Here is a 57,671-nt window from a genome sequence, read left to right as displayed (position 1 = left end):
TTGAACACGTAAGGGATACCGAGCTTCTCGGTCACCCGCACGTACTCTTCGCAGACCTTGAGCGCCAGGTCACGACTTTCCAGCACGTTCATACCACCGAACAGCACCATTGGCTTGTCGTTGGCGATCTCGATGTTACCGACGCGAATGATCTTCTGGGTCATGGATCAGCCTTTGTTCCGTTGTGCCAGTGCCGCCTTCACGAAACCACTGAACAGTGGGTGGCCATCACGTGGCGTGGAGGTGAACTCCGGGTGGAACTGGCAAGCGACGAACCATGGATGATCCTTGGCCTCGACAACTTCAACCAGTGCGCCGTCGCCGGAACGACCGGACACTTTCAGGCCAGCTTCGATCAACTGCGGCAACAGGTTGTTGTTCACTTCATAGCGGTGGCGATGACGCTCGACAATGACGTCCTTGCCATAGCAGTCATGAACCTTGGAACCGCCCTCCAACTGGCACTCTTGAGCGCCAAGGCGCATGGTGCCGCCCAGGTCGGAAGTTTCGGTACGGGTTTCGACGGCGCCGGTAGCGTCAGCCCACTCGGTGATCAAACCGACAACCGGGTGACCGCTGTTGCGATCGAACTCGGTGGAGTTGGCGTCTTTCCAGCCCATGACGTTACGCGCGAATTCGATCACGGCAACCTGCATGCCCAGGCAGATGCCCAGGTAAGGCACCTTGTTCTCACGGGCGTACTGAACGGCAGTGATCTTGCCTTCGACACCGCGCAGACCGAAACCACCGGGTACCAGGATGGCGTCAGCACCTTCGAGCAGGCCTGTGCCCTGGTTCTCGATGTCTTCGGAGTCGATGTAGCGCAGGTTGACCTTGGTGCGGTTCTGGATGCCGGCGTGGCTCATCGCTTCGATCAGCGACTTGTACGCGTCCAGCAGCTCCATGTACTTACCGACCATGGCGATGGTGACTTCATGCTCGGGGTTGAGCTTGGCGTCGACAACCTTTTCCCACTCGGACAGGTCGGCACCGTTGCATTGCAGGCCGAAACGCTCGACGACGAAATCATCCAGACCCTGGGCGTGCAGTACGGCCGGGATCTTGTAGATGGTGTCGACGTCTTCCAGGGAGATCACCGCACGCTCTTCAACGTTGGTGAACAGGGCAATCTTGCGACGAGAAGACACATCGACCGGGTGGTCGGAGCGGCAAATCAGTACGTCTGGCTGCAGACCAATGGAGCGCAGCTCCTTGACCGAATGCTGAGTCGGCTTGGTTTTGGTCTCACCGGCAGTGGCAATGTACGGAACCAGCGTCAGGTGCATCAGCATGGCGCGCTTGGAGCCTACTTCAACACGCAGCTGACGGATCGCTTCGAGGAACGGTTGCGACTCAATGTCACCCACAGTACCGCCGATTTCCACCAGGGCCACGTCGGCATCGCCGGCGCCCTTGATGATGCGACGCTTGATTTCGTCGGTGATGTGCGGAATGACCTGGATGGTCGCGCCCAGATAATCACCACGGCGCTCCTTGCGCAGCACGTGCTCGTAGACACGCCCGGTGGTGAAGTTGTTGTTCTGGGTCATGGTCGTGCGGATGAACCGCTCATAGTGGCCCAGGTCCAGGTCGGTCTCGGCGCCGTCGTGGGTGACGAACACCTCACCGTGCTGGAACGGGCTCATGGTGCCCGGGTCGACGTTGATGTACGGGTCCAGCTTGAGCATGGTGACCTTGAGCCCCCGCGCCTCCAGGATGGCCGCCAATGAAGCCGAGGCAATGCCTTTCCCCAATGAAGAAACAACACCGCCCGTGACGAATATGTAGCGCGTCATGAAAAACCCTAGAAGTCTGCGTTAAAGCGGTCTGCGCCGCCGGGGAAAGCGAAGGAAGGCCGAAGCCCCCGATCACCTGCGTCAATCACAGTGCATCTTAAAAAACTGCCGCGTCTGGACAGACCGGGGCTAAAAAACCCGGTAAGGAGCTCGCTAAACATTTTTAGAATCGCCCAGCAAAAAACTGCTTGGTAATCGGCAACTCCCGTGATTTCGATGAAGTCACAGAAGCTGTATCAAGAAGGGAGCGTAGTCTACCCGAAACTGCCCTTCATCTCAAACCTTGCGCGTTCGTCGGTGCTGACCAGTGCAATTGCCACTGGTCCTGCGCCAGCGAAGGCAGGTTCGCTACTGCCAACAGACGCTCACCCTCGAACAGTAAGGGTAGCCGAGCGCGCACGAACAGCGGCAAATGCTGCTCGTTGAGCAAACGCTTGAGATCGCGCTGGCCTCGGCCTGGCACCTGAAGCATTTCACCGCCCTGACGATAGCGAATCTGCACTAAGCCCTGCGGCACTCCACCACTTATACGGACACAGCCGTTATCGATCAACGCCAGTGGTCGACCAGGATCACGCCAGGGCTGAGTCGGTGGCTGCGGTTTAAGCCAGTCACCTGCCAACCACCAGATCCGATCGCCGCAACGGTGCAACTCACCATCGGTGAGACGCCAAAGGGCACGACTGCCGTCGGCCGCATCCCGCACGCTCTCCCACCCAGCCCAGTGCCGGCTGTCGGGTAAACGAGTGTACTCAGCCAGCCAGGACTGCAACGCGTTGCGCTGGCGCGCCGGGGAAAGCGCCCGGAGTGTCGGCAAATCCAACGAAGGCAATGCCAGCCATTCAAAACCACTAGCCGTTCGGGCCTGTAGCAGATCCTGCTGCGCCAGTTCCTCAAGCAATACGCGGGCTTCCTCGAGGTGAGCAGCGCTGCGTGCAAGGCTTTGTGCCGCCTGAGGCCAGCGCCGGGTCAACACCGGAAACACGTCATGGCGCAAGTAGTTGCGTGAGAAGCGACAATCGGTGTTTGAAGGATCGTCGATCCACTCCAGCCCCTGCTGCGCCGCATAACGCTCCAGTTCTTCGCGCCCCACCGCCAAAAGTGGACGCACCAAGCGCCCCGCACCCAATGGGCGCTGCACCGGCATCGCCGCCAACCCTCGCACACCAGCGCCACGCAGCAACCGAAACAGTACGGTTTCAGCCTGATCCTCACGGTGTTGAGCCGTCAACAACACCTCAGCAGGGCGCAATGCTTCAGCAAACGCCCGGTAGCGTGCATCCCTTGCGCCCTGCTCCAGGCTCGCACCCGGCGCTACCGTGACATGAATGACCTGAAGCTCAATACCAAGCGCGTCGCAGCGTTGCTGGCAAAGCTGCGGCCACGCGTCAGCAGCGGCCTGAAGGCCGTGATGGATGTGGATGGCACGTAGAGGGGGGAAGGCATGCTGGCGGGACAACAGCGCCAGCAGATGAAGCAGGACAGTGGAGTCCAGCCCACCGGATAGCGCAACACACCAGGACGGTGCGTTGCGCCAGGGTGCCAGGCTGGCAAGCAGCCTGGTAGGGAGATCAGTCATCGGGGCACCTCGTCAGCGAGCGCTCTGCACGCGTTCACCGGCATGCCAGCCCCTGAAGGGAGCCTGGCATACCTGCAAGCGGGGCACCGATGTCTTCAGATCAGAGCCCGTAGCTCATCAGACGATCGTAACGACGCTTGAGCAGCGCGTCGTTATCGAACTTCTTCAGCATGTCCAGTTGCTCAAGCAACTCGCCACGGATCGAAGCCGCCGCCGCCGCTGGATCACGGTGAGCACCACCCAGTGGCTCGGCAATGACCTTGTCGACAATACCCAGGCCTTTCAGACGCTCGGCGGTAATGCCCATGGCCTCGGCAGCATCAGCGGCCTTCTCGGAGGTTTTCCAGAGAATCGACGCGCAGCCTTCTGGCGAGATCACCGAATAGGTGGAGTATTGCAGCATGTTCAGTTGGTCGCAGACACCAATGGCCAGCGCACCACCGGAACCACCTTCACCGATAACGGTGGCGATGATCGGGGTTTTAAGACGTGCCATGACGCGCAGGTTCCAGGCAATGGCTTCGCTTTGGTTGCGCTCTTCAGCGTCGATACCCGGGTAAGCACCTGGCGTGTCGATGAAGGTGAGGATCGGCATCTTGAACCGCTCGGCCATTTCCATCAGGCGGCACGCCTTGCGGTAGCCTTCAGGGCGCGGCATACCGAAGTTGCGGCGAACTTTCTCGCGCACTTCGCGGCCTTTCTGATGACCGATGACCATGACTGGCCGACTGTCCAGGCGGGCGACACCACCAACAATGGCGGCATCGTCGGAGAAGTGACGGTCACCGTGCAGTTCGTCGAACTCGGTGAAGATGTGCTCGATGTAGTCCAGGGTGTAAGGACGGCGCGGATGACGAGCCATTCGTGCAATCTGCCAACTGGTCAGATTGTTGAAGATGCTGGCAGTCAGGGCGCTGCTCTTGTCCTGCAGGCGCGAAATTTCTTCGCCAATGTTCAGCGAGTTGTCGTTACCAACCAGGCGCAGCTCTTCGATCTTGGCTTGCAGGTCAGCAATCGGCTGTTCGAAATCCAGAAAATTCGGGTTCATAGGCTTCCGTCTTGGGTCGACGGCCAGGCGGCCGGCCGGTTGATCCGTTTGGCGCCCTACCTTAAGGGATCGGGCGCATTCAGGTCGAGATTAAAAATTCATCGATATTGCAAAAAGACGTTCTCACGTCCGAACTGGTCACGCAGTGCCTGGATCAAGCCATCGGCCGGATCGATACGCCAGCCCTCGCCGAACTGCAGCAAGGCCTTGGCATCGGTTCCGGTGTACTCCAATGTGATCGGGCAGGCGCCACGATGACGCTTGAACAACTCCCCCAACCAGGTCAAGCGATCACCTTTGAGCGCATCACTACGCACCTTCAGGCGCAGGCTTTCGGCCAGGTTGGTACGCGCATCTTCCATGCTCATGACGCGCTTGACCCGCAGGCGCAAGCCGCCGGAGAAGTCATCGTTACTGACCTCCCCTTCAACCACGACCATTGCGTCGGTCTGCAACAATGCCTGAGCAGAATGGAATGCATCGGCGAACAAGGACGCCTCGATCCGTCCGGAACGGTCGTCAAGGGTCACAAAGCCCATCTTGTCGCCTTTCTTGTTCTTCATCACCCGCAGGGCGATGATCATGCCCGCGACGGTCTGGGTGTCACGGGCTGGCTTCAGATCAATGATCCGCTGGCGCGCGAAACGACGAATCTCACCTTCATACTCATCGATCGGGTGCCCGGTCAGATAGAGGCCAAGGGTATCTTTCTCGCCCCGCAGGCGCTCCTTGAGGGTGAGTTCTCGGGCCTTGCGATGATTGGCATAAACGTCGGCGTCTTCCTCGACGAACAGCCCCCCAAACAGATCGGCGTGGCCGCTGTCATGGGTACGCGCAGTCTGCTCCGCCGACTTGATTGCCTCCTCCATGGCCGCCAGCAGTACCGCACGGTTGCGGTCGATGTTGGCCTGGTAGGCCTTGAGCTCGTCATGAAAATAAGGCCCCAGGCGATCCAGCGCGCCGCTACGAACCAGTGCATCGAGGGTGCGCTTGTTGATGCGCTTGAGGTCCACGCGCTCGCAGAAATCGAACAGATCCTTGAACGGACCGTCGGCGCGAGCCTCGACAATGGCTTCTACCGGCCCTTCACCAACACCCTTGATCGCGCCCAGGCCGTAGACAATCCGACCGTCGTCGTTGACCGTGAACTTGAAGTCCGAAGTGTTAACGTCCGGGGCGTCCAGACGCAGCTTCATGCTGCGCACTTCCTCGATCAGCGTGACCACCTTGTCGGTGTTGTGCATATCCGCCGAGAGCACCGCCGCCATGAACGGTGCCGGGTAGTGGGTCTTGAGCCAGGCGGTCTGGTACGACACCAGGCCATAGGCCGCCGAGTGAGACTTGTTGAAGCCGTAACCGGCAAACTTCTCTACCAGGTCAAAGATGTTACCGGCAAGCTCAGCATCAATATTGTTGTTCGCACACCCTTCGATGAAACCGCCGCGCTGCTTGGCCATCTCCTCGGGCTTTTTCTTGCCCATGGCCCGACGGAGCATGTCCGCGCCACCCAAGGTGTAACCCGCCATGACCTGAGCGATCTGCATCACCTGTTCCTGATACAGGATGATGCCGTAGGTAGGCGCCAGTACCGGCTTCAGGCCTTCGTACTGGTAGTCCGGGTGCGGATAGGCCAGCTCGGCGCGGCCGTGCTTACGGTTGATGAAGTCGTCCACCATGCCCGACTGCAGCGGGCCGGGACGGAACAGCGCAACCAGTGCAATGAGGTCTTCCAGGCAGTCGGGCTTGAGCTTTTTGATCAGCTCTTTCATACCCCGCGATTCAAGCTGGAACACTGCCGTCGTTTCGGCTTTTTGCAGCAGTTCGAAGGTCTTTCTGTCGTCAAGCGGGATGAAATCGATGTTCAGATCGTCCAGGCCGTTCTTGGCCTGCTCACGGTTGATCGTCTCCATCGCCCATTTGATGATGGTCAGGGTACGCAAGCCGAGGAAGTCGAACTTCACCAGGCCCGCAGCCTCAACATCGTCCTTGTCGAACTGGGTTACCAGGCCGCCGCCCTCTTCGTCACAGGCAATCGGCGAGAAGTCGGTCAGCTTGGTCGGGGCGATTACCACACCACCGGCGTGTTTACCCGTGCCGCGCGTAACCCCTTCAAGCTTCAGGGCCATGTCCCAGATCTCCTGGGCTTCCTCATCGCTCTTGAGGAAGTCGCGCAGCATCTCCTCCTGCTCGTAGGCCTTTTCCAGGGTCATGCCGACTTCGAACGGGATCATCTTCGACAACCGGTCGGCAAGCCCGTAAGACTTGCCCTGCACCCGTGCCACGTCTCGCACTACCGCCTTCGCCGCCATGGTGCCAAAGGTAATGATCTGACTTACCGCATTGCGCCCATAGGCTTCAGCCACATAGTCAATCACCCGGTCACGACCGTCCATGCAGAAGTCGACGTCGAAGTCGGGCATGGAGATCCGTTCAGGGTTGAGGAACCGCTCAAACAGCAAGTCGTAAGCCAGCGGATCGAGGTCGGTGATCTTCAGAACGTAAGCCACCAGTGAGCCCGCACCCGACCCACGGCCTGGGCCTACCGGCACGCCGTTGTTCTTGGCCCACTTGATGAAGTCCATAACGATCAGGAAGTAACCCGGGAACCCCATCTGGATGATGATGTCGAGTTCGAACTTCAGCCGGTCCAGGTAGGTCTGGCGCTTCGTCTCATAGTCGGGCGTGGTCTCTTTGGGCCACAACACCGCCAGACGCTCTTCCAGGCCCTCATGTGATACATGACGCAGGTAGTCGTCGATGGACATGCCATTGGGCGTCGGGAAGTCCGGCAGGAAGTATTTACCCAGCTGCACCTGGATGTTGCAACGCTTGGCAATTTCAACCGTGTTCTCCAGCGCCTCAGGCAGATCACTGAACAGCTCGGCCATTTCCGCCGGGCTTTTCAGGTATTGCTGATCACTGTAGTTACGCGAGCGGCGCGGGTCATCCAGCGCCCGACCTTCGCCGATGCAGACGCGCGTTTCATGCGCATCGAAGTCCGACTGTTTGATGAACCGTACATCGTTGGTCGCCACCAGAGGCGCGCCGAGCTTGTCAGCCAGGGCCACCGCAGCGTGCAGGTACTCTTCGTCGCCCGTGCGGTTAGTGCGTTGCACTTCCACATAGAAGCGCTCCGGGAACATTACCATCCAGTCACGCAGCAGGCGTTCTGCCTCGTCGGGATTACCCGCGAGCAATGCCATGCCGATATCGCCTTCGCGGGCCGCAGAGAGGGCAATCAGACCTTCGCTGGCCTGGGCAATCCAGTCACGCTCGATGATAACCAGACCATTGCGCTGCCCGTCCATCCAACCGCGGGAAATCAACTCGGTGAGGTTGCGATAACCCTGGGCATCCATCGCCAGAAAGCAGATGCGTGCCAGAGGCGCATCCGGGTCCGCGCTTGCCAGCCACAGGTCGGCGCCACAGATCGGCTTGACGCCCGCGCCCATGGCTGCCTTGTAGAACTTGACCAGCGAACACATGTTGCTCTGGTCAGTGACCGCGACTGCCGGCATGTTCATCCCGGCCAGCGCCTTGACCAGCGGCTTGATGCGCACCAGGCCATCGACCAGCGAGTATTCGGTGTGCAGGCGAAGATGAACGAAGGAAGCCGACATGATGATCCTATAGCAGCGCAAAACAACAAGGCCCGGATTGTACCGGGCCTTGAGCGAAACATCAGCCGGTGCAGAACACTGGCCGAAAATGAATGGTCAAGCGGTCAGATATCCGGGAAACCGCCAGCCTGTATCTCGCGGGCCTCGAAGGCGGCACGCACCGGTGCGAATGAGCGCCGATGAATGGGGGTCGGGCCCAGCCGGGCCAGTGCTTCAAGGTGCACAGGTGTCGGGTAGCCCTTATGCCCGCCAATGCCGTAACCGGGGTAGACTTTCTCGAAGGCTGCCATCTCGCGGTCGCGCGTGACCTTGGCCAGGATCGAGGCCGCCGCAATTGCAGGCACCTGGCTATCACCCTTGACCACTGGCGCCGCCGGCACATCGAGCTTGGGGCAGCGGTTACCGTCGATCAACGCCAGTTTCGGGGTGATATGCAACCCCTCTACCGCACGCTGCATGGCCAACATGGTGGCATGCAGGATGTTCAGTTGATCAATCTCTTCGACCTCGGCCCGGGCGATGCAAAAGCTGAGCGCCTTTTCACAGATTTCATCGAACAGCTTTTCACGACGTGCTTCGGTGAGCTTTTTCGAGTCATTCAGGCCAAGAATCGGCCGCTTCGGGTCCAGGATCACCGCAGCGGTGACCACCGCGCCACACAGAGGCCCACGACCGACCTCGTCAACACCGGCGACAAGGTCCTCGACCAGATTGAAGTCCAGTCCCATTTGCATTTATCGTTTTTCCAGCAAGGCCAGCACCGCTTCAGCCGCCTGATTGGAGGCGTCACGGCGCAGCGTACGGTGAATCTGATCAAAGCTGTCGGTCTGTCCACGGCCATCGGCAAGCAACGGCAGCAACGTCTCTGCCAGCGCCTCGGGCGTCGCTGCATCCTGCAACAGTTCCGGCACCAACAGGCGCTGGGCCAGCAAGTTAGGCAGCGAGACGTACGGGCTTTTCACCAGACGCTTGAGAATCCAGTAGGTCAACGGCGCCAGGCGATAGGCAACCACCATTGGCCGCTTGAACAGTAGCGCTTCAAGGGTGGCAGTACCGGAAGCAATCAACACGGCATCACAGGCCGCCAAGGCCTGATGCGACTGACCGTCGAGCAGGGTTACCGGCAGATCACGACCAACCAGCATTTGCTCGAGCTGTTCACGACGCAGCGCGTTGGCGCAAGGGGAGACGAAGCGCACATCCGGGACACGCTCCCTCAGGCGTTGCGCGGCATCCAGGAACAACGCGCCCAGACGGCCTACCTCACCACCACGGCTACCCGGCATCAAGGCCACCAGCGGCCCATCCGGCAACCCCAACTGAGCGCGAGCAGCACTGCGGTCGCACTCAAGATCGATAGTATCGGCCAACGGATGACCGACGAAACGCACCGGCACGCCCTGCTCTTCGTAGAACTTCGCCTCGAAGGGCAACAGGGTGAGCATAAGGTCGCAACCTTCGCGAATCTTCAACACACGCTTCTGACGCCAGGCCCAAACGGACGGGCTGACGTAATGCACCGTCTTGATTCCGACCTGGCGCAGCTTCAGTTCGATATTGAGCGTAAAGTCCGGGGCATCGATACCGATGAACACATCGGGCTTTTCGGCGATCAGTGTCTGGATCAGCGCCTTGCGCCGCTTGAGCAGTTCGCGCAGACGCCCAAGCACCTCAACCAGGCCCATGACAGCCAAGCGTTCCATCGGGAAATACGAATCAAGGCCCTCGGCCTGCATCAATGGGCCGCCTACGCCGATGAAGCGGATATCCGGGTGACGGGTCTTCAATGCGCGCATCAGGCCCGCACCCAGGATATCGCCACTGGCCTCACCTGCCACCAGCGCTACACAAAGCTGCGCCATGGTCAGCGGGTGATGCCGCGAGTGGAGTTCTTGATCGACGTGAGGAACAGGTCGACTTCAGGGAATTGACTGGCCGACTCGGTGAGCTCGACGATAGCCTGCTCGACCGTCAGTCCTTGGCGATAGACCACCTTGTAAGCGCGGCGTAGCGCATGGATGGCGTCGTCACTGAAGCCACGACGGCGCATGCCCTCGAAGTTCATGCTGCGTGCTTCAGCAGGGTTACCAAACACCGTCACAAAAGCCGGTACATCCTTGCCAATTGCCGTCCCCATACCGGAGAAGCTGTGAGCACCGATATGGCAGAACTGGTGAACCAGCGTGAAGCCGGAGAGTATCGCCCAATCATCGACATGCACATGGCCGGCCAATGCAGTGTTGTTAACCAGAATGCAATGGTTGCCAATTACGCTGTCGTGACCGATGTGAGCATAGGCCATGATCAGGTTGTGATCACCCAGGGTGGTCTCCGAACGGTCTTGTACGGTACCACGATGGATCGTCACACCCTCGCGAATCACATTGTGATCGCCAATGACCAGACGGGTAGGTTCACCCTTGTATTTCAGATCAGGGGTGTCTTCGCCAACAGAGGAAAACTGATAGATGCGATTATGCCGACCAATACGGGTTGGCCCTTTGATAATCACATGCGGACCGACAACGGTCCCCTCCCCGATCTCGACATTTGCGCCGATAATCGACCAGGGGCCGACCTCAACGCCTTCGGCCAGCTTGGCCGAAGGGTCGATGATTGCCCGAGGGTCAATCAAACTCATAGTTTACGTTCCGCGCAGATGATCTCAGCCGAGCAGACAGGCTTGCCGTCCACCGAAGCCTGGCAATCGAACTTCCAGATCTGGCGCTTGCAACTGATGAACTTGGCTTCAAGAATCAGCTGATCGCCCGGCAGAACCGGCTGACGGAAGCGCAGCTTGTCGGAGCCCACGAAGTAATACAGGGTGCCGTCCGCAGGTTTGACGTCGAGCATCTTGAAGCCGAGGATACCGGCTGCCTGGGCCATGGCCTCGATGATCAATACGCCCGGCATGATCGGGTGCGCCGGGAAGTGACCATTGAAGAAAGGCTCGTTGATGCTGACATTCTTGTAGGCACGAATGCGCTGAGCCTCTACGTCCAAGTCCACTACCCGGTCCACCAACAGGAACGGGTAACGGTGAGGCAGGTATTCGCGAATCTCGTTGATGTCCATCATTTCGGGGGGAAGCCTGTAGTAAAGATAGGGAGCGTAAACCTTGGTTTAACGCTCCTTTTGCAAATCAAGGCGGCTATCCAGCAGTTGAGCACGCCTGATCAGGAAATGGTATCAGCCTTCTGATGAAGCTTTGCCGTCCGAGGTCACGGTGTCGACGCGCTTTTCCACTTGGACGAGGCGTTTTGCCATCTCATCCAACTGGCGAATTCGCGCCGCGCTCTTGCGCCACTCTGCCAACGGCTGCATGGCCGTACCGGAGGAGTAGGCGCCCGGCTCAGTGATTGAGCGGGTGACCATCGTCATGCCGGAAACGAACACACCATCGCAGACATCGATATGACCGACCATGCCGACACCGCCTGCGATCGTGCAATGCTTGCCGATCTTGGTACTGCCGGAAATGCCGACACAAGCCGCCATGGCCGTGTGATCGCCGATCTGAACGTTGTGCGCAATCTGGATCTGGTTGTCGAGTTTGACGCCATTGCCAATACAGGTATCGGCCAAGGCACCACGATCAATAGCGGTGTTGACACCAATCTCGACATCATCGCCGATCGTCACACCACCAATCTGCGCGATTTTCTGCCAGACACCCTTCTCGTTGGCAAATCCGAAACCTTCGCCACCCAACACGGCACCCGACTGAATCACGACACGCTTGCCAATGCGCACGTCATGATACAGGGTCACCTTGGGTGCGAGCCAACCACCCTCGCCAATCACGCAACGTGCACCGATATAACACTGTGCGCCAACGGTCACACCCGGGCCGATCTGCGCACCGCTTTCGATAACAGCGAAGGCTCCAATACTGGCGCTCGCATCCACCTGAGCGTCCGCAGCCACCACGGCGCTGGGATGAACTCCCGCCACAGCCTTTGGTTTGGGATCAAACAGGTGGGAAATGCGCGCATACGCAAGATAAGGGTCAGGCACGATCAGTGCGTGACCGGCAAAACCTTCAGCATCGCTTGCCTTGAGCAACACCGCGGCGGCATTGCTCTCACCCAGGTACTTGCGGTACTGAGGGTTGGCCAGGAAGCTCAACTGCCCCGGACCGGCATCCTGCAAGGTTGCCAGACCGACGATTTCAAGCTCAGCGGGGCCACTGAGCGTCGCCCCGAGAAACTCTGCCAGTTGCCCCAGCTTCATACTGAATGCCATATCAGCGGGACTGGTTCATGCGCTCGATGACTTGGCGGGTGATGTCGTATTGAGGTTTGACATCGATTACCGCGCCGCGCTCAAGCACCAGGTCGAAAGCACCTTTCTTGATGACTTCCTCAACAGCACCATCCAGCTTAGGTTTCAGTTGCTTGAGCATGTCACGATCAGCGACTGCCTTGGCCTCGTTCAACTCCTTGGACTGGAACTGGAAGTCACGTGCTTTCTGCTTGAACTCAAGCTCCAGGCGCTCACGCTCACCTTGAGGCATCTTGTCGCCACCCTTGACCAGGCGGTCCTGGATACCCTTGGCGCTGCTCTCCAGATTTTTCAGCTTGGTCAACTGAGGGCCGAATTTCTTCTCGGCATCAACGGCGTACTTCTTCGCCGCATCCGACTCCAGCAATGCCATCTGATAGTTCAGCACGGCGATTTTCATTTCGGCGAACGCCGGGGTCGCAACCAGGGCTGCGGCCAGAACAGCCAGTTGAGTCAACTTACGCACGATGCACTCCTACAGAATCCGTTGTCGTTACAAGGATCAGACCCTTAGAAGGTCTGGCCCAGAGAGAATTGGAACACCTGGGTATCGGCGCTGTCCGGCTCTTTGACCGGCATCGCCAGACTGAAGCTCAGCGGGCCAAGCGCCGTGATCCAGGTCACGCCCAAACCAACGGAACTGGCCAGCCCGGAAAGGCCAACCTTTTCACAGTCCGGTTGAGAACCGCATTGCGTGTCAAACACGTTACCCACATCCCAGAAAACCGAGGTGCGCAGGGAGCGCTGATCCTTGACGAACGGTAGAGGGAACAGCAACTCGACACCACCCTGTACAAGGACGTTACCACCGAACGGCAAGGGATCCTGATCCGGGTCAGCAATCGTGCCTGGGTTCTTGCCGGTACTTGGCGTACTGCGCGGGCCAAGACTGCTGTCCTTGAAGCCACGAACCGAGTTGAAGCCACCTGCATAGTAGTTCTCGTAGAACGGCAGGCCCTCGGTAGAACCGAAGCCGTCTCCGTAGCCGAGCTCGGTATGCAGCCGCAGTGTGTAGTCGTTGGTGATCGGCTTGAACATCTGGCCACGGTAGTCCAGCTTGAAGAACGACAGGTCGCTACCTGGCGTGGTCGCCTCGAGCACCAGGCTTTGTGAGTGGCCACGGGTAGCCAGCACGCCCTTGTTCAGGGTCGATTCGGACCAACCTGCGGATGCCTTGAAGTTCAGGTACTTGTCGCCCTCTTGTTTGACGAAATCGAAGATCTCGTCAACGGTGTAACGACCAGTCTTGATCTCATCCTGCTGCGCAGTCAGGCCGAAGGTCAAACGCGAGGTTTCACTGATCGGGTAACCAACGCTGACACCGGCACCGAGACTGTCCACGGCATAGCTGGCAACGTCGACATCCAGATCCTGGTAGTCAGTGGTGCGATAGAACGCGTTGTAGCCCAGGCTGACGCCATCGGCAGTCCAGTAAGGGTCTACAAAGCTGAAGTTGTAACGACTCTGGTACTCACTACGGGTCAGGCCAATGGAAACCTTGTTACCGGTACCGAGGAAGTTGTTCTGGCTGATCGAACCGCCAAGGATCAGGCCGGCACTCTGAGCGAAACCAACGCTGGCGGTAATCGAACCGGAAGCCTGCTCTTCTACACTGTAGTTGACGTCTACCTGGTCATCGGTACCCGGAACTGCCGGGGTTTCAACGTTCACTTCCTTGAAGAAGCCCAAACGCTCCAGACGCGTCTTGGATTGATCAATCAGATAGGTCGATGCCCAACCACCTTCCATCTGACGCATTTCACGACGCAGTACCTCATCCTCGGACTTGGTATTACCACGGAAGTTGATGCGGTTGACGTAAGCACGCTTGCCAGGGTCGACTACAAAGGTGATGTCGACAGTCTTGTCATCATCGTGCGGCTGGGGTACGCCGTTAACGTTGGCGAAGGTGTAGCCTTCGTTACCCAGACGACGGGTGATCAGCTCGGAGGTGGTGGTCATCACCTTGCGCGAAAACACCTGCCCTGGTTGCACCAGCAGCAGTGCCTTGACCTGGTCTTCCGGCACCTTCAGGTCACCGGACAGCTTGACGTCACGCACGGTGTACTTCTCGCCTTCGTTGACGTTCACCGTGATATAGACGTGTTTCTTGTCTGGGGTGATGGATACCTGGGTGGAGGCGATATCCATGTTGATATAGCCGCGGTCCAGGTAGTAGGAGCGCAGACGCTCCAGGTCACCCGAGAGCTTTTCGCGAGCGTACTTGTCATCGTTCTTGAAGAACGACAGCCAGTTGGTGGTCTTGAGCTCGAACAGGCTGGCCAGCTCTTCATCGGAGAAGACGGTATTACCAACCACGTTGATGTGCTGAATCGCCGCAACGGTGCCTTCGTTGATCTTGATCTTCAGTGCTACGCGGTTACGCGGCTGCGGTACAACCTCAGTGTCAACCTCAGCCGAATAACGACCCTGGGCAACATACTGACGCTGCAACTCGTTACGCACACCTTCGAGGGTTGCGCGCTGGAAGATTTCACCTTCGGACAGCCCGGACTGTTTCAAGCCCTTAAGCAGGTCCTCGGTACTGATGGCCTTGTTACCATCGATCTCGATACTCGAAACCGAAGGACGCTCGACCACGTTGATGATCAAAACGTTGCCTTCACGCCCCAGTTGGATGTCCTGAAAGAAGCCGGTTTTGAACAACGCACGGGTGGACTCCACCAGGCGGCGGTCATCGGCGTCGTCACCGACGTTCAACGGCAATGCGCCAAATACGCTGCCAGCGGAAACCCGCTGCAGGCCATTGACACGGATATCGGAGATGGTGAAGGACTCGGCGTGAACTTCAGCGATCATCAGTACGGCGAGAACCGCAGTTAGCAGCAGACGTTTCATGAAGTCCTTTCTTATTCCAACTGGCAATAAACGACCCTCCGCGAAAGACGGCGGGTTCGCAATTGAGCGAAGCGTTACAGACGACCCAAATCGTTGATCAGGGCGAGCAACATCACCCCGACTACCAAACTGATACCGATCTGGATTCCCCAACCTTGCACCCGATCAGAGAGCGGGCGACCACGCGCCCACTCGATCAGGTAAAACAGCAAATGCCCCCCATCCAACACTGGAATAGGCAGCAAATTCAGAACCCCCAGGCTAATGCTCAGATAGGCGAGGAAATTAAGGAAATCACCTACACCGGACTGGGCCGAAGCGCCCGCCACTTTAGCAATGGTTATCGGTCCGCTCAAGTTTTTTACCGAGAGCTCGCCGAACAGCATTTTCTTGAGCGAATCCAGGGTCAGAACACTCATGTTCCACGTGCGAGAGAGCCCTTCGCCAACCGCTGCAAGCGGCCCGTAACGCACCTCGCGCAGCATGCTTGGCGGCCATTCGACTGCCTTCACCCCAGCACCAAGATAACCACTGGCAGCCTTGCCTTCGCCACGCGTGGCCAGGTTCACCGGCAACTCCAGCGTGGCACCATCGCGCTCAACGCTCAGCGTTACGCGACCGCCGGCACGACTGCGCACCTTGTCGACCACCTGCTGCCACTCATTCACCGCCTGACCATCGAGTGCCAGCAGACGATCACCGGGTTTCAGGCCAGCAGCCTGAGCGGGGCCTTTAGGGTCGAGCTCGGCCAACACTGGCGGCAACGCAGGACGCCACGGACGAATCCCCAGGGAATTGATCGGGTCCGGCTCATCAGCACCCTTTAGCCACTTGTCGAGCTTGAGCACATGGGTGCTCTCAGCATTGCTGCCCTCTTCCCTGACCGTCACCTGCAGCGAACCGGTCTCACCAAGGCGACGGATCAACTGGAGATTGACCGCAGCCCAACCGTTAATCGACTCGCCGTCTACGGCAATGACTTCCTGACCGGCGCCCAGACCGGCAGCCGCAGCAATACTATCGGCCTCGACTGCACCAATGACCGGGCGCACCTGCTGGCTGCCCAACATGGCCAGCACCCAGAAAAACAGAATGGCGAGCAAAAAATTGGCAATTGGGCCGGCTGCGACGATAGCGATGCGCTGGCGCACCGACTTTCGATTGAACGACTGATCCAGCTGATCGGGCGGCACCTCACCCTCTCGCTCATCGAGCATCTTGACGTAGCCACCCAACGGGATCGCCGCGACCACAAACTCAGTGCCATGCCGATCATGCCAGCGAAACAGTGGCAGACCGAAACCCACTGAAAAACGCAAAACCTTGACGCCGCAGCGGCGCGCCACCCAGAAGTGACCGAACTCGTGAAAGGTGACCAGCACACCCAACGCAACCAGGGTGCCGATAATCATATAGAGCGCACTCATGTCTCTCTCCGAATGACGTTCATCGGACGCTGACGCTGCGCCATGAAGCGCGGCGCATCAGCGTCCGTGACGGCTCAACCACTGACCGGCCAAAAGGCGCGCCTGGTGATCAGCCGCAAACACGGCTTCAAGCGTATCGACCGCTACCACCGACTCATGATCGAGTACATCTTCGATCATACTCGCGATCTCCGGGAAGCGGATGCGCCGCTCAAGAAATGCAGCCACCGCCACCTCATTGGCTGCGTTGAGCAGCGCCGGGGCACTACCCCCAGCGTCAGCAGCCTGACGCGACAGGCGCAGGCAAGGGAAACGCTGCTCATCCGGCGCCTGAAAATCCAACCGGGCAATCGCAAACAGATCCAGTGGTGCAACCCCTGAGTCAATCCGCTCAGGCCAGGCCAGCGCATTGGCAATCGGTGTACGCATATCGGGATTGCCCAACTGCGCCAGCACAGAGCCATCCACATAATCGACCAGAGAGTGGATTACGCTTTGTGGGTGAACGACCACCTCAATCTGGGCCGGCCGGGCATCGAACAGCCAACAGGCCTCGATCAATTCCAGCCCCTTGTTCATCATGCTTGCCGAGTCGACAGAGATTTTCCGCCCCATCGACCAGTTCGGGTGCGCACACGCCTGCTCTGGCGTCACGTCAGCCAGTTCGCTTTGCGGGGTTTGCCGGAACGGGCCACCTGACGCAGTCAACAGGATTCGCCGTACGCCAACCTGAGGCAGGCCGCGGGAGAAATCGCCCGGCAGGCACTGGAATATCGCATTATGCTCGCTGTCGATCGGCAACAACACTGCGCCACTCTGACGCACAGCCTGCATGAAGAGTGCGCCGGACATGACCAGCGCCTCCTTGTTGGCCAACAACACTTTCTTGCCAGCTTCGACAGCTGCCAAGGTAGGACGCAAACCCGCCGCACCGACAATGGCCGCCATGACGGTATCCACTTCAGAGGCAGCCGCAACCTGGCACAAACCCGCTTCGCCAACCAGCACTTCGGTAGCCGAGCCGGCTGCGCGCAGGTCAGCACGCAACTGCTGCGCGGCTTCGACGCTTGGCACCACGGCATAGGACGGGGCATGACGAATGCAAAGTGCGAGCAACTCGCTCAAGCGCGAGTAACCGGTCAATGCGAACACCTGGTATCGCTCGGGATGACGAGCAATTACATCAAGCGTGCTGAGGCCGATGGAGCCAGTGGCCCCAAGCACGGTAATACGTTGCAGACCGCTCACATCGCGCCCCAGTTAGCTGCCCAAAGCAGCACAGCAAATAGCGGAATGGCAGCCGTCAGGCTGTCGATACGATCCAGCACACCGCCATGACCTGGCAGCAGATTGCTGCTGTCCTTGATCCCTGCACGGCGCTTGAACATGCTCTCGGTCAAGTCACCCACGACCGAAACAGCAACAACCAATGCCGCGCCAAGCACCCCCAACAGCAACTCAGTGGCCGACCAGCCACGATTCACGCCGACCGCCACGGTAATGGCCAGGCTCAGCGCTACACCACCATAAACGCCTTCCCAGCTCTTGCCTGGGCTGACCTGCGGTGCCAGCTTACGCTTGCCAAAGGCCTTACCGGAGAAGTAGGCCCCGATATCGGCAGCCCACACCAGCACCATGACCGACATGATCAACCCGTTACCGAGCGGCCAATGCTTGAGCAGGATAAGCCCCTGCCATGCCGGCAGAAGGATCAATAAACCGATCAGCAGCTTGCAGGCGGCACTGGCCCACAACTCGCTACTCGCGGGATAGGTCAAGACCAGCCAGGTTGCCACCCCCCACCACAACACCGACGCACCGAGCACCCAAGGGGCCAGATCCGGCATCAGGTGCAGCAGCATCAGCAAACCGGCTACCACGGCGGCGTAAGCGATACGCAATGCCTGGGCGACCAGCCCCGACAAACGCGCCCATTCCCAAGCGCCCAGGGTCACAACCCCACCAATGAACAAGGCGAAATCGCCACCTTCGAGCAGAAAGAAACCACCCAGAGCGATCGGCAACAGGATCAGCGCAGTGATGATGCGTTGTTTAAGCATTAAGCACGGGCTCCTGCTTCGACCTGCTCGCTGGTTCTACCAAAGCGGCGCTGACGCGAAGCAAAATCGGCCAGCGCCTTGCGCATGGCTTCGTGTTTGAAGTCCGGCCAGAACAGGTCGGAGAAATACAACTCGGAATAGGCCAACTGCCAAAGCAGGAAGTTGCTGATACGGTGCTCCCCCCCTGTGCGAATACACAGATCAGGCAACGGCAGATCACCGGTAGCCAGGCAGGGTTGCAGCAGCTCCGGCGTGATGTCTTCCGGGCGCAAATGCCCCGCCTGAACTTCCCGCGCCAAGCGCTGGGCAGCCTGGGCGATATCCCACTGGCCACCGTAGTTGGCAGCGATTTGCAGGATAAAGCGACCACTGCCCGCAGTCAGCGCTTCAGCCTCACGCATGGCAGCCTGCAGCTCCGGATGAAAGCGCGACCGATCGCCAATGATCCGAAGGCTGATGTTGTTCTCGTTCAGGCGCTTGGCTTCGCGGCGCAAGGCCGAGAAGAACAGCTCCATCAACGCACCGACCTCATCAGCCGGCCGCTGCCAGTTCTCACTGGAGAACGCGAACAGGGTCAGTACCTCGACCTTGGCTTCGGCGCACACCTCGATCACCGCACGGACGGCATCAACACCGGCCTTGTGCCCGGCAACGCCGGGCAGCAGACGTTTCTTCGCCCAGCGATTGTTTCCGTCCATGATGATCGCGACATGGCGCGGCACCGACGGGGACACACCCTGCTTGCTCTTTTCCATGAAAAAGTCCCGGCCTCAAACAGCCATCAGATCCTTTTCCTTGGCTTCCAGCGCCTTGTCGACTTCCGCGACGAACTTGTCGGTCAGCTTCTGCAGTTCGTCGGCCGCACGACGCTCTTCGTCTTCGCTGATCTCTTTGTCCTTGGACAGCTTCTTCAGGTCTGCCAGGGCATCACGACGCACGTTACGCACGGCAACCTTGGCATCTTCGGCAACGCCACGTGCCTGCTTGGTGTAACCCTTACGGGTTTCTTCCGTCAGGGCAGGCATTGGCACACGGATGGTGGTGCCGGCACTGCTTGGGTTCAGGCCCAGATCAGAGGTCATGATCGCCTTTTCAATGGCAGCGATCAGCGTCTTGTCGTGCGCAACGATTTTCAGGGTACGCGCATCTTCCACGCTGATACCGGCGACCTGATTCAATGGCATGTCGCTGCCATAGGCCGGCACCTTGACGCTATCGAGAATGCTTGGGTGCGCACGGCCAGTACGAATGGAGGCCAGGTTGCGAGCCAGCGATTCCAGGGACTTGCCCATGCGGCTTTCAGCGTCTTTCTTGATTTCGTTGATCATTCTTCGCCTTCCTCGATCAGAGTTCCTTCAGCGCCGCCCACTACGATATTCAGCAGAGCGCCAGGCTTGTTCATGTTAAATACCCGCAATGGCATCTTGTGATCACGGCACAGGCAGATTGCGGTGAGGTCCATCACGCCGAGTTTGCGATCCAACACTTCATCGTACGTCAGACGGTCAAACTTCTCAGCATGCGGATCCTTGAATGGATCGGCAGTGTACACGCCATCGACCTTGGTCGCCTTCAATACCACATCGGCATCGATTTCGATGGCGCGCAGGCACGCGGCCGAATCGGTGGTAAAGAACGGGTTACCGGTACCGGCGGCAAAGATCACCACATCGCCGGAATTGAGATGACGCACACCTTTGCGGCGGTCGTAGTGATCAGTCACACCGACCATGGAGATAGCCGACATGACGATTGCCGGGATGTTCGAGCGCTCAAGCGCATCACGCATGGCCAGGGCGTTCATCACGGTAGCCAGCATCCCCATGTGGTCGCCAGTAACGCGATCCATGCCCGCAGCACTCAGGGCGGCGCCGCGGAACAGGTTACCGCCACCAATGACCAGGCCAACCTGAACACCGATGCCAACCAGCTGACCGACTTCAAGGGCCATGCGATCCAGGACTTTCGGGTCGATGCCGAACTCTTCCGAGCCCATCAGGGCCTCGCCGCTAAGTTTGAGCAAAATGCGTTTATAGCGAGGTTGACGACCACTCACCTGCTGAGCCATTGCGAATCTCTCCTGCGGCGTTTGTATAAAATTCTTGGCGGGCTGTTTTCAGCCGGCTCTAACTCTAGCGTGGCGCTGCTACAGCGCCTGCGGGAACAGGTCTCGTAAACCACCCCCGCTTTGACAAAGAGGCTGCGCGCGTGAGCGGGCAGCCTCTTTGGGGCAGACAGATGAATCCGTCTTATTGCTTGGCAGCAGCCAGCTGAGCGGCAACTTCTTCAGCGAAGTTGTCAACTGGCTTCTCGATGCCTTCGCCGACCTTGAAGTAGGTGAAGGAAACGATTTCAGCGCCAGCTTTCTTGGCCAGAGCACCAACGGTGACTTCTGGGTTCATCACGAAGGCTTGCTCGACCAGGCTGGCTTCAGCCAGGAACTTGGTGATACGACCAGCAATCATCTTCTCGACGATTTCAGCTGGCTTGCCCTTCATCTTGTCTTCGTTGAGGGTCATGAAGACGTTCTTCTCACGCTCGATGGCCTCAGGAGAAACCTGCGATGGCAGCAGGAACTCAGGGTTGCTGGCAGCAACGTGCATGGCGATTTCTTTGGCCAGCTGGACGTCGCCGCCCTTCAGGACAACAGCAACACCGATCTTGTTACCGTGCAGGTAGGTACCGACAACGTCACCCTCAACGCGCACCAGGCGACGGATGTTGACGTTTTCGCCGCACTTGGCAACCAGGGCTTCACGAGCAGCTTCACGCGAAGCGATCAGCGGAGCGGCATCGGTCAGCTTTTCAGCGAAAGCCTGTTCAACGCTTTCGGCAACGAAGTTTTTGAAGTCATCTTGCAGAGCCAGGAAGTCGGTCTGCGAGTTCACTTCCAGCAGGACGGCGGACTTGTCGTCAGCCTTGATGGCGATGGCGCCTTCGGCGGCAACGTTGCCAGCCTTCTTGGCAGCCTTGATGGCGCCCGAAGCACGCATGTCATCAATGGCTTTTTCGATGTCGCCGCCAGCCTTTTCCAAGGCTTTCTTGCAGTCCATCATGCCTTCGCCAGTACGCTCGCGCAGTTCTTTTACCAGCGCTGCAGTAATTGCTGCCATTTCAAAATCCTCTTGGATAGGTTTTCAACCATTCCACCCGATCGGAACGGGCGTTCAATTCTGTGGAAATCCACTGCCAACTGCACACACAGACAAAGATGATGCAACGACAATGCTGACAAGCGGATTTCAAGGTGGCAAAAAGGGGGCCTAGCCCCCTTTTTGCGCACTGAGTCAACGCAAAGCGTTACCGACTCAGCCCTCTACCGAAGCAGCTGGAGCGTCTTGGACGTACTCTTCGGTACCGCCAGCGACGTTGTTACGGCCACGGATAACGGCGTCTGCCATGGAAGCCATGTACAGTTCGATGGCGCGGATGGCGTCGTCGTTACCTGGGATGATGTAGTCAACACCTTCTGGGCTGCTGTTGGTATCGACAACGCCGATAACAGGGATGCCCAGCTTGTTGGCTTCGGTGATCGCGATGCGCTCGTGATCAACGTCGATGACGAACAGTGCATCAGGCAGGCCGCCCATGTCCTTGATACCGCCCAGGCTGCGATCCAGTTTTTCCAGATCACGGGAGCGCATCAGGGCTTCTTTCTTGGTCAGCTTGGTGAAAGTGCCGTCTTCAGCCTGAGTTTCCAGCTCGCGCAGACGCTTGATGGAAGCACGGATGGTCTTGTAGTTGGTCAGCATGCCGCCCAACCAGCGGTGATCGACGTACGGCGAGCCGCAACGAGCTGCTTGTTCAGCAACGATCTTGCCAGCGGAACGCTTGGTGCCGACGAACAGAATCTTGTTTTTGCCCTGAGCCAGGCGCTCAACGAAAGTCAGTGCTTCGTTGAACATTGGCAGGGTTTTTTCAAGGTTGATGATGTGAATCTTGTTGCGCGCGCCGAAAATGTACTTGCCCATTTTCGGGTTCCAGTAACGGGTTTGGTGACCGAAGTGCACACCGGCCTTCAGCATATCGCGCATGTTGACTTGGGACATGATAGTTCCTTGATAAGTCGGGTTGGGCCTCCACGCATCCCAATGACCAACCAGCGATCCTAAGATCGAAGGCACCCAGGCCATCGTGTCGACACGTGTGTGGGTTAGTGCTTTCGGGGCTATCCCCGGAAAGCGGCGCATTTTATACCACAGAAGCGCGCGCAGCGAAACCCGAAATACCAACGCAACCGGGCGACTTTTGCACCGCCTGCGCAATCACGCCATTATGCGCCCTAATAGTGGCAGCAAACACGCTGCTGGCGCCTGCTGGCTACGTCGCTCTGTTAGAATCCTGCCTTTATCCGTTTATTCGCGCGACACCGCGCTGTAGAGAGCCTGCAATGACCGTCACCATCAAAACCGCCGAAGACATCGAAAAGATGCGCATCGCCGGCCGCCTGGCCGCCGACGTTCTGGAGATGATCGAAGAGTACGTCAAACCCGGCGTGACCACTGAAGAGCTGGACCGCATCTGCCACGACTACATCGTCAATGTCCAGCAGGCCATCCCTGCACCGCTCAACTACAAGGGTTACCCGAAGTCGATCTGCACCTCGATCAACCACGTCGTCTGCCACGGCATTCCGAATGAGAAGCCGCTGAAAGATGGCGACACCCTGAACATCGACGTCACCGTCATCAAGGACGGCTACCATGGCGACACCAGCCGCATGTTCCACGTCGGCACCGTGCCGGTCTGGGCCGAACGGCTGTCCAAGGTCACTCAGGAATGCATGTACAAGGCCATCGAGCTGGTCAAACCTGGCTGCCGCCTCGGTGATATCGGTGAAGTGATCCAGAAGCATGCCGAGAAGAACGGTTTCTCGGTGGTTCGCGAATTCTGCGGCCACGGTATCGGCAAGGTATTCCATGAAGAACCACAGATCCTGCACTATGGGCGTGCCGGCACCGGCATGGAACTTCAGGAAGGCATGACCTTCACCATTGAACCGATGATCAACCAGGGGCGTGCCGACACCAAGGTACTGGGCGACGGCTGGACAGCCATCACCAAGGACCGCAAGCTCTCTGCGCAGTGGGAACACACCCTGGTCGTAACGGCCACCGGGTATGAGATCTTCACCCTGCGCAAAGACGACACCATCCCCCGCACTTCGGCCTGAACCCGCCCTACTGTAGGAACTTGATTCGATGCCCCAGGTGGATCCCGAGCTGTTCGACCGTGGCCAGTTCCAGGCGGAACTGGCTCTCAAGGCAAGCCCCATCGCCGCCTTCAAGAAGGCCATCCGCCAGGCTCGAGAGGTGCTGGATCAGCGCTTTCGCGATGGCCGCGAGATCCGCCGACTGATCGAAGACCGCGCTTGGTTCGTCGACAATATCCTGCAGCAGGCCTGGAACCACTTCGAGTGGAGTGACGAGGCCGATATCGCCCTGGTTGCGGTCGGCGGCTATGGTCGCGGTGAACTGCACCCCTACTCGGACATCGACCTGCTGATTCTGCTCGACAGCGCCGACCATGAGGTGTTCCGCGACTCGATTGAGCGCTTTCTGACCCTGCTGTGGGATATCGGACTTGAAGTCGGCCAGAGCGTGCGCTCGGTCGACGAGTGCGCCGAGCAGGCCCGCGCCGACCTGACGGTGATTACCAACCTGATGGAAAGCCGCACCATTGCCGGCCCCGAGCGCCTGCGTCAGCGCATGCTCGAAGTCACCAGCACGGCGCACATGTGGCCAAGCCGGGAATTCTTCCTGGCCAAGCGCGCCGAGCAGAAAGCTCGGCACCACAAGTACAACGACACCGAGTACAACCTGGAGCCCAATGTCAAAGGCTCCCCTGGCGGCCTGCGCGACATCCAGACCGTACTTTGGGTTGCGCGCCGCCAGTACGGCACGCTCAACCTGCACGCCCTGGCAGATGAAGGCTTCCTGCTGGAAAGCGAAAACGAGCTGCTGGCTTCTTCCCAGGAATTCCTGTGGAAGGTCCGCTATGCCTTGCACATGCTTGCCGGGCGGGCCGAAGACCGCCTGCTGTTCGATCACCAGCGCAGCATTGCCGCGCTGCTGGGTTTCACCGACGAGAACCCCAAGCGCGCCATCGAACAGTTCATGCAGCAGTACTACCGGGTGGTCATGAGCATCGCCGAGCTGAGCGATCTGATCATCCAGCACTTCGAGGAAGTGATCCTCGCCGATGACAGCTGCAGCAGCACTCAGCCGCTGAATCCGCGCTTCCAGTTGCACGACGGCTACATCGAAGCGGTGCGCCCGAATGTGTTCAAGCGCACACCATTCGCCATGCTGGAAATCTTCGTGCTGATGGCCCAGCACCCGGAGATCAAGGGCGTACGCGCCGACACCATCCGCTTGCTGCGCCAGCATCGCCACCTGATCGACAGCGAATTTCGCCACGACATCCGCAACACCAGCCTGTTCATCGAGCTGTTCAAGTGCGAGATCGGTATTCACCGTAACCTGCGCCGCATGAACCGTTACGGCATCCTCGGTCGCTACCTGCCGGAGTTCGGCCTGATCATTGGGCAGATGCAGCACGACCTGTTCCACATCTATACGGTCGATGCGCACACGCTGAACCTGATCAAGCACCTGCGAAAATTGCAGTACACGCCTGTATCGGAAAAATTCCCGCTGGCCAGCAAGCTCATGGGCCGCCTGCCCAAGCCTGAACTGATCTACCTGGCCGGGCTGTACCACGATATCGGCAAAGGCCGTAAAGGCGACCACTCCGAGATCGGCGCCATTGATGCCGCAAGCTTCTGCAAGCGTCATCAGTTGCCCGTCTGGGACAGTCGCTTGATCGTCTGGCTGGTGCAGAACCACCTGGTGATGTCCACCACAGCCCAGCGAAAAGACCTCTCTGACCCGCAGGTGATCTACGACTTCGCCCAGTTGGTCGGCGACGAGGTTCACCTTGACTACCTCTATGTACTGACCGTGGCCGACATCAATGCCACCAACCCGAGCCTGTGGAACTCCTGGCGAGCCAGCCTGCTACGCCAACTCTACACAGAGACCAAGCGCGCCCTGCGTCGTGGCCTTGAGAACCCGCTGGACCGCGAGGAACAGATCCGCCAGACCCAGAGCGCCGCATTGGACATCCTGGTGCGAGAGGGCACAGACCCGGATGACGTCGAGCAACTCTGGTCACAACTGGGCGACGACTATTTCCTGCGCCACACCGCGGCCGATGTGGCCTGGCACAGCGATGCGATCCTGCAGCAACCCGCGGATGGCGGGCCACTGGTGCTGATCAAGGAAACCACGCAACGCGAGTTCGAGGGCGGCACCCAGATCTTCATCTATGCCCCCGACCAGCATGACTTCTTCGCCGTGACCGTGGCGGCCATGGACCAGCTCAACCTGAACATCCATGACGCCCGGATCATCACCTCCAGCAGTCAATTCACCCTCGACACCTACATCGTGCTCGACAACGACGGCGGTGCAATTGGCGACAATCCAAAACGGGTCAAGCAAATCCGCGACGGCCTGACTGAAGCACTGCGCAACCCGGATGACTACCCGACCATCATCCAGCGCCGAGTACCGCGCCAACTCAAGCATTTCAACTTTGCCCCGCAGGTGACCATCCACAACGATGCCCAGCGCCCGGTCACCGTGCTTGAGCTGAACGCCCCCGACCGCCCTGGCCTGCTGGCGCGGATCGGCCTCATCTTCCTGCAGTTCGACCTGTCGCTGCAGAACGCCAAGATCGCCACCTTGGGCGAACGCGTGGAAGATGTGTTCTTCATTACCGATGCCAACAACCAGCCGCTCTCCGACCCGCAGCTGTGCAGCCGCCTGCAGGATGCGATCGTGCAGCAGCTGCAGGCCGACCAGGCCGGTGTCGAAATGTCCCGCTTGACCATTTAACGTTTGACGAGATTCAGCGCCGATGAACAACGCCTTGCAAAAGCTTCAGCCTTACCCGTTTGAAAAACTGCGCGCCCTGCTCGGCGCTGTACAACCGGCCGCGGACAAACGCGCCATCGCCCTGTCGATCGGTGAGCCGAAGCACACCTCACCGGCGTTCGTCGCCAAGGCACTGGCCGACAATCTGGATCAGATGGCTGTTTACCCCACTACCCTAGGCCTGCCGGCACTGCGCGAGGCGATTGCGCACTGGTGCGAGCGCCGTTTCAACGTGCCAACGGGCTGGATCGACCCGGCCCGCCATGTACTGCCGGTCAACGGCACCCGGGAGGCGTTGTTCTCCTTCACCCAGGCCGTCGTCAACCGTAGCGACGATGCCTTGGTGGTCAGCCCCAACCCTTTCTACCAGATCTACGAAGGTGCGGCCCTGCTGGCAGGTGCACAGCCACACTACCTGCCATGCCTGGATCAGAACGGCTTCAACCCGGACTTCGACGCCGTGCCAGCCGAAATCTGGCAACGCTGCCAGATTCTCTTCCTCTGCTCCCCGGGCAACCCGACCGGCGCACTGATTCCGCTCGATACCCTGAAAAAACTGATTGCCCTGGCTGACCAGTACGATTTCATCATCGCCGCCGACGAATGCTACAGCGAACTGTACTTCGACGAGCAAAGCCCACCACCGGGCCTGCTGAGTGCGTGTGCGGAACTGGGTCGCAGCGACTTCAAGCGTTGCGTGGTGTTCCACAGCCTGTCCAAACGCTCCAACCTGCCGGGCCTGCGCTCAGGCTTCGTCGCCGGTGATGCCGATGTACTCAAGGGCTTCCTGCTCTATCGCACCTACCACGGCTGCGCCATGCCGGTACAAACCCAACTGGCAAGCATTGCTGCGTGGAACGATGAAGCGCATGTACGCGCCAACCGCGACCTGTACCGCGAAAAATTCGACGCTGTGCTGGAAATCCTTGGCCCGGTGCTGGATGTGAAGAAACCGGACGGCGGCTTCTACCTGTGGCCGAAAGTGCCGATGGATGACGCCACCTTCTGCCGCGACCTGTTCGAACAGCAGCACGTGACCGTGGTACCGGGCTCTTACCTGTCTCGCGAGGTCAATGGCGTCAACCCTGGCGCCAGCCGCGTGCGCCTGGCACTGGTCGCACCACTGGCCGAGTGCGTTGAAGCCGCACAACGGATTCGTGCGTTCATCGAGGGTTAAGTAGCAGCGCCAGTACCGTGGCAAGCCGGCTCCCGCAGACAGTAAACGGGAGTCGGCACACGCTAGCGACCGTCGGCGCTGCTTTTCCCCTGAGCCGGCTACTTGACCGGCCCCAGGTTGGCCTCACTCATGTCCAGCTCGCCCAATACCTGGCGCAGCACGTCATCGCCAATTTCATGATTGCGACGCAGGTTGTACAGCTCCAGCCGCTGCGCACGCAGGGCGCGCAAGCGCAGACGCCGCTCCAAATGGTCCATCTGCTCGGCCAACGCCTGAGCTTCGGCGCTGTCATTGAATGTATCGAGCTGGTGCCGATACTCCGCCATCAAACGCCCCTTGAGTTCTATCGCCAACGCCGCGTGATTGGCATCCTGCGCAGCATCCTGAGGCAGGCTTGATTCCACCGCCTCCTCTGCCTCCAGCGCATGAATGGCCGCCTCAGCCGTGCGCCGCCAGGCCTCCTTGGCCTCTTGGCGCAAGGTATCGTCCGGGCTTTTGGTCACACCGCGCAGCAGCACTGGCAAGGTAATGCAGGCCGAGATCAACGAAAGCAAAATCACTCCGGCAGCGATGAAGATCAGCAGGTCTCGCTCCGGGAAGGCTTTACCTGCGCTGATCAACAGCGGGACCGACATGACACCCGCCAGGGTCACCGCACCACGCACACCGCCCAGGGTCAACAGCCAGCACGAACGAGCGGTGGGCACCAGAACCAGGTCGTCCTTGCCCCGCCAGCGGCGAATCGCACCGATCAGGCGCCAGATGCTCTGCACCCATACAAAACGCAGTGCGATCAACACCAGGAAAATCGCCAGTACATCCAGGCAGCGCCACAGCAGGGTTGGCCACAGTGACGCCTCGTGACTGGTCACCGCCTTGACGATATCCGGCAACTGCAGGCCCAGCAGTAAAAAGATCAGACCATTGAAGGCGAACTCCAACAGCGACCAGACACTGCGATTGAGCAGGCGAGTACTGGTCTGACGCGGCAACAGATCAAGCCAGCTCTGCATCATGCCTGCCGCTACGGCAGACAGAATGCCCGAAGCCCCAAGACGCTCGGCCAACACGTAGGCGGCAAACGGCAGTAACAACATAAATACGACGTGGGTGGCCGGATCATCCCACCCCCGTGCAATCATCCAGGCACGCAAACGTCCGACCAGCCAGCTCAACGCCACGCCGATAGCCAGCCCGCCTACCGCAACCAAAACAAAGGTCAGGCTTGCTTCGGCCAGGGAAAATACCCCGGTAATGGCTGCTGCCAGGGCAAACTTGAAGGTCACCAGGCCCGAGGCATCGTTCATCAGGGCTTCGCCCTGAAGCATGTGCATCAAGGGTGTCGGCAGACGGTCCTGGGTAATGGCCGAAACGGCCACGGCATCAGTCGGCGACAGCACGGCCGCCAAGGCAAAGGCCACCGGCAGCGGAATACTCGGCAGAATCCAATGGATGAAGTAGCCCGCGCCGACGACGGTAAACAGCACCAGCCCGACCGCCAGGGTCAGGATTGGCCCTCGCAGGCGCCACAACTCGCGCTTGGGCATGCGCCAACCATCGGAAAACAATAGCGGCGGGAGGAACAAAAAGAGGAACAGCTCAGGGTCGAGGGCAACGTGAAGCCCAAGGGTTGGCCAGGCCAGCAAGGCTCCAGCGGCAATCTGTACCAACGGCAAAGGTAGCGGAACAAGCCTTCCGACCAACTTGGAAACGCTGACCAGCATCAGCAGAATTAAGACGGTATAGGCTGACTGCATGCGGCGTAATTCCTGTTCGATTTCAAAGCGTTCAATAGCGATAGGCATCCTGCGCCGGAAAACGCCATTGAAGCGACATATTAGCCGCTTAGGCTGCGCGCACACCGCTGCACAAAAGTCGCAAGCACTGCCGCAACCTGTAACACCATGCTACAAAGAACCATGACCAGCGCCACTCCCCGGTGTAGGTCGTGGCATAATCCGTCATCATTTTTTCCCAGGAGGGGCATGACTTGACTACGAGCGACACGCCATTGCGCCTTTACGGAATCAAGGCCTGCGACACCATGAAGAAAGCCCGTACCTGGCTCGAAGAAAATGCCATTGCCTACGACTTTCACGATTACAAGAGCCAGGGTATCGACCGCGAAAGCCTCGAACGCTGGTGTGACGAGCATGGCTGGCAGGTTGTACTCAACCGTGCAGGCACGACGTTCCGCAAGCTCGACGACGCGCAGAAGGCCGACCTTGATCAGGCCAAGGCCGTCGCGTTGATGCTCGCCCAGCCCTCGATGATCAAACGCCCGGTACTCGACCTGGGTGAACGAACCCTGGTCGGCTTCAAGCCCGACCTTTACGCGGCCGCCCTGTCCTGACCGGCGCCACGCTTTCATTCAATTTCCCAAGAGGTAACCGCATGTCCACTACCCTGTTCAGCCTGGCCTTTGGTGTTGGCACCCAGAACCGCCAAGGCGCCTGGCTGGAAGTCTTCTACGCACAACCGCTGGTGAACCCGGCTGCCGAACTGATCGCGGCCATTGCCCCGATCCTCGGTTACGAAGGTGGCAACCAGGCCATTGCCTTCAACACCACCCAGGCCGCACAACTGGCCGAAGCGCTGAAAACCGTCGACGCCGCACAGGCCGCCCTGCTGACTCGCCTGGCAGAAAGCAGCAAGCCGCTGGTCGCCACCCTGCTGGCCGAAGACGGTGCCCTGACCTCCACGCCAGAAGCGTACCTGAAGCTGCACCTGCTCTCGCACCGTTTGGTCAAACCGCATGGCGTGAGCCTGGCCGGCATTTTCCCGCTGCTGCCGAACGTGGCCTGGACCAGCCAGGGCGCCATCGACCTGGCCGAGCTGGCCGAACTGCAACTGGAAGCACGCCTGAAGGGCGAGCTGCTGGAAGTCTTCTCGGTAGACAAGTTCCCGAAAATGACCGACTACGTCGTGCCGAGCGGTGTACGTATCGCCGACAGCGCACGGGTACGCCTGGGTGCTTACATCGGCGAAGGCACCACCATCATGCACGAAGGCTTCGTCAACTTTAACGCTGGCACCGAAGGCCCGGGCATGATCGAAGGCCGTGTTTCGGCAGGCGTATTCGTCGGCAAGGGCTCGGACCTGGGCGGCGGCTGCTCGACCATGGGCACCCTGTCGGGTGGCGGCAATATCGTGATCAAGGTCGGTGAAGGCTGCCTGATCGGCGCCAACGCCGGTATCGGTATTCCGCTGGGCGACCGCAATACCGTTGAAGCAGGCCTGTACATCACTGCTGGCACCAAGGTGGCCCTGCTTGACGAGCAGAACCAACTGGTCAAAGTGGTCAAGGCACGCGACCTGGCTGGCCAGCCAGACCTGCTGTTCCGTCGCAACTCGGTCAGCGGCGCAGTGGAGTGCAAGACCCACAAGTCGGCTATCGAGCTGAACGAAGCGCTGCACGCTCACAACTAAGTGGTACGATCGGGCTTGGCGCTTGCCAAGCCCGATGCCCAGAGCCCGACCATCATGTTCCTGCCTTCTCCATGGCGCGCTGACTTTCCGGCCATCGCTGCCCTGCAACGACAGCACCAGACCTATCTGGACAATGCTGCAACCACTCAGAAGCCTCAAGCCCTGCTCGATGCCCTGAGCCACTATTACAGTCACGGTGCTGCCAATGTTCACCGTGCCCAACACCTGCCCGGCGCGCTGGCGACACAAGCCTTTGAACGCACCCGGGAAAAGGTTGCCGGCTGGCTGAATGCCGCCAGCACCGACGAGATCATCTTCACCCACGGCGCCACTTCGGCACTGAATCTGCTGGCCTACGGCCTGGAAGCGCGCTTTCATCCCGGCGATGAGATCGCGGTCAGCGCCCTGGAGCACCATGCCAACCTGCTGCCCTGGCAGCAGTTGGCCCGGCGACGCGGCCTCACGCTGGTGATATTGCCCATCACCCCTGAGGGCTTCATCGATGTCGAGGCTGCGCTGCAGTTGATTGGCCCGCGCACACGCCTTGTCGCACTCAGTCAACTGTCGAATGTACTGGGTACCTGGCAACCCCTCGCGCCCTTGCTGGCCCATGCCCGGGCTCAAGGCGCATTGAGTGTGGTCGATGGCGCCCAGGGCGTGGTCCATGGGCGGCATGATGTCCAGCAACTGGGCTGTGACTTCTATGTCTTTTCCAGCCACAAGCTCTATGGCCCGGACGGTGTCGGCGTGCTTTACGGTCGGTACCAGGCACTGAACCTGCTGCAGCACTGGCAGTTCGGCGGCGAGATGGTGCAGTTGGCCGACTATCAAGAGGCCACATTCCGCCCCGCCCCGTTGGGTTTTGAAGCGGGTACACCGCCGATAGCCGGCGTCATCGGCCTGGGCGCCAGCCTTGATTACCTGGCCAGCCTGGACCCATGCGCCGTTGACGAACACGAGGCCACCCTGCACCGCCTGCTGCTGCGCGGCCTGAACGACCGTGAAGGTGTGCGGGTGCTCGGTACGCCCGACGTGGCAGTGGCCAGCTTCGTCATCCACGGTGTACACAGCGCCGATCTGGCCCACCTGTTGACCGAGCAGGGCGTCGCCGTACGTGCCGGCCACCACTGCGCCATGCCACTGCTGAAAAGCCTCGGCCTTGCAGGTGCGGTACGGGTGTCACTGGCCCTGTATAGCGATTCGGATGACCTGCAACGCTTTTTTGAAGCACTGGACCAGTCCTTGGAGCTGCTGCGATGACCCTGCCAATCGCTGCCCAAGAGGCACTTGATAGCTTTGAACAGGCCGCAGGCTGGGAGCAACGTGCCCGCTTGCTGATGCAATGGGGCGAGCGCCTCCCAGCCTTGAGCAGTCACGAACAGTGCGACGCCAACCGCGTGCACGGCTGTGAAAGCCAGGTTGTGGTTGGTAGCCGAACAGCGCGCCGGGCACTGGCACTTTCGCGCCAGCAGCGATGCCCGGATGATCCGTGGCTTGCTCGCCCTGCTGCTGATTCGGGTCGAAGGCCTGTCCAGCAGCGCCTTGCAACAGTTGGACCTGCCCGGCTGGTTCAACCAGTTGGGCCTGGGGCGACAGCTATCGCCCTCGCGCAGCAACGGCCTCAATGCCGTGCTGCAACGTATGGCTCAGCTCGCCTCTGGCGCCTGAGCCGGCTTGCGCTCGGATGGGCGCCGGGTACCCGCCACCAGTTTGTCCAGTGCCTTGCTCGCCGCGACCATGCCGAAGGTCGCGGTGACCATCATGACCGCGCCGAAGCCACCGGAGCAGTCCAGCTTGACCCCATCACCGACAAAACTTTTCTGCAGGCAAACGCCGCCGTCCGGCTTCGGGTAGCGCAACTGCTCGGTGGAGAACACGCACGGCACGCTGTAGTTGCGGCTGACATTGCGCGAGAACCCATAATCGCGGCGCAGAGTCGAACGCACACGCGAAGCCAATGGGTCGTTATAGGTACGGTTCAGGTCGGTGACCTGAACCTGGGTAGGGTCGATCTGCCCACCCGCGCCACCGGTAGTGATGATCGAGATCTTGCGACGTTTGCACCAGGCAATCAGTGCCGCCTTGGCCTGCACAGCGTCAATGCAGTCGATGACGAAATCCAGGTCTTCGGTGATGTACTGGGCGAGGGTATCCTTGGTCACGAAGTCCGCCACCGCATGTACCGTGCATGCCGGGTTGATCGCCCTCAAGCGCTCGGCTGTGGCGTCCACCTTCGGTTTGCCGACATTGCCTTGCAGCGCATGCAACTGACGGTTGGTATTACTGACACACACATCATCCAGGTCGAACAGCGAGATTTCACCTACCCCACTGCGGGCAATGGCTTCTGCCACCCATGAACCGACGCCACCGATGCCGATGATCGCCACATGGGCGTCACGCAGGCGCTGCAGCCCCTCCAGCCCGTACAACCGGGCAACACCGGCAAAGCGTGGATCTTCTGTACTCATGGCCCTACCCCGAAAAAACCGGCGCGCATTATAGGCTGCTCTGCGTTCGATGCCATACCGTGCCTGACCGACAGCCAAGACAGCCGATTGGTCATACCGGTTGCAATGCTGCTTTAATGTCCAGCGTAACCCCAAGTCCTGGACGACAATTGCACGGGCGTCAGAACTAAAGCTGCTAATGAAAATCCAAGTTGATACCTGCCTGTATTGCACGGCAGGTAACGATCAGGATTTGCGCTGTACGGCGCTTGCCCGTTCCACCCTTTGGAACCCGAACTACCTATGTCATCGCGTAAATTTGGTCTTAACCTGGTCATCGTCGTGGCAATCGCCGCGCTGTTCACCGGGTTCTGGGCGCTGATCAACCGCCCGGTTTCCACACCCAACTGGCCGGAGCAGATTTCCGGCTTCTCCTACTCGCCTTTCCGCCTGGGGCAAAGCCCGCAGAAAGGGCAATACCCAACCACTGACGAGATGCGCCAGGACCTGGAGCAGTTGAGCAAGCTGACCGACAGTATCCGTATCTATACCGTGGACGGCACCCAGGACCAGATTCCGGCACTGGCCGAGGAGTTTGGCCTGCGAGTAACGCTGGGGGTATGGATCAGCCCCGACCAGGAGCGTAACGAACGGGAAATCCAGCGTGCCATCGAACTGGCCAACAGCTCACGCAGCGTAGTGAGGGTAATGGTCGGTAACGAAGCCCTGTTCCGCAAGGAGATCACCCCCGAAGCGCTGATGCAATACCTGGATCGGGTACGCGCCGCCGTCAAGGTACCGGTCACGACCTCTGAGCAATGGCACATCTGGAAAGAACACCCCGAACTGGCCAAGCACGTCGATCTGGTGGCGGCGCACATCCTGCCGTACTGGGAATTCATCCCGATGAAGGACGCCGGCCAATTCGTTCTCGACCGTGCCCGCGACCTCAAGCGCCTGTTCCCGAAAAAGCCACTGCTGCTCTCGGAAGTCGGCTGGCCGAGCAATGGCCGTATGCGTGGTGGTGCTGAAGCAACCCAGGCCGATCAGGCCATCTACCTGCGCACACTGGTCAACAAACTGAACCGCCAGGGTTACAACTACTTCGTCATCGAAGCCTACGACCAACCCTGGAAAGCCAGTGACGAAGGTTCGGTCGGCGCGTACTGGGGCGTATTCAACGCGGCTCGCCAACAGAAGTTCAACTTTGAAGGCCCTGTGGTCGCGATCCCACAATGGCGCTTGCTGGCCATCAGTTCCGTGGTCCTGGCGATGCTCTCGCTGGCCCTGCTGCTGATCGACGGCTCGGCCCTGCGTCAGCGCGGCCGTACCTTCCTGACCTTCATCGCCTTCCTGTGCGGTTCGGTACTGGTCTGGATCGGCTACGACTACAGCCAACAGTACAGCACCTGGTTCAGCCTGACGGTGGGCTTCCTGCTTGCCCTCGGGGCACTCGGCGTCTTCATCGTGCTGCTCACCGAGGCTCATGAACTGGCCGAAGCCGTGTGGATACACAAGCGGCGTCGCGAGTTCCTTCCGGTACAGGCCGACAGCGCCTACCGTCCCAAGGTTTCGGTCCATGTGCCCTGCTACAACGAGCCGCCGGAAATGGTCAAACAGACCCTCGACGCGCTGGCCGCACTGGATTATCCGGACTACGAAGTCCTGATCATCGACAACAACACCAAGGACCCGGCGGTCTGGGAGCCGATCAAGGCCCACTGCGAACTGCTCGGCGAGCGCTTCAAGTTCTTCCACGTCGCACCACTGGCCGGTTTCAAGGGCGGGGCATTGAACTACCTCATCCCGCATACGGCCAAGGACGCCGAAGTGATCGCAGTGATCGACTCGGACTACTGCGTCGACCGCAACTGGCTCAAACACATGGTGCCGCATTTCGCCGACCCGAAAATCGCCGTGGTGCAATCGCCACAGGACTATCGCGACCAGTATGAAAGCACCTTCAAGAAGCTCTGCTACTCGGAGTACAAGGGCTTCTTCCATATCGGCATGGTGACCCGCAACGACCGTGACGCGATCATCCAGCATGGCACCATGACCATGACCCGCCGCTCGGTGCTCGAAGAACTGGGCTGGGCCGACTGGTGTATCTGTGAGGATGCCGAGCTGGGCCTGCGCGTGTTCGAAAAAGGCTATTCGGCGGCTTATGCCCACAACAGCTACGGCAAGGGCCTGATGCCCGACACCTTCATCGACTTCAAGAAGCAGCGCTTCCGTTGGGCCTATGGCGCGATTCAGATCATCAAGCGGCACGCTGCAAGCCTGTTGCGCGGCAAGGACACCGAGCTGACACGCGGCCAGCGCTACCACTTCCTGGCCGGCTGGCTGCCATGGATCGCCGACGGCATGAACATTTTCTTCACCGTCGGGGCACTGCTCTGGTCGGCAGCGATGATCATCGTGCCGCAGCGGGTTGACCCGCCGCTGATGATTTTCGCCATCCCGCCACTGGCATTGTTCGTATTCAAGGTCGGCAAGATCGTGTTCCTCTATCGCCGCGCGGTCGGGGTGAACCTCAAGGATGCCTTCGCTGCGGCGCTGGCTGGCCTGGCCCTGTCGCACACCATTGCCAAGGCGGTGCTGTACGGCTTCTTCACCAGCAGCATTCCGTTCTTCCGCACCCCGAAAAACGCCGACAGCCATGGTCTGCTGGTGGCGATTTCCGAGGCGCGCGAAGAGCTGTTCATCATGCTCCTGCTCTGGGGTGCCGCGGCCGGTATCTACCTGGTTCAAGGCATGCCGAGCGCCGACATGCGTTTCTGGGTGGCCATGCTGTTGGTGCAGTCGCTGCCCTACCTGGCCGCACTGATCATGGCGATGCTGTCGTCGCTGCCGAAACCGTCGAATGAGGTACAGCCGGCCACCGCCGGATAAAATCTGCACAACCTCTAAACGGCGGCCTTGGGCCGCCGTTTTTGCTATAAGATAACGCCCCTAATTTTGTGCCTTGCCTTGCTTCCGGAGTCTTTCATGACGGCCCCAGCCGACCTCTCGCCTACCCTTGAACTGGCCTGCGACCTGATCCGTCGGCCCTCGGTGACCCCGCTCGACGCCGACTGCCAGAAACAGATGATGCAGCGCCTGGGCGATGCCGGCTTCATGCTGGAGCCAATGCGTATCGAAGACGTCGACAACTTCTGGGCCACCCACGGCACTCAGGACGGCCCGGTATTGTGCTTTGCCGGTCATACCGACGTAGTGCCTACCGGCCCGGTACAGGCCTGGCAGAACGATCCGTTTGAAGCGCTGATCGACGAAAACGGCATGCTCTGCGGCCGCGGCGCAGCCGACATGAAGGGCAGCCTGGCCGCCATGGTCGTGGCCACCGAGCGTTTCGTGGCCGACTACCCCAACCATCGCGGCAAGGTTGCGTTCCTGATCACCAGCGACGAAGAAGGCCCGGCCCACCATGGCACCAAGGCGGTGATCGAACGCCTGGCCGCCCGTCAGGAGCGCCTGGACTGGTGCATCGTCGGCGAACCGTCGAGCACCACCCTGGTGGGTGATGTGGTGAAGAACGGTCGACGTGGCTCCCTCGGCGCGAAGCTGACCGTACGCGGCAAACAAGGCCATGTGGCGTACCCGCACCTGGCGAAGAACCCGATCCACCTGGCTGCCCCGGCATTGGCCGAACTGGCCGCCGAGCACTGGGACGAAGGCAACGCCTTCTTCCCGCCGACCAGCTTCCAGATCTCCAACCTCAACTCCGGCACCGGCGCCACCAACGTCGTACCTGGCGAACTGACCGCCCTGTTCAACTTCCGCTTCTCCACCGAGTCGACCGTCGAAGGCCTGCAGCAGCGCGTCGCGGCCATCCTCGACAAACACCTGTTGGACTGGGATGTGGAATGGGCGCTGTCAGGCCTACCGTTCCTGACCGAACCGGGCGAACTGCTCGATGCGGTATCGGCGAGCATCAAGGCCGTGACTGGCCGCGAGACCCAGCCGTCGACCAGCGGCGGTACCTCCGATGGCCGCTTCATCGCGACCCTCGGTACTCAGGTCGTCGAACTGGGCCCGGTCAATGCCACTATTCACCAGGTCAACGAGCGTATCCTGGCCAGCGATCTCGATGTGCTGACCGAGATCTACTACCAGACCCTGACCCGGCTGCTTGCCTGATGCTCATCTGCCCTCTTTGCAGTGCGCCACTGGCCAGCGTCGATAATGGCGTTGCCTGCCCCGCAGGTCATCGTTTCGACCGTGCTCGTCAGGGCTACCTGAACCTGCTGCCAGTGCAGCACAAGAACAGCCGTGACCCGGGCGACAACCAGGCCATGGTCGAGGCGCGTCGGGATTTTCTCAGCGCAGGCCACTACGCTCCGGTTGCACACCGCCTGGCCGAACTGGCCGCTGAGCGTGCACCTCAGCGCTGGCTGGACATCGGCTGTGGCGAAGGCTACTACACCGCGCAGATCGCCGAAGCCCTGCCTGCGGCAGAAGGCTATGCCCTGGACATCTCACGGGAAGCGGTCAAGCGTGCCTGCCGGCGTAGCCCCGCAGTCACCTGGCTGGTCGCGAGCATGGCCCGGATACCGCTGGCCGATGCCAGTTGCGGCTTTCTGGCCAGCGTCTTCAGCCCGCTGGACTGGCAAGAGGCGAAACGCCTGCTGGTGCCGGGGGGTGGCCTGATGCGTATCGGCCCGACCCGTGAGCACCTGATGGAGCTGCGCCAGCGTCTGTACGATGAAGTGCGCGACTACAGCGATGATAAACACCTGGCGCTGGTCCCCGAGGGCATGGTTCACGATCACAGCGAAACCCTGACCTTTCGCCTGACCCTGGACACCCCAAAGGCCCGTGCCGACCTGCTGGCAATGACTCCTCATGGCTGGCGTGCCAGCGCAGAAAAACGCACCGCGGTCATCGACCAGGCCGAGCCCTTTGAGGTGACGGTGTCCATGCGTTACGACTATTTTGTACGGCAAGGCTGAGCCGAACCTGGAGGATTGCCCCATGCGTCAACCCGATATCGAGATTTACCTCAAGGATGCGGACGTCGACCACAAAGCCATTGCTGCCTGGCTAAGCGAAGCCCTCGGCCCATGCACTGAGTGGGTGCAGAAAGGCCAGACCTGGAAATGCAAGGCTGGAAACGTGCCTGTTACCTGGCTGCCGAAAGCCGTTGGCAAATGGAACAGCCTTTACCTGGAAAGCGACCAGACCCCGTGGGAAGACGACATTGCCTGCGCGCGTGCAGCATTTGCCGTGCTGAACGTCGAAGTACGCTGCGCACCGGGCAGTTGGGTAGAAGAAGAAGGCGAGGAAGACGCCGATCGCTGGATTCGCATCAGTGCCGACGGTGAAGAGGAAATCACCTGGCGCACGCAGTAACCTGCACTCTCGAAAAGGCCCGTCCCGGTCGTCCGGCGACGGGCCTTTTCGTTCACGGCTTAGAGACCAACCACGTCTTCAGCCTGAAGGCCTTTCTGGCCTTCTACCAATGCGTACTCCACTCGCTGCCCCTCGCTCAGGGTGCGATGCCCCTCGCCACGAATCGCACGGTAATGAACAAATACATCGGCACCGCCTTCACGCTGAATGAAGCCATAACCTTTGGCGTCATTGAACCACTTCACGTTCCCAGTCTCACGAGACGACATCTTTACTACTCCGGTTTTTTATTTTGGAATCGCCTTGCAGGCAGGGGTCACCACCCTCTACCGACGCAGCTTGCAACAAAAAACCTGCAAGCTGCGGACCGAGTATAAGGCAGCCTTCAAAGATTTTTTATGACCTGAGTCCTTTTTGCTGAACTTGCGCAGATACGGCACACTAACCTGCTTGAATTCAATATCCAGAGCAGAGCCTGTATGACCCGTTCACCTTTGCACCGCCTGATTTTCGGTGCTCTGCGCCGCCTGCTGTACCTATGGGTTCGCTCCGAGACAATCAACCAGTCGTCTTTCACCCTGAACCTGGACCGCAGTCGCCCGGTGTTCTATGCCCTGCAGTCACCGTCGCTGGCCGACCTGGCCGTGCTGGACAGTGAATGCACCAAAGCCGGGCTGCCACGCCCTGTGTTACCCGTTTCACTCGGTAACCTCGAAGAACCGGCCGCTTTCTTCTATTTGACCCCAGACCCGGACTGGCTCGGCCGGCATGACAAACGCGGCGCACCACCAACGCTGGCTCGGTTGGTCAACGCGGTCAGCCTGCATGATGAAAACGATGCACAGATCATCCCGGTCAGTGTGTTCTGGGGCCAGTCACCAGCCAGTGAATCGAGCCCGTGGAAATTGCTGTTCGCCGACAGCTGGGCCGTGACCGGGCGCCTGCGCAAGCTGCTGAGCATTCTGATCCTGGGGCGCAAGACCCGCGTGCAGTTCTCCGCACCGATCCATCTGCGCGAACTGGTGCAACACGAAAAAGGGCAAGCGCGCACGGTACGCATGGCCCAACGCCTGCTACGGGTTCATTTTCGCAACCTCAAGACAGCCGTCATCGGCCCGGACATTTCTCACCGGCGCAACCTGGTCAAGGGCCTGATCCACGACCCGTTGGTACGTCAGGCCATCGCCGAGGAAGCCGAACGCGAGAACATACCGCTGGCCAAGGCCGAAGCCCAGGCACTGCGCTATGGCAACGAAATCGCCTCGGACTACACCTACACCGCCATTCGCTTCCTTGAGGTGGTGCTCAGTTGGTTCTGGAACAAGATCTACGATGGCATCAAGGTCAACCACATCGAGCAGGTGCAAGGTATCGCGCCGGGACATGAGGTGATCTACGTCCCCTGCCATCGCAGCCACATCGACTACCTGCTGCTGTCGTACCTGCTGTTCCGCAATGGCCTGACCCCGCCGCATGTTGCCGCCGGCATCAACCTGAACATGCCCGTCATTGGTAGCCTGCTACGCCGAGGCGGTGCATTCTTCATGCGCCGTACGTTCAAGGGCAACCCGCTGTACACCGCCGTGTTCAACGAATACCTGCACACCCTCTTCAGCAAAGGCTTCCCCGTGGAGTACTTCGTCGAAGGCGGACGCTCGCGAACCGGGCGCATGTTGCAACCCAAAACCGGGATGCTGGCAATTACCCTGCGCAGCTTCCTGCGCTCCTCACGCACACCTATTGTCTTCGTACCGGTGTACATCGGCTACGAACGCGTCCTGGAGGGGCGTACCTACCTGGGTGAACTGCGCGGTGCGAGTAAGAAGAAAGAGTCAATTTTCGATATCTTCAAGGTCTTCGGTGCCCTCAAACAGCGCTTTGGCCAAGTGTCGGTCAACTTTGGCGCCCCAATTCGCCTGGCCAACTTTCTCGACGCGCAACAGCCCGGCTGGCGCGAACAGGAGCATGGACCACAGTTCCGCCCGGCCTGGCTCAACCAGACCACCTCACGCCTGGGCGAGACAGTCGCCCGGCACCTGAACGAAGCGGCGGCAATCAACCCGGTCAACCTGGTGGCCCTGGCCCTGCTGTCGACCAGCAAGCTGGCCCTCGACGAACGTGCCCTGGCACGCGTGCTGGACCTGTACCTTACACTGCTGCGGCAAGTGCCCTACTCACCGCACACGACGCTGCCAGAGGGTGACGGCCTGGCGCTGATCGCCCACGTCAGGGATATGGACATGCTTGCTGAACAGCGTGATGCGCTGGGCAAGATCCTCTATCTGGATGAGCAGAACGCCATCCTGATGACCTACTACCGCAACAACGTCCTGCACATTGTTGCCCTGCCCGCCCTGCTGGCGAGCTTCTTCCAGAGCAGCTCGCGGATGAGCCGCGACTTGATCCTGCAATACGTACGGGCACTGTACCCGTACCTGCAATCCGAGTTGTTTATCCGCTGGTCGCTGGACGAACTGGACGCGGTGGTTGACCAATGGCTGCAGGCGTTTGTCGACCAAGGCCTGCTGCGCTTTGAAAATGGCGTCTACCTGCGCCCTGCCCCGAGTTCGCGCCAATTCGTGCTGCTGACCCTGCTGGCCCGGGCCATTACCCAGACCCTGCAGCGCTTCTACATGGCCACCGCCCTGCTGCTCAATAGCGGCCAACACAGCCTCAGCGCCGAAGCACTGGAAGACCTTTGCGTGGTCATGGCCCAGCGGCTGTCGATCCTGCACGGGCTCAATGCCCCGGAGTTCTTCGATAAAAGCCTGTTCCGCCACTTCATTCAAACCCTGATCGAACAGGGAGTTCTGCGCCCCGATACCGCTGGCAAACTGGGATACCACGAAAAACTCAGTGAGTTGGCAGAGGGGGCGGCCAAGCGTGTGCTCTCGGCGGAGGTGCGCCTGTCAATCCGTCAGGTGGCCCTGCATCGCAATGACGATAACCCCGAAACGACGACATGAACCCTACGTGGTCTTGCCCGGAGCACGACCACGAAACAACGTGGGCGCCGACGTCACGGCGCCTTCGATAAGGAGATCCTGATGAAAAAATTGACCCTGGCCCTGATCGGAAGCCTGCTGGCAGCCTGCAGCAGTACGCCCCCAACCCCCAAGGCCAGCCTGGACGGCGAAGTGTTCTACCTTCAGCGTATCGCCCTGCCTCCAAGCGCCACCCTGAGTGTCAGCCTACAAGATGTCTCCCTGGCTGACGCGCCAGCCGTCACGCTGGCCAGGCAGAGCGGCCCGGTAAACGGTCAGGTTCCGCTGCCGTTCCACCTCACCTACGACCCGAGCCAGGTCAAACCCGGCCACCGCTATGCCGTCAGCGCACGTATCGAGCTGGACGGTAAACTGATGTTCATCAACACCGAACAGCATGCCGTGCAACTTGATGGCCACGACCCGCAACCCGTGCGCATCAAGGTCGACGCGATTCGCTGATTTCCCCCTTCGTTCACAGAAAAGGATGCTGCCATGTTTCGCCCCGTTCTCACCTTTACCAGCCTGTGTGCAGGCCTGCTGCTCTCGGCCAGCGCCATGGCCCTGTCGTTGAGCGATCTCTCGCAACAGGATGCCAGCGGTGGCCTCAAGGATGCCTTGACCCAAGGCGCCCAGATTGCCGTCAAGCAACTGGGTACCCCAGGTGGTTTCAGCAACAACCCGGATGTACGCATCGAGCTGCCTGGCAACCTTGGCAAGGCCGCCAAAACGATGCGCAAGTTCGGCATGGGTGCTGAAGTCGACCAATTGGAAGCCAGCATGAACAAAGCCGCCGAAGCGGCCGTACCGCAAGCTCAGGCACTGCTGGTGGATGCCGTGAAGAAAATGACCGTGGCCGATGCCAAGAGCATTCTCAGCGGCGGCAACGACTCGGCGACGCAGTACCTGAACAAGACCAGCCGTGAACAGATCCGCGCCAAGTTCCTGCCAATCGTCAAGCAGGCTACCGACCAGGTTGGCCTGGCGCAGCAGTACAACAGCTTCGCCGGCCAGGCTGCGAGCCTGGGTGTACTGGACTCGAAAAATGCCAACGTCGAGAACTACGTGACCGAGCAAGCGCTCAATGGCCTGTTCGAGATGATCGGCAAGCAGGAAGCCAGCATTCGTGAAAACCCGGCCGGTGCTGCCACCAGCCTGGCGAAGAAGGTGTTTGGCGCGCTCTGACACGGCAGGGGTCGCCACATAAGGCATGACACCCCATACCATCGCGGGCAAGATCCGCTCCCACACATGTTGCGCACTGTGGGGGTGGCTTGCCCGCGATGCCGGTCTCTAGGGTTTCTTGACCCTGAACCAGGCCGCATACAGCGCTGGCAGGAACAACAGGGTCAACACCGTCGCGACGATCAGGCCGCCCATGATGGCTACCGCCATCGGCCCGAAAAACACGCTGCGCGACAGTGGGATCATGGCCAGCACCGCCGCCAACGCCGTCAACACAATCGGCCGGAAACGCCGTACCGTGGCTTCGATGATCGCCTGCCAACGGTCAAGCCCTGCGGCAATGTCCTGCTCGATCTGGTCCACCAGGATCACCGAGTTGCGCATGATCATCCCTGATAACGCAATGGTGCCAAGCATCGCGACGAAACCGAACGGCTGTCGGAACACCAACAGGAACAAGGTCACGCCGATTACGCCCAACGGGGCCGTCAGGAACACCATCACCGTGCGCGAGAAACTGCGCAACTGCAGCATCAGCAAGGTCAGCACCACCACGATGAACAACGGGAAACCGGCTTTCACCGAGTTTTGCCCTCGCGCGGAATCCTCGACCGTACCGCCCACTTCCAGCAAGTAGCCATCCGGCAGTTGCGCACGCACGCTCTCAAGTGTTGGCAGGATCTGTTGAACCAGGGTCACCGGCTGCTCCTTGCCGTAAATATCGGCGCGCACGGTGACCGTCGGCAAGCGGTTACGGTGCCAGATCACGCCTTCCTCAAAACCGTATTCCAAGGTCGCGATCTGCGACAGCGCAACGCTGCGGCCATTATCAGTCGGTACCGCGAGGCTAGGCAGGTTCGCAAGCTCACGCCGTTCCTGTAGCGTGCCACGCAGCAGTATCTCGATCAGCTCATTGTCTTCCCGGTACTGGCTAACCCCTGAACCGCTCAGGGTGCTTTGCAGGAATTGGGCGAGGTTGGCCGTGCTCACGCCGAGTGCACGGGCACGATCCTGATCGATGATCAGGTGAACCACCTTGCTTGGCTCTTCCCAGTCCAGGTGCACGTTCGCCACATGGGGGTTCTCGTGGACCTTGGCCGCAACCTTGCGCGCCAAGGCTCGCACGACCTCAATGTGCTCCCCCGTGACCCGGAACTGCACCGGATACCCCACCGGCGGCCCGTTTTCCAGCCGAGTGACACGCGAGCGCAGTTGCGGGAACTGTTCGTTCAGGTTTTCGATCAACCAGCTACGCAGTGCCTCACGGTCTTCGATGGTCTTGGCCAGCACCACGAACTGGGCAAAACTCGCTGCAGGCAGTTGCTGATCCAGGGGCAGGTAGAAGCGTGGCGAACCAGTGCCGACATACGCCACATAGTTTTCAATATCAGGACGCGCCTTGAGCATCGCCTCCAGCCGCTCGACCTGCTCAGCGGTATTGCTCAGCGAGGCGCCTTCAGCCAGTTTCAAGTCAACCATCAACTCCAGACGCCCGGAAGCCGGGAAAAATTGCTGAGGGACGAAACGGAACAACAGGATGCTCGCGATGAACATGCCGATGGTCAGCACAATGACCGTCTTACGCCGCCGTACACACCACGCCACCACTCGCCGAACCCGTTGATAGAACGGCGTGCCATAGGGGTCAGGTGCATTGCCGCTCGTACCGTGTTTAGCCGCATGCAACTTGGCCAGGTCCGGTAACAGCCGTTCGCCCAGGTAAGGCACAAACACCACTGCGACGATCCAGGATGCCAGCAACGCAATCGTCACCACCTGAAAGATCGAGCGGGTGTACTCGCCAGTACCTGACTGCGCTGTTGCGATCGGCAGGAAGCCTGCCGCAGTGATCAGCGTGCCGGTGAGCATCGGAAATGCCGTGCTGGTCCAGGCAAAGCTGGCGGCCTTGAAGCGGTCAAAGCCCTGCTCCATCTTGATCGCCATCATCTCTACCGCAATGATCGCATCGTCCACCAGTAACCCCAGCGCCAGCACCAGCGCCCCCAGGGAGATCTTGTGCAGACCGATGCCCAGGTAGTACATGGTGGCAAAGGTCATTGCCAGTACCACTGGAATCGCCAGCGCGACCACCAGCCCGGTGCGCAGGCCCAGGGAAAAGAAACTCACCAGCAAGACCACGGCCAAGGCTTCGACCAGTACGTTGACGAACTCACCGACACCGGTCTTCACCGCCGCGGGCTGGTCAGACACCTTGCGCAGTTCCATGCCGACGGGCAGGTTGCGGGTAATCCGCGAAAATTCGGCTTCCAGCGCCTTGCCCAACACCAGAATGTCGCCACCGGGCTTCATCGACACCGCCAGACCGATGGCGTCCTCGCCCATGAAGCGCATCCGTGGCGCGGGCGGGTCGTTGAAGCCACGACGCACGTCGGCGACATCGGCGATGCGGAAGGTGCGGTTATCGACACGAATGGGGAACTGCTCGATCTGCTCAACCGTCTCGAACTGACCACTGACGCGCAACTGCAAACGCTCGGTGGGCGTTTCAAAGAAGCCCGCCGTGCTGACCGTATTCTGCTCCTCCAGTGCTTGCTGCACCGCCGCCAATGGCAAGCCAAGGGTGGCCAGCTTGACGTTCGACAGTTCGATCCAGATCTTCTCGTCCTGCAACCCCAGCAGCTCGACCTTGCCCACATCCTTGACCCGTTGCAGCTGGATCTGCACACGGTCGGCATAGTCCTTGAGCACGGCATAATCGAAGCCTTTGCCTGTCAGGGCGTAGATGTTGCCGAACGTGGTACCGAATTCATCATTGAAAAACGGCCCCTGAATACCCGGTGGCAAGGTGTGGCGGATGTCCGCGACTTTCTTGCGCAACTGGTACCACAACTCAGGGATCTCGTTCGAGTGCATGGAGTCCCGGGCCATGAAGGTCACTTGCGATTCGCCGGGGCGGGAGAACGACACGATCCGTTCGTACTCGCCGGTTTCCATCAGCGTTTTTTCAATACGTTCGGTCACCTGGCGCGACACTTCCTCGGCACTCGCGCCAGGCCAGAGGGTACGAACCACCATGGCCTTGAAGGTAAATGGCGGGTCTTCACTCTGGCCCAGTTTTGTGTACGACAATGCACCGACTATGGCGACCAACAACATCAGGAACAGGACGATCTGGCGATTACGCAACGCCCAGGCAGAAAGGTTGAAACCCATCGGGGACTACTCCTTAGTCGCCAGATTGACCACACGGTTGGAACGGTCCACCGGGCGTACCTGCTGGCCGTCGTGCAATACATGCACACCCGCAGCAACCACCCAGTCAGAGGGGCTCAAGCCCTCAAGCACCGGTACGCTGGTCTCGCCATAGGCACCGACACGTACCGGCGTTCGCTTGAGCGTATTGTTGGCGTCCACGCGCCAGACGTAGGTCTGGCCATTCTCGGCAGTCAACGCCGAAAGCGGCACCGCCAGCGGTACCTGCTCGACGTGCTGGATGAACACCCGCGCACTTTGCCCGAGTTCCGCGTGAACCTTGCCGACATTGAACGCAATACGGGCGGCGAACGTACGCGAGCGTGGATCAGCAGCAGGCGACAGCTCACGGATGATCCCCTCGAACCGCTCTTGAGGCTGCGACCAGAGTTCCACCGATACCGGCAGGCCCACCTTGAAGCGGGAGAAATTCTGCTCCGGCAGGCTGATCAACACCTCACGCTCGCCATCGGCCGCGAGGGTGAACACCGTCTGTCCTGCCGCCACCACCTGCCCGACCTCGACCTGGCGTTTGGCGATCACCCCATCCTGCGGCGCGCGTAGCACCGCATAGCCGGCCTGGTTGCCCGCCACATCGAACTCGGCACGTACCTGCTTGAGCCGAGCCTGGCCTGCACGGTAGAGGTTCTCGGCGTTGTCATACTGGGAGCGACTGACCATCTGCCGCTCCAGCAACTTCTGGTAGCGATCGCGCTCAGCCTGCACCAGGCTCAGGTTGGCCTCAGCGGCCGCAACCTGGGCACGCGCGGCCTCCAACTGCAAGCGCACGTCCTGCGGGTCAAGCTCGGCCAGTGGCTGATTGGCCTTGACCCGCTGCCCCTCCTCCACCAAGCGCCGGCTGACCTTGCCAGCAATGCGAAATGCCAACTCTGGCTCAAACCGCGCGCGCACTTCCCCCGGATAACTGGCGACCGCCGCACTGGCCGGTTGTGGCTGAACCACCATGGCCGGCCGAATGGTTACCTGTTGCGGGCCTTCCTGGCCACACGCGCTCAGTAACACGGCAAAACTGACGGGCAAAGCAAGGGGCAGGAAATGGCGCAACATATGGAAAACCCTTTCGCGAGTGGCGCTTTTAATATTTGAACTGATCGGTATATTAATCAGAGCCCACAGCGCTGGGAAGCGAAAGTCCCGTTTTTTTTGTCCGACAATTTTTTGAGCGTGCTTGACCGGCCAGTCGAATTTCCCGCTCGCACAAGGAGCACGCGATGTACCATGAACGCCCTTTAACCGCAGCCTAAGGACACCATGCTCAACGAAACCCCCGCACCCAACGGTCCAGGCCGGCCGAAAGACCTGGCCAAGCGCCAGGCCATTCTTGAAGCGGCCAAGCGACTGTTCCTGACCCATGGCTATGCCAGCACCAGCATGGATGCAGTCGCGACAGCGGCAGGTGTTTCGAAACTGACGGTCTACAGCCACTTCACCGACAAAGAGACACTGTTCTGCACGGCAGTGGTGGCAACCTGCAAGGCACAACTGCCCGAGTTGATTTTCGAACTGCCCGACGGCGCCTCACTGCAACAGGTGCTGTTGAACATTGGCCGTGGCTTCCAGGGGCTGATCAACGGCGAAGAGTCGGTCAAGCTGCACCGCTTGATCATGGCGCTGGGCAGCCAGGACCCCAAGCTCTGCCAGATTTTCTTCGAGGCAGGCCCGATGCGCTTGCTAAGGGAAATGGAGGCACTGCTGCAGAAGGCTGACGAACTCGGCCTGCTGCGGATCGAGCATCCGGGCAATGCTGCAGAGCACTTTTTCTGCCTGCTCAAGGGCGCCCCCAACTTCCGCTTGCTGCTCGGCTGCGGCGAACCGCTGGACGCCGAGGGCGCCGAAGCGCACGTACAGGATGTGGTCAGCCTGTTCATGCGCGCCTTCGCGCCCTGATCAGGCCTTGAGGGCTTTCTTCGGATAGATGTCGTAGCGGCTCGACTTGCCTTCCAGGCTATGGCTTGGCTTGGCGCCTTCGATGATCGGCGCCTTGCGCGGGCGCTTGACCACGACCCGGTGAGTGGCCAGCGCCAAGGCGGCCTCAAGCAGCGCCGGGGCATCGAGATCGTCACCCACCAACGGGCGGAACACGCGCATTTCCTTCTTGACCAGGGCGCTCTTGTCCCGGTGCGGGAACATCGGGTCGAGGTAGATCACTTGCGGCGCCTCGCCCTGCCAATGGCGCATCAGGTCAATCGCGTTACCGGTCTGCAGGTGCATACGTGCCACGATTGGACCGACCTCGGCATCACCCCGGCCTCGCGCCAAGCCGTCCTCAAGCAACGCGGCGACCAGCGGCTGACGCTCGATCAGTTGCATCTCGCAACCCAGGCTGGCCAAGACAAAGGCATCCTTGCCCAAGCCCGCCGTGGCATCCAGTACACGCGGGCGCACGCCTTGGGCGATGCCCACGGCCTTGGCGATCATCTGCCCGCTTCCGCCGCCGAACAGCCGTCGGTGAGCGGCCTGCCCTTCCACGAAGTCGACCCGCACAGGGCCGGGCGCCTGCGGCCCCAACTGCTGGATCTGCAGCCCTTCACTCCCAACCTGAACGGCGAAGCCAGCAGCGTCGTCATCCAGCGGCAAGCCCAGGCGTTGTGCCCATTGCTCGGCATGCCCCTGATACTCGGGCGACAACGCCTCGACCCGCAGACGGCTGTCCGCCAGTTGCTCAACCATAGTTCGTGCATCCAAAAAAAATTAAATGATCGGCGGCCGTGGCCGATAACGGAAGTACTCAGTATTTTGCCAGACCCGGACAGCCTCCGACTGCCATGTCAGACATTCTTCAGCTCAATTCAGGCTACCTGTCGCCCGTCGGCGACTACAGCCGCCACAACACCCAGGCATTGGGTGGCGTAAGCCACCTGTGGCAAGACTTCTTTGCCCGGGCCTTGGCGGAGCAACAGGCTGAAGGCAGTGAAGCGACAACGCTGGCGAGTCTCCCGGTAGATGCCACCACAGGCGAACCCGTAGGCGGCAGCCAGACCCTGGCACAGATCAATAGCCAGCGCGACTGCGATGTTCAGGACAGCGAGATCATCCCACCTGAACCCCTGTTTCTGCCGATCGCCGAGTTCGAGCCGGAACTGCTGGAAAAACCGGCTCCACCCTTCAGCGCCGCCGAGTTGATCGAGCAACAACGCCAACTGGACATCAGCAACAGCTGGGTTCGGCCAATCGTACTCAGCGCCGGCCAGCCCACACCTGAGCCAGGCCCGGCCCCTCAAGCACGCCCACTGCACCTGCCAATTGCCGAGTTCGAGATGGACCTGCTGGACAAGGCTGCAGAACCATTCGATGAGCACACGTTGATCGAACAACAGAAGCACCTGGACTTCGACCTGCGCTGGGCTCGCCCGGTCGTCCTGAACAACGTACGCCTCGCCGCGTGACAGCAGGCCGTCCACTAACCGACTAGAGCAGGCCCAACTGCTCGGCAAGTGGTGCCCTTTCCAACTCAGGCAATGGCGCCAGACCCGGCAGCCGCTCCATCAAGCCCTGATGAAAACGTTGAGCCAGCGCAGCGGCCAGGCGATTGTCAGCGGTGTGCAGGAAAACGTAGGGGGTGCGCCCCTCTTCGATCCAGGCCGCAACCTTATCCAGCCAAGGCCGCAAAAATGGCTCATTGGCAGCAAGCTCGGGGTGCCCGATAAAACGCACCTGCGGGCACGCGGTGAATGCGGCGGGCCGTGGCGGTACCTTGGGCTTCTTGGCTTGGGCATGCAGCACCGAGGCCTCGCGGGATGTGCAACTGAACAACGCACGCGGGTCAAGGCAAATACGCTCCACGCCCCGCTCCATTAGCAGGCGATTGAGCAGGCGCTCCTCCTCCCCCTTGGCAAAGAAGTCCGCATGGCGAACCTCTACTGCGACAGGCACACCGACTTCGTCCAGAAACCCGACCAACTCCGCAAGCCGCGCAGGCCCGAAACTGGCCGGCAATTGCAGCCAGTAAGGGGCTACCCGCTGCCCCAAAGGCCGCAGCAACTCGATGAAGCCCTGGGCAGCACTCAGTTGCTCGCGCAGGTCGCCGCCATGACTGATGTCGCCAGGAAACTTGGCGGTAAAACGGAAGTGCTCAGGCATGATCTGCGCCCAACGCTGAACCGTGGCACTAGCCGGGCGGGCATAGAACGTGGTGTTGCCTTCTACGGCATTGAATACTTGGCAATAAAGCCCAAGGAAGTCGGTGGTTTTCGCGTCGGCGGGGTACAGGTACTCGCGCCAGGCGCTTTCACTCCAGGACGGGCAACCTAGAAAATAAGGAAGGGATGGGGGAATCATCCGTCAAATGTACAGGTCCAGGCCGAGCACTTCCATCTCCCAATCCACAAAGCCGGCGGTGGTCAGGTAGCTGCTCAGGGCCTTGGCAGTGCGCTTGTTGCTGGCCCGAGGAAAGATCATGTCCTGCTGACGGACGGGAAGACCCGAACTACGGCTGGCACCTGTAGCCGCCGATGGCTGCGCCTGGGTTTCAAATTCACCCGGGATATCGTCGTCCAGTTCTTCTTCACGCAGCGGCGCCTTACGCGCGGAGCGTTTGACCGGGTAAGACTGCGAGGAAAAACCGTCGATACGCATGGCGGAATACTCAGGAGCAATGATGGCAATTTAGCGGCACCTGAGAGCCTTCGCAAATGCCTGACTGATAACTGGACCACAGATCAGGCAAAAGATTCGGGTTTGCTGCCGCTAACTGACCGGCGGCGCTCAGCGCGCCTTAGGTGTAGCCACCTTATCGCGCAGGTAGACCGGCTGCGCCAGATCAGCGGCGATTGCCTCGCCACGCTGCCAGGCAAACGTTGCCAGGCTGAGCAGGTCCTGGGCATGAGGCAGCAGGCTGGCGTCCTGGGCGCTGACCTTGACCGCAAGGCGCTCGGCATAGCCCCAGCCCGTACCCGCACCAAACCAGTCCCCGGTAGCACCTGCTGGCAAGGCTACCTGCTCCGGTGGCAGCACAGCCTCTTCACCCAGCAGGCGCATTTCACCTGCCGTCGACTGGTAGCAGCCCCAGTACACTTCATCCATACGGGCGTCGATGGCAGCGGCGACCTGCTGCACACCCTGTTCACGCATTGCCCGCTGCGCCAGCACGGCCAAATTCGATACCGGCAGCACCGGACGTTCCAGCGCGAAGGCCAGGCCCTGGACCACACCAATAGCGATACGGACACCAGTGAAAGCGCCTGGACCGCGACCGAAGGCAATGGCATCAAGCGCCGACAACGCGATACCAGCCTCGGCGAGCAGGGTCTGGATCATTGGCAGCAGCTTCTGCGCATGCAGGCGCGGAATCACCTCGTAGTGGCTCAACACCTTGCCGTCATGCAGCAGGGCAACGGAGCAGGCTTCAGTGGCGGTATCCAGGGCCAGCAAAGTGGTCATCGATGATTCCAGGCGAAAGAAAAAAGAGCGGCATTATAAACAACAACGGCCCGCAAGCGGGCCGTTGTTCAAGGGCTGGAGCAATAAATCAGCTCAGCGCTTCCAGCACCTTGGCAGTGATGGCCTCAACAGAGCCAACGCCTTCAATGTGGCTGTACTTCGGCTTGCCATTGGCGGCAGCCAGCTTCTGGTAGAAGTCCACCAGCGGTTTGGTCTGGTCGTGGTAGACCGCCAGGCGGTGACGTACGGTTTCTTCAGTGTCGTCTTTACGCTGAACCAGCGAATCGCCGGTCTCATCGTCCTTGCCTTCAACCTTTGGCGGGTTGTAGATCACGTGGTAGACGCGACCCGAGGCCTCGTGAACACGGCGGCCGGCAATACGCTTGACGATTTCTTCGTCAGCCACAGCGATCTCGACAACGGCATCCAGCTCAACACCGGCAGTTACCAGGGCTTCGGCCTGGGGAATGGTGCGAGGGAAACCGTCGAACAGGAAGCCCTTCGCGCAGTCAGGCTGAGCGATACGGTCCTTGACCAGGTTGATGATCAACTCGTCGGAAACCAGCTTGCCAGCGTCCATGATCGCCTTGGCCTCGAGGCCCAGCGGAGTACCCGCCTTGACGGCGGCACGCAGCATGTCACCGGTGGAGATCTGTGGAATACCAAACTTTTCGGTGATGAACTTTGCCTGAGTACCTTTACCGGCCCCGGGAGCTCCCAGCAGAATTACACGCATCTTGTGCTCCTCAATTTTTATAAGCAAATCAAAGGATTCGCCGCTAGGGCAAAATCCCGGAATTAGGTCATGACCACAATTCGGTCAAAAGGCTGCTCAAGATACACAGCAGCTTTCGGCCACACAAGCGCCCCAAAGTCGGAATAACCTGCTGCCGAAGGCCCTGTCATGCTCTGGTTGCGCCGGGCGCAACCCGGCGCAAGCACGCCTCAACCCGTGTTCCGCAAGCCTGCCGCGATACCTGCCACCGTCACCAGCAATGCCTGCTCCAAAGGGCTGTCCAGAGCGGCATCACGGGTGCGCGAGCGGGCCAGGAGATCCGCCTGGAGCAGATGCAGCGGGTCCAGATAGGTATTGCGCAAACGAATGAACTCCAGGGTATCGGGGCTGTGTGCAAGTAGCACCGGCTGCCCGGTCAGCCCCAGTACAACCTGGCACGCCTGCGACAATAGGTCGCGCAGATGTGCACCCAAAGGTCGCAGTTGCGATTGCACCAGACGCTCATCATAGGAACGCGCAATTTCAACATCGGCCTTGGCCAGGACCATTTCGAGCATGTCGATACGGGTACGGAAGAACGGCCATTGCTCACGCATTTCTGCCAGCAGCCCACCTTGCCCGCGCGCCAGTGCATTGCTCAACGCCGCCTCCCAGCCCAACCAGGCCGGCAGCATGAGCCGCGTCTGGGTCCAACCGAAGATCCACGGAATCGCCCGCAGGCTTTCAATACCGCCCGCACGGCGTTTGGCCGGCCGACTGCCCAACGGCAAGCGGCCCAGTTCCTGTTCTGGCGTGGCCTGACGGAAATACTCAACGAACTCCGGGTTGTCACGCACCACACTGCGGTAAGCCTTCAGACCATCCGCCGCGAGTTGGTCCATCAAGCCGCGCCAGGCCGGTTGGGGGGGTGGCGGTGGCAACAGGGTCGCCTCGAGCACAGCGGCCAGGTACAGGTTGAGGTTCTGCTCCGCGATGTCCGGCAGGCCGAATTTGAAACGGATCATTTCGCCCTGCTCGGTGGTACGGAACCTGCCGGCCACCGAGCCCGGTGGCTGCGACAGGATCGCCGCATGGGCCGGGCCGCCGCCACGCCCCACAGTACCGCCACGACCGTGGAACAGCAGCAACTCGACGTTCTGCCCTCGACAGATCTCCACCAGGGTTTCCTGAGCGCGGTACTGGGCCCAGGCCGCTGCCGTGGTACCGGCGTCCTTGGCCGAATCGGAGTAGCCGATCATCACTTCCTGAGGGCCGTGCAAACCCGCGCGATAGCCCGGCAGGCCCAGCAGACGCTGCATGACCGGCCCGGCATTGTCCAGGTCGGCCAGTGTTTCGAACAACGGCACGACCCGCATCGGACGGGCAACGCCCGCCTCCTTGAGCAGCAACTGTACCGCCAGCACGTCTGAAGCCGCGCCGGCCATGGAGATCACATAAGACCCCAGCGATGCCGCCGGGGCGGCAGCGATTTCACTGCAGGTCGCAAGCACTTCAGCCGTCTCGGCCTGAGGCCGGAAATGCCGTGGCAACAATGGACGACGGTTGTTCAGTTCGGTCTGCAGGAAGGCGATACGCGCCTCTTCATCCCAATCCTCATAGCGCCCCAGCCCCAGATAATCGGTGATTTCACTCAACGCCGAAGCGTGCCGTGCTGCGTCCTGACGCACATCAAGGCGCACCAGGAAGAGGCCAAAGGTCACCGCCCGACGCAAGGTGTCGAGCAGCGGGCCATCAGCGATAACGCCCATGCCGCACTCATGCAACGACTCATAGCAGAGCCGCAACGGCTCAATCAGGTCGTGATTGTCGTGCAAGACCTCGGCGGATGCCGGCTGCGTAACAGCCAGTGACGACTGAGCCCAGCTTCGGGTTGCCCGCAGGCGCTCGCGCAGTTGCTTGAGCAACGCCCGGTAGGGTTCGGCATGCTCACCCACCTTGGCCCGCAGCGCCGGGCTAGCCTGCTGCATGGACAACTCGGCGGCCAGAAAATCGACGTCTCGCAGGAACAGGTCTGCCGCCATCCAGCGGGCCAGCAACAGCACTTCGCGTGTGACCGTGGCGGTGACATTGGGGTTACCGTCACGGTCACCCCCCATCCACGAGGCAAATCGAATCGGCGCAGCTTCTAGCGGCAGGTGCAGGCCCGTGGCCGCGAACAAGGCCTTGTCCGCCTTGCGCAGGTGGTTGGGGATAGCCTGCCAGAGCGAGTTCTCAATGACCGCAAAGCCCCATTTGGCTTCATCGACCGGGGTGGGTCGAGTACGGCGGATCTCTTCGGTATGCCAAGCCTCGGCAATCAACCGCTGCAGGCGCTCGCGGACCTGCGCACGCTCGGCAGGTGTCAGGTCGCGGTGGTCTTGAGCCGCCAACTGCGCGGCGATGGCATCGTACTTGTGAATCAAGGTGCGGCGGGCGACTTCGGTCGGGTGCGCAGTCAGCACCAGTTCGATGCTCAGTTTGCCGAGCTGGCGGGCCAATGCGTCAGGACTATGACCCGCCTTTTTCAGGCGGTCGAGCAATTCGGGAAGCACCCTGGCCTCGAACGGCTCGGGCTGATCCGCGTCGCGGCGGCGGATCAACTGGTACTGTTCGGCGATGTTGGCCAGGTTGAGAAACTGGTTGAACGCTCGGGCCACCGGCAGCAACTCGTCCTCGGACAAGCCGTCGAGGCTGGAGCTCAGTTGCTCGGCACTGCCGCTGCGGTCCGCCTTGGCGCTGCGACGAATGTCCTCGATTTTCTGCAGGAAAGCTTCGCCGTACTGTTCGCGTACGGTGTCCCCCAACAATTCGCCCAACAGATGGACGTCTTCACGCAAGCGCACATCAATACCAGTCATCAGCCTTCATCTCCAACGCGGGCAAACAGCGATGACATCAGAGTGCCGCAGTACCGCCTGTGCTTCAAGGCAGACCAAAGTGCGACCAGTAGCTACGCTGAAAGAAGGCCATCCGTCTTCAACGAGGTCACCATGAAAATCCGCGAACTTGCCCAGAACTGGGAACAGACCGCCACGGGGCGCATGAGCCCTACCGGCTATGTGTTGCACCTGGATGTCGAAGCCGCGGCGCGTCTGGCGGCGCTGGCCGAGATGTACCCCAAGCGTCAACCCGAGGAACTGCTCGGCGAACTGCTCGGCGCCGCGCTCGAAGAGCTGGAGGCAAGCTTCCCTTATGTCCGCGGTCAACAGGTCATCGAAACCGATGAAGAAGGCAATCCGTTGTATGAAGACATCGGGCCAACGCCCCGGTTTCTGGCGTTGTCACGACACTACCTGCAGACCTTAAGCGCGGAAAAAGAGGCGTCCAACGACTGAAACCGGTGGGCGCCGGGCTTGCCAGCGATAGGAACGCCGCTAATTGACGGTATTACTGTACCTGCTGCGGCGTCTCCTGCCCCATGCAGCGCACCGCCTGCTTCTTGCTGTCGACCAGTACGCCGGTCAGGCCCTTCTGCTGGGTGTCGAACAGCACCAACACGCCATCGATGCATTGCGCCACCTGTGGCGCCGGGCTGAGCGAAACCTTGTAGTCTTCACCGGGAACAGTCTTGAGCATGGTGAAGTCGGACAGCAGCAGCGCATCCTCCGGCTTGGCAAAATGCAGGTAGCCGTAATACCAAAGCGCACCGACAGTGCCAATGATGCTGCAGACACCGGTGATGATCAGCGGGATGGCGTTGCGTTCTTCACTCATTACTACTTCTCGTCAGGGTAATTGGGGACTTCGGCCAAACGTCGCAGTCCATTGAAATGTTCAGGGTCTTCCAGAAAGCGCAGCATAACCTTACGCCAAATCGGGTCGTTGAAGGTCTGCACATGCCCACCACGGGTCAATTGCAGCACGCGCGGTGGTGGGGCCGCCTGATACAGACGGATACCATTGACCATGGGTACGGTGGTGTCGTCGATGCTGTGGTAGATCAACTTCGGAACCCCGGACAATTGCCCGACCGAGCGCACCGCGCTGTCGCCATCCGGCACCAGCCATGACAGCGGAACCTGCAAAGGCCAGGTCAACCAGGTCGAACTCAAGGCACTACGCCCGACATCCCGGTAACTGGCCGGCACTCCGTCGAAGACCATGGCCTTGAACCGATGTGATTGCTCAGGGTGTTGCGCCAGGTAATGGATGGCCAGGGCGCCACCCAGGCTTTGCCCCAGCAACACCAGCGGCTTGCCCTGGGCTTCAGGCGCCTGCTGCAGCCAGTCCATCGCCGCGGCAATGTCGTCATAGACTTCAGGCAAACTCGGCGTGCCTTCCGACAAGCCATAGCCCCGGTAGTCGATCATCAACACCTGATAGCCCTGCTCCGGTAGCCACCAACTGCCGCCCAGGTGCAACGCCAGGTTGCCACCGTTGCCATGCAGGTGCAGCACCGTCCCCTTGACCGCTACACCCTCCTTGGCCGGCAACCACCAACCATGCAGGCGCGTACCGTCTGCCGCGGTCAGGGTGAGGTCACGGTACTCAAGCTTGGCCCGCTTCGGTGTGAAGGGCTCGCCCGGCTCAGGGTAAAACAGCAAGGCACTGCAGCCGGCCAGACTCAACAGCACAAGAAGCAGGCACAGCGGCCTGCCAAGGACGTCAGAGAATGTTCGAGTAGTCGGCTTCAATACGGTCCAGGCTCAAGTGATTGAGGAAGTTGGAGAAGCACATCCAGGCCGACAGCGCGTTCAAGTCGCGGAACTGCTCGGGCAGGTACTTGGGCGGCTCCACCAGGCCTTCGTCGACCAATTGGCGCAGAGTCCGCATATCTTCCAGCGTCGTCTTGCCGCAAAACAGCAAAGGAATCTGCTCAAGCTTGCCTTTACGCACGGCCAACTGAATATAGTTGTAAACCATGATAAAGCCCTTGAGGTAGGACAAGTCCTTGGTAAATGGCAACCCATTGGGCACCGAGCCACGAAACACGCGGCTGGCATTGCCATAGCTCTCCTGCATGCCAAACCCTTGAGCGCGAAAGAACTCGAACACCTGGAGGAAATCGGCCCCCTCCTCGACCATGTGAATGGCACGGGTGCGGTTGGTCAGCTTGCGCAGCCGGCTGGGGTACGAGGCGAAAGCAATCACCTCCATGAGGATCGCCAGCCCCTCCTGGGTGACCGTGGAAGAAGGCGGCCCTTTGGACA

50 protein-coding genes and 1 pseudogene (2 of these 51 cut by a window edge) are annotated in these 57,671 nt (G+C 60.2%); 17 read left to right on the top strand and 34 right to left on the bottom strand.

Features of this window, described 5'->3' with window-relative positions; genetic code table 11:
* From kdsA to rpsB, 20 genes are all read right to left on the bottom strand, one after another.
* On the bottom strand, window positions 1–164 hold the 5' end (the start) of the coding sequence (kdsA, locus tag ACZ9H3_RS20830; RefSeq protein ID WP_099773733.1) for a 3-deoxy-8-phosphooctulonate synthase. The gene continues 682 nt to the left of window position 1, outside the view; the window shows 164 of its 846 coding nt (coding positions 1–164); its start codon is at window positions 162–164; its stop codon lies off the left edge, out of view.
* A gap of 3 nt (window positions 165–167) precedes the next feature.
* The gene (locus tag ACZ9H3_RS20825) at window positions 168–1,796 is read right to left on the bottom strand and encodes a CTP synthase (protein ID WP_099773732.1); all 1,629 of its coding nucleotides are present in this window, start codon (window positions 1,794–1,796) and stop codon (window positions 168–170) included.
* Between the two features lie 271 nt (window positions 1,797–2,067).
* Complete coding sequence (gene tilS, locus ACZ9H3_RS20820) at window positions 2,068–3,375, bottom strand: tRNA lysidine(34) synthetase TilS (RefSeq protein ID WP_476222326.1); 1,308 nt, start codon at window positions 3,373–3,375, stop codon at window positions 2,068–2,070.
* Between the two features lie 100 nt (window positions 3,376–3,475).
* Window positions 3,476–4,423 carry an acetyl-CoA carboxylase carboxyl transferase subunit alpha gene (accA, locus tag ACZ9H3_RS20815; protein WP_476222324.1) on the bottom strand — a complete coding sequence of 316 codons (948 nt, stop codon included), beginning with the start codon at window positions 4,421–4,423 and terminating at the stop codon, window positions 3,476–3,478.
* Between the two features lie 98 nt (window positions 4,424–4,521).
* Complete coding sequence (gene dnaE, locus ACZ9H3_RS20810) at window positions 4,522–8,043, bottom strand: DNA polymerase III subunit alpha (RefSeq protein ID WP_476222322.1); 3,522 nt, start codon at window positions 8,041–8,043, stop codon at window positions 4,522–4,524.
* A 104-nt stretch (window positions 8,044–8,147) separates the two neighbouring features.
* Window positions 8,148–8,777: a ribonuclease HII gene (gene rnhB / locus ACZ9H3_RS20805; RefSeq protein ID WP_099773728.1), complete on the bottom strand. Its 630-nt coding sequence runs from the start codon at window positions 8,775–8,777 to the stop codon at window positions 8,148–8,150.
* Window positions 8,778–9,905 carry a lipid-A-disaccharide synthase gene (gene lpxB / locus ACZ9H3_RS20800; protein WP_330522086.1) on the bottom strand — a complete coding sequence of 376 codons (1,128 nt, stop codon included), beginning with the start codon at window positions 9,903–9,905 and terminating at the stop codon, window positions 8,778–8,780.
* Between the two features lie 2 nt (window positions 9,906–9,907).
* The gene (lpxA, locus tag ACZ9H3_RS20795) at window positions 9,908–10,684 is read right to left on the bottom strand and encodes an acyl-ACP--UDP-N-acetylglucosamine O-acyltransferase (protein ID WP_099773726.1); all 777 of its coding nucleotides are present in this window, start codon (window positions 10,682–10,684) and stop codon (window positions 9,908–9,910) included.
* Complete coding sequence (gene fabZ, locus ACZ9H3_RS20790) at window positions 10,681–11,121, bottom strand: 3-hydroxyacyl-ACP dehydratase FabZ (protein ID WP_099773725.1); 441 nt, start codon at window positions 11,119–11,121, stop codon at window positions 10,681–10,683. The genes lpxA and fabZ overlap by 4 nt, the downstream gene beginning before the upstream one ends.
* Window positions 11,122–11,232: 111 nt before the next feature.
* Window positions 11,233–12,288 (bottom strand): UDP-3-O-(3-hydroxymyristoyl)glucosamine N-acyltransferase, encoded by a 1,056-nt coding sequence (lpxD, locus tag ACZ9H3_RS20785; protein WP_330522084.1) that lies wholly within the window; start codon window positions 12,286–12,288, stop codon window positions 11,233–11,235.
* Window position 12,289: 1 nt separating this feature from the next.
* Complete coding sequence (locus tag ACZ9H3_RS20780) at window positions 12,290–12,793, bottom strand: OmpH/Skp family outer membrane protein (protein ID WP_099773723.1); 504 nt, start codon at window positions 12,791–12,793, stop codon at window positions 12,290–12,292.
* A 44-nt stretch (window positions 12,794–12,837) separates the two neighbouring features.
* Window positions 12,838–15,186, bottom strand: a complete 2,349-nt coding sequence (bamA, locus tag ACZ9H3_RS20775) for an outer membrane protein assembly factor BamA (protein WP_102052869.1) — start codon at window positions 15,184–15,186, stop codon at window positions 12,838–12,840.
* Window positions 15,187–15,260: 74 nt separating this feature from the next.
* Entirely contained in the window at window positions 15,261–16,613 is a 1,353-nt protein-coding gene (gene rseP / locus ACZ9H3_RS20770; protein ID WP_330522083.1) for a sigma E protease regulator RseP, read from the bottom strand.
* Window positions 16,614–16,670: 57 nt separating this feature from the next.
* A complete protein-coding gene (gene ispC / locus ACZ9H3_RS20765) occupies window positions 16,671–17,861 on the bottom strand; it encodes a 1-deoxy-D-xylulose-5-phosphate reductoisomerase (RefSeq protein WP_099773720.1) in 1,191 nt (396 codons plus the stop codon).
* A complete protein-coding gene (locus tag ACZ9H3_RS20760; protein ID WP_099773719.1) occupies window positions 17,858–18,673 on the bottom strand; it encodes a phosphatidate cytidylyltransferase in 816 nt (271 codons plus the stop codon). The genes ispC and ACZ9H3_RS20760 overlap by 4 nt, the downstream gene beginning before the upstream one ends.
* On the bottom strand, window positions 18,673–19,428 hold the full coding sequence (gene uppS / locus ACZ9H3_RS20755; protein ID WP_099773718.1) for a polyprenyl diphosphate synthase: 756 nt from the start codon (window positions 19,426–19,428) through the stop codon (window positions 18,673–18,675). The genes ACZ9H3_RS20760 and uppS overlap by 1 nt, the downstream gene beginning before the upstream one ends.
* 15 nt (window positions 19,429–19,443) lie before the next feature.
* Window positions 19,444–20,001, bottom strand: a complete 558-nt coding sequence (frr, locus tag ACZ9H3_RS20750) for a ribosome recycling factor (RefSeq protein ID WP_099773717.1) — start codon at window positions 19,999–20,001, stop codon at window positions 19,444–19,446.
* Complete coding sequence (gene pyrH / locus ACZ9H3_RS20745) at window positions 19,998–20,741, bottom strand: UMP kinase (RefSeq protein ID WP_099773716.1); 744 nt, start codon at window positions 20,739–20,741, stop codon at window positions 19,998–20,000. Before pyrH ends, frr begins: the two co-directional genes overlap by 4 nt.
* A gap of 181 nt (window positions 20,742–20,922) precedes the next feature.
* The gene (gene tsf, locus ACZ9H3_RS20740; RefSeq protein WP_099773715.1) at window positions 20,923–21,786 is read right to left on the bottom strand and encodes a translation elongation factor Ts; all 864 of its coding nucleotides are present in this window, start codon (window positions 21,784–21,786) and stop codon (window positions 20,923–20,925) included.
* A gap of 195 nt (window positions 21,787–21,981) precedes the next feature.
* Complete coding sequence (rpsB, locus tag ACZ9H3_RS20735) at window positions 21,982–22,722, bottom strand: 30S ribosomal protein S2 (protein ID WP_099773714.1); 741 nt, start codon at window positions 22,720–22,722, stop codon at window positions 21,982–21,984.
* Window positions 22,723–23,063: 341 nt separating this feature from the next.
* On the opposite strand from rpsB, the gene map reads away from it, so the two are divergent.
* Genes map through dapC form a run of 3 tightly spaced genes read left to right on the top strand, consistent with a single transcriptional unit; the run spans window position 23,064 to window position 27,790 of the window.
* Window positions 23,064–23,846, top strand: coding sequence for a type I methionyl aminopeptidase (gene map / locus ACZ9H3_RS20730; RefSeq protein ID WP_102052870.1), 783 nt, complete (start codon window positions 23,064–23,066; stop codon window positions 23,844–23,846).
* A 28-nt stretch (window positions 23,847–23,874) separates the two neighbouring features.
* Complete coding sequence (locus tag ACZ9H3_RS20725; protein ID WP_099773712.1) at window positions 23,875–26,574, top strand: [protein-PII] uridylyltransferase; 2,700 nt, start codon at window positions 23,875–23,877, stop codon at window positions 26,572–26,574.
* A gap of 22 nt (window positions 26,575–26,596) precedes the next feature.
* Window positions 26,597–27,790 carry a succinyldiaminopimelate transaminase gene (gene dapC, locus ACZ9H3_RS20720; RefSeq protein ID WP_476222311.1) on the top strand — a complete coding sequence of 398 codons (1,194 nt, stop codon included), beginning with the start codon at window positions 26,597–26,599 and terminating at the stop codon, window positions 27,788–27,790.
* A gap of 98 nt (window positions 27,791–27,888) precedes the next feature.
* On the opposite strand, the gene ACZ9H3_RS20715 is transcribed toward dapC, so the two are convergent.
* Window positions 27,889–29,547 carry a Na+/H+ antiporter gene (locus ACZ9H3_RS20715; RefSeq protein WP_102052911.1) on the bottom strand — a complete coding sequence of 553 codons (1,659 nt, stop codon included), beginning with the start codon at window positions 29,545–29,547 and terminating at the stop codon, window positions 27,889–27,891.
* A gap of 254 nt (window positions 29,548–29,801) precedes the next feature.
* On the opposite strand from ACZ9H3_RS20715, the gene ACZ9H3_RS20710 reads away from it, so the two are divergent.
* The 4 genes and pseudogenes from ACZ9H3_RS20710 (at window position 29,802) to ACZ9H3_RS20695 (ending at window position 32,887) form a co-directional block, all read left to right on the top strand.
* Window positions 29,802–30,143 carry an ArsC family reductase gene (locus ACZ9H3_RS20710; RefSeq protein WP_256587616.1) on the top strand — a complete coding sequence of 114 codons (342 nt, stop codon included), beginning with the start codon at window positions 29,802–29,804 and terminating at the stop codon, window positions 30,141–30,143.
* A gap of 41 nt (window positions 30,144–30,184) precedes the next feature.
* A complete protein-coding gene (dapD, locus tag ACZ9H3_RS20705) occupies window positions 30,185–31,219 on the top strand; it encodes a 2,3,4,5-tetrahydropyridine-2,6-dicarboxylate N-succinyltransferase (RefSeq protein WP_454240875.1) in 1,035 nt (344 codons plus the stop codon).
* Window positions 31,220–31,273: 54 nt separating this feature from the next.
* Window positions 31,274–32,479, top strand: a complete 1,206-nt coding sequence (locus ACZ9H3_RS20700; protein ID WP_476222805.1) for an aminotransferase class V-fold PLP-dependent enzyme — start codon at window positions 31,274–31,276, stop codon at window positions 32,477–32,479.
* Window positions 32,476–32,887 (top strand): annotated as a pseudogene (locus ACZ9H3_RS20695) (SufE family protein). Before ACZ9H3_RS20700 ends, ACZ9H3_RS20695 begins: the two are co-directional and overlap by 4 nt.
* Here the strand turns inward: ACZ9H3_RS20695 and tcdA are convergent.
* Entirely contained in the window at window positions 32,866–33,690 is an 825-nt protein-coding gene (gene tcdA / locus ACZ9H3_RS20690) for a tRNA cyclic N6-threonylcarbamoyladenosine(37) synthase TcdA (RefSeq protein WP_099773707.1), read from the bottom strand. The pseudogene ACZ9H3_RS20695 and the gene tcdA overlap by 22 nt on opposite strands.
* A 282-nt stretch (window positions 33,691–33,972) precedes the next feature.
* On the opposite strand from tcdA, the gene ACZ9H3_RS20685 reads away from it, so the two are divergent.
* From ACZ9H3_RS20685 to ACZ9H3_RS20670, 4 genes are all read left to right on the top strand, one after another.
* The gene (locus ACZ9H3_RS20685; protein WP_099773706.1) at window positions 33,973–36,564 is read left to right on the top strand and encodes a glycosyltransferase; all 2,592 of its coding nucleotides are present in this window, start codon (window positions 33,973–33,975) and stop codon (window positions 36,562–36,564) included.
* A 96-nt stretch (window positions 36,565–36,660) separates the two neighbouring features.
* Complete coding sequence (dapE, locus tag ACZ9H3_RS20680; protein ID WP_476222307.1) at window positions 36,661–37,812, top strand: succinyl-diaminopimelate desuccinylase; 1,152 nt, start codon at window positions 36,661–36,663, stop codon at window positions 37,810–37,812.
* On the top strand, window positions 37,812–38,624 hold the full coding sequence (locus ACZ9H3_RS20675; RefSeq protein ID WP_102052876.1) for a putative RNA methyltransferase: 813 nt from the start codon (window positions 37,812–37,814) through the stop codon (window positions 38,622–38,624). Before dapE ends, ACZ9H3_RS20675 begins: the two co-directional genes overlap by 1 nt.
* A gap of 22 nt (window positions 38,625–38,646) precedes the next feature.
* Window positions 38,647–39,024 carry a hypothetical protein gene (locus ACZ9H3_RS20670; protein WP_099773703.1) on the top strand — a complete coding sequence of 126 codons (378 nt, stop codon included), beginning with the start codon at window positions 38,647–38,649 and terminating at the stop codon, window positions 39,022–39,024.
* Between the two features lie 59 nt (window positions 39,025–39,083).
* On the opposite strand, the gene ACZ9H3_RS20665 is transcribed toward ACZ9H3_RS20670, so the two are convergent.
* Window positions 39,084–39,293, bottom strand: a complete 210-nt coding sequence (locus ACZ9H3_RS20665) for a cold-shock protein (protein WP_099773702.1) — start codon at window positions 39,291–39,293, stop codon at window positions 39,084–39,086.
* 210 nt (window positions 39,294–39,503) lie between these two features.
* Between ACZ9H3_RS20665 and plsB the strand changes: the two genes are divergently transcribed.
* The 3 genes from plsB to ACZ9H3_RS20650 all read left to right on the top strand — a co-directional run bounded on the left by plsB (window position 39,504) and on the right by ACZ9H3_RS20650 (window position 43,193).
* Window positions 39,504–41,990 carry a glycerol-3-phosphate 1-O-acyltransferase PlsB gene (gene plsB / locus ACZ9H3_RS20660; RefSeq protein ID WP_476222303.1) on the top strand — a complete coding sequence of 829 codons (2,487 nt, stop codon included), beginning with the start codon at window positions 39,504–39,506 and terminating at the stop codon, window positions 41,988–41,990.
* 81 nt (window positions 41,991–42,071) lie between these two features.
* Window positions 42,072–42,470 (top strand): YbaY family lipoprotein, encoded by a 399-nt coding sequence (locus tag ACZ9H3_RS20655; RefSeq protein ID WP_330522076.1) that lies wholly within the window; start codon window positions 42,072–42,074, stop codon window positions 42,468–42,470.
* 33 nt (window positions 42,471–42,503) lie between these two features.
* Window positions 42,504–43,193, top strand: a complete 690-nt coding sequence (locus ACZ9H3_RS20650; RefSeq protein ID WP_099773699.1) for a DUF4197 domain-containing protein — start codon at window positions 42,504–42,506, stop codon at window positions 43,191–43,193.
* A 108-nt stretch (window positions 43,194–43,301) separates the two neighbouring features.
* On the opposite strand, the gene ACZ9H3_RS20645 is transcribed toward ACZ9H3_RS20650, so the two are convergent.
* Both ACZ9H3_RS20645 and ACZ9H3_RS20640 read right to left on the bottom strand, forming a co-directional pair.
* Window positions 43,302–46,367, bottom strand: a complete 3,066-nt coding sequence (locus tag ACZ9H3_RS20645) for an efflux RND transporter permease subunit (RefSeq protein ID WP_476222300.1) — start codon at window positions 46,365–46,367, stop codon at window positions 43,302–43,304.
* Window positions 46,368–46,373: 6 nt separating this feature from the next.
* Entirely contained in the window at window positions 46,374–47,474 is a 1,101-nt protein-coding gene (locus ACZ9H3_RS20640; RefSeq protein WP_476222298.1) for an efflux RND transporter periplasmic adaptor subunit, read from the bottom strand.
* Between the two features lie 204 nt (window positions 47,475–47,678).
* Here ACZ9H3_RS20640 and ACZ9H3_RS20635 point away from each other — a divergent pair, with 204 nt between their 5' ends.
* Window positions 47,679–48,314, top strand: a complete 636-nt coding sequence (locus ACZ9H3_RS20635) for a TetR/AcrR family transcriptional regulator (RefSeq protein ID WP_102052882.1) — start codon at window positions 47,679–47,681, stop codon at window positions 48,312–48,314.
* On the opposite strand, the gene ACZ9H3_RS20630 is transcribed toward ACZ9H3_RS20635, so the two are convergent.
* A complete protein-coding gene (locus ACZ9H3_RS20630) occupies window positions 48,315–49,097 on the bottom strand; it encodes a class I SAM-dependent methyltransferase (RefSeq protein WP_099773695.1) in 783 nt (260 codons plus the stop codon).
* Between the two features lie 95 nt (window positions 49,098–49,192).
* Between ACZ9H3_RS20630 and ACZ9H3_RS20625 the strand changes: the two genes are divergently transcribed.
* Window positions 49,193–49,813 carry an energy transducer TonB gene (locus tag ACZ9H3_RS20625; protein WP_476222295.1) on the top strand — a complete coding sequence of 207 codons (621 nt, stop codon included), beginning with the start codon at window positions 49,193–49,195 and terminating at the stop codon, window positions 49,811–49,813.
* 22 nt (window positions 49,814–49,835) lie between these two features.
* Here the strand turns inward: ACZ9H3_RS20625 and ACZ9H3_RS20620 are convergent, their stop codons facing one another.
* The 5 genes from ACZ9H3_RS20620 to ppc form a co-directional block, all read right to left on the bottom strand.
* Complete coding sequence (locus ACZ9H3_RS20620) at window positions 49,836–50,705, bottom strand: DUF72 domain-containing protein (RefSeq protein WP_476222293.1); 870 nt, start codon at window positions 50,703–50,705, stop codon at window positions 49,836–49,838.
* A 3-nt stretch (window positions 50,706–50,708) separates the two neighbouring features.
* On the bottom strand, window positions 50,709–51,002 hold the full coding sequence (locus tag ACZ9H3_RS20615) for a hypothetical protein (protein WP_476222291.1): 294 nt from the start codon (window positions 51,000–51,002) through the stop codon (window positions 50,709–50,711).
* 129 nt (window positions 51,003–51,131) lie between these two features.
* Window positions 51,132–51,806 carry a tRNA (adenosine(37)-N6)-threonylcarbamoyltransferase complex dimerization subunit type 1 TsaB gene (gene tsaB, locus ACZ9H3_RS20610; protein ID WP_099773691.1) on the bottom strand — a complete coding sequence of 225 codons (675 nt, stop codon included), beginning with the start codon at window positions 51,804–51,806 and terminating at the stop codon, window positions 51,132–51,134.
* An 88-nt stretch (window positions 51,807–51,894) separates the two neighbouring features.
* On the bottom strand, window positions 51,895–52,542 hold the full coding sequence (gene adk, locus ACZ9H3_RS20605; protein ID WP_099773690.1) for an adenylate kinase: 648 nt from the start codon (window positions 52,540–52,542) through the stop codon (window positions 51,895–51,897).
* Between the two features lie 209 nt (window positions 52,543–52,751).
* Window positions 52,752–55,379: a phosphoenolpyruvate carboxylase gene (ppc, locus tag ACZ9H3_RS20600; RefSeq protein WP_476222288.1), complete on the bottom strand. Its 2,628-nt coding sequence runs from the start codon at window positions 55,377–55,379 to the stop codon at window positions 52,752–52,754.
* A gap of 132 nt (window positions 55,380–55,511) precedes the next feature.
* On the opposite strand from ppc, the gene ACZ9H3_RS20595 reads away from it, so the two are divergent.
* Window positions 55,512–55,856, top strand: coding sequence for a pilin assembly protein (locus tag ACZ9H3_RS20595; RefSeq protein WP_099773688.1), 345 nt, complete (start codon window positions 55,512–55,514; stop codon window positions 55,854–55,856).
* A gap of 52 nt (window positions 55,857–55,908) precedes the next feature.
* On the opposite strand, the gene ACZ9H3_RS20590 is transcribed toward ACZ9H3_RS20595, so the two are convergent.
* The 3 genes in view from ACZ9H3_RS20590 to ACZ9H3_RS20580 are tightly spaced (at most 2 nt apart) and all read right to left on the bottom strand, a layout consistent with a single transcriptional unit that may run on beyond the window.
* Window positions 55,909–56,235, bottom strand: a complete 327-nt coding sequence (locus ACZ9H3_RS20590) for a PA3694 family proteiin (protein ID WP_330522072.1) — start codon at window positions 56,233–56,235, stop codon at window positions 55,909–55,911.
* Between the two features lie 2 nt (window positions 56,236–56,237).
* The gene (locus tag ACZ9H3_RS20585; RefSeq protein WP_409276540.1) at window positions 56,238–57,155 is read right to left on the bottom strand and encodes an alpha/beta hydrolase; all 918 of its coding nucleotides are present in this window, start codon (window positions 57,153–57,155) and stop codon (window positions 56,238–56,240) included.
* Window positions 57,127–57,671 carry the 3' portion of a flavohemoglobin expression-modulating QEGLA motif protein gene (locus ACZ9H3_RS20580; protein WP_065761725.1) on the bottom strand. Its footprint extends 733 nt past the window's final position, so 545 of the gene's 1,278 nt are visible here — the last part of the coding sequence; its start codon lies off the right edge, out of view; the stop codon is at window positions 57,127–57,129. Before ACZ9H3_RS20580 ends, ACZ9H3_RS20585 begins: the two co-directional genes overlap by 29 nt.

This window comes from Pseudomonas sp. TE3910 (genome assembly GCF_056279025.1).
The sequence above is the reverse complement of the archived record's forward strand: the minus strand, read 5'-3'. Positions and strand labels throughout refer to the sequence as shown.

Excerpts from the sequence above, each read along its gene's own strand:
- map (WP_102052870.1), top strand. The coding sequence starts at position 23,064 with ATGACCGTCACCATCAAAACCGCCGAAGACATCGAAAAGATGCGCATC.
- ACZ9H3_RS20590 (WP_330522072.1), bottom strand. The coding sequence starts at position 56,235 with ATGAGTGAAGAACGCAACGCCATCCCGCTGATCATCACCGGTGTCTGC.
- ACZ9H3_RS20655 (WP_330522076.1), top strand. The coding sequence starts at position 42,072 with ATGAAAAAATTGACCCTGGCCCTGATCGGAAGCCTGCTGGCAGCCTGC.
- rpsB (WP_099773714.1), bottom strand. The coding sequence starts at position 22,722 with ATGTCCCAAGTCAACATGCGCGATATGCTGAAGGCCGGTGTGCACTTC.
- tcdA (WP_099773707.1), bottom strand. The coding sequence starts at position 33,690 with ATGAGTACAGAAGATCCACGCTTTGCCGGTGTTGCCCGGTTGTACGGG.
- ACZ9H3_RS20615 (WP_476222291.1), bottom strand. The coding sequence starts at position 51,002 with ATGCGTATCGACGGTTTTTCCTCGCAGTCTTACCCGGTCAAACGCTCC.
- dnaE (WP_476222322.1), bottom strand. The coding sequence starts at position 8,043 with ATGTCGGCTTCCTTCGTTCATCTTCGCCTGCACACCGAATACTCGCTG.
- lpxB (WP_330522086.1), bottom strand. The coding sequence starts at position 9,905 with ATGGCGCAGCTTTGTGTAGCGCTGGTGGCAGGTGAGGCCAGTGGCGAT.
- adk (WP_099773690.1), bottom strand. The coding sequence starts at position 52,542 with ATGCGTGTAATTCTGCTGGGAGCTCCCGGGGCCGGTAAAGGTACTCAG.
- uppS (WP_099773718.1), bottom strand. The coding sequence starts at position 19,428 with ATGGAAAAGAGCAAGCAGGGTGTGTCCCCGTCGGTGCCGCGCCATGTC.
- dapE (WP_476222307.1), top strand. The coding sequence starts at position 36,661 with ATGACGGCCCCAGCCGACCTCTCGCCTACCCTTGAACTGGCCTGCGAC.
- fabZ (WP_099773725.1), bottom strand. The coding sequence starts at position 11,121 with ATGATGGACATCAACGAGATTCGCGAATACCTGCCTCACCGTTACCCG.
- ppc (WP_476222288.1), bottom strand. The coding sequence starts at position 55,379 with ATGACTGGTATTGATGTGCGCTTGCGTGAAGACGTCCATCTGTTGGGC.
- bamA (WP_102052869.1), bottom strand. The coding sequence starts at position 15,186 with ATGAAACGTCTGCTGCTAACTGCGGTTCTCGCCGTACTGATGATCGCT.
- ACZ9H3_RS20685 (WP_099773706.1), top strand. The coding sequence starts at position 33,973 with ATGTCATCGCGTAAATTTGGTCTTAACCTGGTCATCGTCGTGGCAATC.
- ACZ9H3_RS20630 (WP_099773695.1), bottom strand. The coding sequence starts at position 49,097 with ATGGTTGAGCAACTGGCGGACAGCCGTCTGCGGGTCGAGGCGTTGTCG.
- ACZ9H3_RS20625 (WP_476222295.1), top strand. The coding sequence starts at position 49,193 with ATGTCAGACATTCTTCAGCTCAATTCAGGCTACCTGTCGCCCGTCGGC.
- ACZ9H3_RS20700 (WP_476222805.1), top strand. The coding sequence starts at position 31,274 with ATGTTCCTGCCTTCTCCATGGCGCGCTGACTTTCCGGCCATCGCTGCC.
- accA (WP_476222324.1), bottom strand. The coding sequence starts at position 4,423 with ATGAACCCGAATTTTCTGGATTTCGAACAGCCGATTGCTGACCTGCAA.
- ACZ9H3_RS20645 (WP_476222300.1), bottom strand. The coding sequence starts at position 46,367 with ATGGGTTTCAACCTTTCTGCCTGGGCGTTGCGTAATCGCCAGATCGTC.
- ACZ9H3_RS20595 (WP_099773688.1), top strand. The coding sequence starts at position 55,512 with ATGAAAATCCGCGAACTTGCCCAGAACTGGGAACAGACCGCCACGGGG.
- ACZ9H3_RS20665 (WP_099773702.1), bottom strand. The coding sequence starts at position 39,293 with ATGTCGTCTCGTGAGACTGGGAACGTGAAGTGGTTCAATGACGCCAAA.
- ACZ9H3_RS20675 (WP_102052876.1), top strand. The coding sequence starts at position 37,812 with ATGCTCATCTGCCCTCTTTGCAGTGCGCCACTGGCCAGCGTCGATAAT.
- rnhB (WP_099773728.1), bottom strand. The coding sequence starts at position 8,777 with ATGCAAATGGGACTGGACTTCAATCTGGTCGAGGACCTTGTCGCCGGT.
- pyrH (WP_099773716.1), bottom strand. The coding sequence starts at position 20,741 with ATGGCTCAGCAGGTGAGTGGTCGTCAACCTCGCTATAAACGCATTTTG.
- tsaB (WP_099773691.1), bottom strand. The coding sequence starts at position 51,806 with ATGACCACTTTGCTGGCCCTGGATACCGCCACTGAAGCCTGCTCCGTT.
- tilS (WP_476222326.1), bottom strand. The coding sequence starts at position 3,375 with ATGACTGATCTCCCTACCAGGCTGCTTGCCAGCCTGGCACCCTGGCGC.
- ACZ9H3_RS20670 (WP_099773703.1), top strand. The coding sequence starts at position 38,647 with ATGCGTCAACCCGATATCGAGATTTACCTCAAGGATGCGGACGTCGAC.
- tsf (WP_099773715.1), bottom strand. The coding sequence starts at position 21,786 with ATGGCAGCAATTACTGCAGCGCTGGTAAAAGAACTGCGCGAGCGTACT.
- frr (WP_099773717.1), bottom strand. The coding sequence starts at position 20,001 with ATGATCAACGAAATCAAGAAAGACGCTGAAAGCCGCATGGGCAAGTCC.
- ACZ9H3_RS20640 (WP_476222298.1), bottom strand. The coding sequence starts at position 47,474 with ATGTTGCGCCATTTCCTGCCCCTTGCTTTGCCCGTCAGTTTTGCCGTG.
- plsB (WP_476222303.1), top strand. The coding sequence starts at position 39,504 with ATGACCCGTTCACCTTTGCACCGCCTGATTTTCGGTGCTCTGCGCCGC.
- ACZ9H3_RS20635 (WP_102052882.1), top strand. The coding sequence starts at position 47,679 with ATGCTCAACGAAACCCCCGCACCCAACGGTCCAGGCCGGCCGAAAGAC.
- ACZ9H3_RS20620 (WP_476222293.1), bottom strand. The coding sequence starts at position 50,705 with ATGATTCCCCCATCCCTTCCTTATTTTCTAGGTTGCCCGTCCTGGAGT.
- ACZ9H3_RS20650 (WP_099773699.1), top strand. The coding sequence starts at position 42,504 with ATGTTTCGCCCCGTTCTCACCTTTACCAGCCTGTGTGCAGGCCTGCTG.
- ACZ9H3_RS20725 (WP_099773712.1), top strand. The coding sequence starts at position 23,875 with ATGCCCCAGGTGGATCCCGAGCTGTTCGACCGTGGCCAGTTCCAGGCG.
- rseP (WP_330522083.1), bottom strand. The coding sequence starts at position 16,613 with ATGAGTGCGCTCTATATGATTATCGGCACCCTGGTTGCGTTGGGTGTG.
- lpxD (WP_330522084.1), bottom strand. The coding sequence starts at position 12,288 with ATGGCATTCAGTATGAAGCTGGGGCAACTGGCAGAGTTTCTCGGGGCG.
- ACZ9H3_RS20715 (WP_102052911.1), bottom strand. The coding sequence starts at position 29,547 with ATGCAGTCAGCCTATACCGTCTTAATTCTGCTGATGCTGGTCAGCGTT.
- dapC (WP_476222311.1), top strand. The coding sequence starts at position 26,597 with ATGAACAACGCCTTGCAAAAGCTTCAGCCTTACCCGTTTGAAAAACTG.
- ACZ9H3_RS20760 (WP_099773719.1), bottom strand. The coding sequence starts at position 18,673 with ATGCTTAAACAACGCATCATCACTGCGCTGATCCTGTTGCCGATCGCT.
- ACZ9H3_RS20825 (WP_099773732.1), bottom strand. The coding sequence starts at position 1,796 with ATGACGCGCTACATATTCGTCACGGGCGGTGTTGTTTCTTCATTGGGG.
- dapD (WP_454240875.1), top strand. The coding sequence starts at position 30,185 with ATGTCCACTACCCTGTTCAGCCTGGCCTTTGGTGTTGGCACCCAGAAC.
- lpxA (WP_099773726.1), bottom strand. The coding sequence starts at position 10,684 with ATGAGTTTGATTGACCCTCGGGCAATCATCGACCCTTCGGCCAAGCTG.